We start from the raw sequence: 56,806 nt of genomic DNA, 5'->3' as shown, positions 1-56,806 counted from the left end.
CCCGACATCACCAAGGCCTGCTTGCGCATCTGGGATGCGGCGGTTGCCAAGGCCTACGACGGCAAACGCAAGATCCACTGGTGCGAGACCTATCTGGGCGAGAAGGCCGCTGGTCTCTACGACGGCAACTACTGCCCCGACGAAACCCTGAAGGTGCTGCAAGACCTGGTGGTCTCGATCAAGGGGCCGCTCACCACGCCGGTCGGCGGTGGCTTCCGCAGCCTCAACGTCGCGCTGCGCCAGGATCTCGACCTCTACGCCTGCGTGCGTCCGGTCAAGCACTACGCCGGCGTCCCCAGCCCCCTGAAGCAGCCGGGCAAGGTCGACGTGGTGATCTTCCGCGAGAACACCGAAGACGTGTACGCGGGCATCGAATACAAGTCCGGCACGCCGGAGAATGAGAAGGTCGCCAAGTTCCTCAAGGAGGAAATGAAGGCGAAGTTCTTCGACGGCGCCGGCATCGGCATCAAGCCGATCAGCGCCTATGGCTCCAAGCGCCTGGTGCGCATGGCCATCCAGTACGCCATCGACAACGGCCGCGAGTCGGTGACCCTGGTGCACAAGGGCAACATCATGAAGTTCACGGAAGGCGCCTTCCGTAACTGGGGTTACGAAGTTGCCCGCGAGGAATTCGGCAACGTCACCATCACCGAAGAGCAGCTCTACGGCGAGTACAAGGGCAAACAGCCGGAAGGCAAGATCGTCATCAAGGATCGCATTGCCGACATCATGTTCCAGATGATGTTGCTGCGCCCCGACGAGTTTGACGTGCTGGCCACGCCCAACCTCAATGGCGACTACCTGAGCGACTCGGTGGCGGCGGAAGTCGGCGGCATGGGCATCGCCCCCGGCGCCAACATCTCCGACAACTGCGCCGTGTTCGAGGCCACCCACGGCACCGCGCCCAAGTACGCCAACCTCAACAAGGTCAACCCCGGCTCGCTGCTGTTCTCGGGCGTGATGATGCTGGAGTACATGGGCTGGCAGGAAGCCGCCGACCTCATCACCCTGGTCTACCCGGAAGTGATCGGCGACGGCATCGTGACCTACGACTTTGCCCGCCAGATCGAAGGCGCCACCGAAGTCGGCACCAGCCAGTTCGCCGACGCGCTGATCGAGCGCATCCAGGGCGGCGTCGACCTCGAAGCCAAGCGCAAGGCCCAGGCCGAGCAGCTGGTGAAGGAGCGCAAGCAGCGCGAGATCCGCCGCCTGCTGCAGCCGATGGAAGAGATGCTCGACACCGGTCGCGTGCCGCACACCGTCGCCGACCTCATGACCCGCACCCTCATCACCGTCACCGACAACGAGACGGTGGAAGAGGCCATGCATGTGATGACCGAGAGCGATGTTTCCTCGGTGGTGGTGGAGCCCAATGCCGCCGGCGAGTGGGGCATCCTCACCCGCCGCGACATCATCGCCAAGATCGTCCGCGCCAGTAAGTCGCCCAGCGCCACCAAGGTCAAGGACGTCGCCACCCGGCCGCTCAAGTCGGTGCCGGCGGAAACCCTGATCCAGGAAGCCGCCGCGATGCTCGCCGACCACAACTTCTCGCGCCTCACGGTCGAGCAGGGCGGCAAGATCATCGGCATCGTCACCGAGACCGACATCGTCAAGGCCGTAGAGAAGTTCGGCTGGGGCCTCGACCAGACGATCTGATTGCGCGGTTTTTGATTGTGTCCCCTCCCCCCTGGTGGGGGAGGGGTTGGCCCAGGCGAGAACTGACTCAATGTCAGTTCGAGTTAAGCCAACCCCGGGAGAGGGGGAGGGCGACCGCAAGGTCGCCTTTTCCATTTCGGAGGAAGCAAAACCAATGAACATCACCCTCTTCGTCATCGGCGACGAAATCCTCTCCGGCAAGCGCCAGGACAAGCATCTCGCCAAGGTCATCGAGCTGCTCGCCGCCCGTGGCATGGCGCTGTCGGCGGCGGAATTCCTCGGCGACGACCAGACCCAGATCGCTACCGCCATCGCGCGCGTGGTGGCGCGCGGCGATCTGCTGCTCTCCTGCGGCGGCATCGGCGCCACCCCGGACGACTGCACCCGCCAGGCAGCAGCATTCGCCTTTAAGCGCCCGCTGGAGCGCCACCCCGAAGGCGTGGCGCTGATCGAAGCGCAGTACGGCGAGCGCGCCTATCCGCACCGCGTGATCATGGCCGAGTTCCCGCAGGGCGCCGGGCTCATCCCCAACCCGATCAACCGCGTCGCCGGCTTCCATGTGGGCGACGCCCACTTCGTCCCTGGGTTTCCCGAGATGGCCTGGCCGATGCTGGAATGGGTGCTGGACGAGCGCTATCCGCAGCTACGCAATGCCGAGCCGCCAGTGGAATACCGCCTACGCGCCTACGACGCCGCCGAGGGCGACCTGCTGACGCTGATGGAAGAAACCCTGGCTGCGCATCCGGGCCTGAAGCTCTCCAGCCTGCCATTCCGCGCCCGGCCGGACGAACCGGCGCATATCGAATTCGGGTTCAAGGGAGCGCAGGCGCAGGCGGCCAGTGCTTACGCGCTGTTTGAGGCCGGTTTGAAAGCCCGTAGCTTGCGGACTGAGTCGCTCAAAAGCCCTTAGCGAGTCTGGCTTTTTCTAGAGCCTCAACGCCTGTGCTCAGGCGCGGCTCCGCCGAAGGCGGAGACGTCGCACTGGAGCGCATAGTTAGGCTGCTTTGCACGAGGACTCACTTTGGCCCCCAGATGGGCCAGAGTGCGAGGATGCCTAAGAGATAATAGAGAACGAAAATCATGGCGCGAATCGTGCCCTGACGATCTCCGGCTTTTACTCTCTGAGATGAAGTGCTGAACCCAGCGACGTAAACGACTGGGTAAGCCATGACTGCAACCGTGTAGACCTGCTGAAGCAACGATGCGCCATATGCGGTTAGCGCAAAGATGCCTCCTATAAAGAGAACTGGCGAAGCAAGTAGCGGCAAGCCGCAAAGCAGGCGCAGCGTGACAAGGGAGCCGCCACTGGAAGACGTTTCTTTCATGGCCTAACGCCTAAATTAAGCGGCGGGCGCAGCCCGTCCGCTTGAATGAATAGTTAGAAGTCACAGTGCTGCCCCTCCAAATACTCGAAATGCCACAGGCGGAATGGCCCGAACGAGTAAAGAAACCACGCGGTAACTGAGACAGAGCAACTAACAACGAAGAAGTACGCCCAGCTGGGGCTAATGAGAAGCGCGCCGGAAACGCAGCCAAGTAGCACAAATATTGGAAGCAACAGCAGCCGAGGCAAAAAATAAAAGATGCGCATGGCCAAGTGCACGAACAATCCCAAGACAGCACATGCAACCAGCATGAAGAAGAAAGCGAAGAAGCCAAAAAGCATGCTCCCGCCCAAGCCTCCAGATACCTCCGGATTTAATGCGTCCGCGATGACGATTGAGATAGAGCCGACAAGTGCAGACGACGCTGCAATTGCCACGATACGAATAAGCTCTTCGCCACGGAACGGAGTCATGTGACTTCTAACGCCCCAGCTCAGCCGACGTATTGCCGTAGCGAAGCGAAGGCAAAACGGTCGGCTGTAGCGCCATGTTGGGCCTCAACATTCTCTCCTTCGGGACCTACGCTTGTTCTGCTCCTTCTGCAGGTGCTGAAAAAGCTCAATAAGAGTGTGCTCGCCCGCATGCTTGGTTTGTTGGACGTTCATGACCCGAGCGATGTCGTCAACGGTGGCGCGGCGAGCAAGCGTTCCGAGGTCCTCTGGAACAATGACAGCGCCACCGGTAAATGGAAGCACATTCCACCAAGGACCAACTGCGCGAGACATGCGATGGTCTTCCTGCTGTGCGATCCAATCGCGAGCCGGGCATCGCTCAGAACGAAGGCAGATCCCTTCATGGCCATAGCCATCGACGATGACGTCACCGACAGAGAATTTCATCTTGAGGTCCAACGCCCAGGTTCACCCGCGGCCCTGACGACGCGAAGCGGCGGCAGGGACGTCGGGTGGAACCACTGGTTGGGGCTCAATCTCCATCGCCACAAGAATCTCTTCAAGAGCTTTGAGTTTGGCTGAGACACGAGTTTTTTGACTCTCTGGAAGAACCTCTGGGCAGACGGCTCTCCACATCTCAAAGAGCTCCTGACGATCACGGAAGTGAGCCAAACAGCCCGCCGTTATTGCTGTATACATACGACGTTCTATGTTGTTGCAGAGGTGGTGCGCCCGCCTTTGGGGCTCGGAATTTAAGCCGGCAGCACACTCTGCTAGAGACGCGTAGCGCGCATAGAACGGAAGACCATCCTTTTCGAATGCTAACGCCATAGAGGCCGCTGTTTTCCCTACGGCTTGATCCGGGGCCGCATGGGGTAATGCAAACGTGTAGCGCCGCGCGACAGACGGCGGAAACAGCTCAAATGCGCACGAGACCGTGGAGGTGTTTTGTCGATTCTCAGCACCGTGTACCAGACCAAGCTGGTTCACTATGTCCTCGACGGGATCGTGACGCACGCTGACCACCAACGAATAGACTTCACAAATTGTGCCGTTGACTACCCCGGGGTGCGATGTCCAGAGGAAGTGGTCAAAGCCGTATTGGGTCTTCCGAAAGAAGGAACTACGCTTTGCAACATAGCGAAACCCCAACGGGCGCACCAACGGTGCTACTGCTTCGACGAGGCGACCGCCCAGCGCCTTCATGGCCTTGAGCCCCAACGCGAATTAGATGGAACACGGATCGCCGCCTAATCTGGCGGCGCGTCCGTATAATCTGGGAAGGGAAATTTCAACATGCTGAATTGCAAGGCGATTTCTCGCTGCGTTCACGCAAAACACGGAACACAACATGGACATGTTGGGACTCCCTGAAAATTCTTCTGATTGTTGCCTGCGGCTTCCCTAAGCCGCATCGCCTGCTGATGGTTGTAGCCGCAAGCGCGACCCGGTGCAATGGTCGCCTTGGCGCGATCAGCTGCCCGCATCCTCTGGCGAGATCGGCGCACGATTGGCCGTCGCTCGTGGGGTTGGCTGCCAGCCGGCAAGCACGCAGGTGCCGATTACCAGCACCGCACCCAGCAGACTCCAGCCGTCGGGCGTCTCGCCCCAGATCAGCCAGCCGAGCAAGCCGGCGAAGACCACGGCGCTGTAGCCCATCGCGCCCACCCTGGCGGCGGGGGCACAGGCATAGGCGCGGGTGAGTTGCAGCTGGCCCAGGGTGGCGAACAGCCCGGTGCCCAGCAGCACGCCCAGTTCCTTCCAGCCCAGTGGTTGCCAGTGCCAATACAGGGGGATGGCCGAGATCACCAGGCCGACGGCGCCGAAGTAGAACACCACGCGCATCGGTGGCTCGGTGTCGCTGATGCGGCGCAGGCTCACCATCGCGCAGGCGGCGAACACGCCGCTGGCGGCACCCACCAGCGAGGCGAACGAGAGCCCCAGCGCGGCGGGTTTGACGATCAGGGCGACGCCGGCCAAGCCCAGCAGTGAGGCCGGGATCAAGAGGGCCGGTGGCCGCTCGCGCAGCACCAGCCAGGCGATGAAGGGGATGAACAATGGCGAGCTGTAGTTGAGCAGCAGCGCCTCGGCCAGGGTCAGGTGGCTGATCGCGTAATAGAGCGTGTACATGCCCAGCAGACCGAAGCCGGAGCGCCAGAGATGGCCGCCGAAGCGCTGGGTGCGAAAGGCGCCAGAGCCCGCGCGCAGCAGCAGGGGCATCAGCACCAGCACCGAGATCAGGTTGCGGGCGAAGACCAGCAAGTAGTTGGACACCCCCACCTGGGCGGCAGCCTTGGCAAAGGCGCCCATCAGGGCGAAGGCGGCGCCGGCGCTGGTGACATGGAGCGCCGCGCGGCGCAGATTGGTGGACATCGGCAAGGCAGACGGGCGCCGCGGAAGAGGGGCAAGACAGGGCGGCGCGACAGGAGCGCTAGTCTAGCGGCGTCTGCGGTGGGCTGACCGATGGCGGCAGAAACTGACAGAACCTATGATCCTCGCGACACAAGCTGGCAGCCATCGCCCGGCCGTCGCGGTGAGGAGTTTCTCCAAGAGAACCAGTATGCCGACCGCTCAATCCGCTTCAGGCCACCGTCCAGTCATTCTCCTGGTTGAGGACAACCTCGCCGACCTCCGTCTGGCCCAGGAGGTGCTCAAAGAAGCCAACATGCCCCACGAGCTGCTCGTGGCGCGCGACGGGGAGCAGGCGATGAGGATGGTGCGCAAGGAGGGCGAGTACGCCGGCATCAAGCGGCCGGACCTCATCCTGCTCGATCTCAACCTGCCTCGTAAGCACGGTCGCGAGGTGCTGGCGGAGATCAAGTCCGACCCCTATCTCAAGCGCATCCCGGTGCTGATCCTTTCTACCTCCAAGGCGGAAAGCGATGTTGCCGGCTGCTACGACGCCCACGCCAACTGCTTTCTCACCAAGCCGGTCGCGCTCGACGACTTCGCGGTGCTGGCCGGTTTGATCCGCGACTTCTGGCTGCACTGGGTGCAGCTGCCACCGCCGCCGCAAGTGCAGACATGAACCGTTCGCAGACTCCCAGCGCGCTGTCGGTACTGCTGGTCGAAGACTCTCCCTTCGACAGTCGCCTGCTGATCGAGGCCCTGCGCCCGGCCACGCAGTCCGGCGAGGTGGTGGTGCAGACGGTCAAGCGGCTGTCGCTGGCGGTGGCGGAGTTGCAACGTTTCAGCTTCAGCTGCGTGCTGCTCGATCTCGGCCTGCCGGACGGCCAGGGCGTGGACAACGTCCGCGCCCTGCGCGAGATCGACAGCAGCGCGGCGATCATCGTGCTCACCGGCCTGGACGACGAGCGTTCCGCCACCCAGGCGCTGCAACTGGGAGCGCAGGACTATCTGCTCAAGGGCGAGATCGACGGCGAGCGGCTGATGAAGCAGATCCGCCGCGCGGTGCAGCGCAACCGCCAGACCGTGGAGCTGGAGCAGCAGCTGGATGGCAGTTTCTTCCAGGCCAGCCGCGATCCCCTGACCCTGCTGCCCAACCGCCCGCTGCTGCTCGACCGCGCCCGCCTGCAACTGGCCGAGGCGCGGCAGCGGGACGGCGAATTCGGCGTCGCCTGCCTGCTGCTGGATGGCTTGGGCGCTGCCCGCAACCAGTACGGCGCGGTGGTCGCCGATGAACTGGCGCGGCGGCTGGCGGAGCTGATGGCCGAGAGCCTGCGCGGCTCCGACACCCTGGCGCGGCTGGACGACGAGCAGTTCGCGCTGCTGATCTACCCGCTGCCCGAGCCCAGCCTGCTGATCGAGGCCGCGCGGCGCCTGATCCAGCGGGTGGAAGGCCTGCGCCAGATCGGCCATTGCGCGGTGCAACCGCAGCTGCGCATCGGCCTCGCGGTGTTTGCCGGCGGCAGCGAGAGCGCCGAGGAGTTGCTCGCGCGCGCCCAGGGCGTGGCGGCGTCGCTGCCGCTCGGTCGCAGCGGCATGGCCGGTCTGGATGCCGGCGAAACACTGGCGGCGCCGGCGCCGGGGCCGGCCCCGACCACCGCGTTCACGCCTATCGACCTCGATGGCCGCTGGCAGCCCTGGGTCGATACCGAGACCGGTCTCTGCATCGGGCTGGAGCTGTTGCCGCTCGACAGCGCCGCCAGCCTCGTGGCCACCGACAGCCAGCAGAGCGCCGAGTGGGCGCTGGCCTGCGCGGAGTATCTGGGTCGCGCCTGGAGCGACTGGGTCGCCGGCGGCTTTCAGGCCGAGCGCCTGGCGCTGAACCTGCCCGCCGCCTGCTTGCGCCTGCGCGAATTCCCGGCGCGCCTGCAAGCGGTGCTGGCACCCTATGACCTGCCGGCCCGCTGCCTGAACCTGGAGGTGGAGGAGCTGGCCTTTCGCAATCCGTCGCCGCACCAGGAGGCCTTGCTGGCGCTGCATGCCCTGGGCTACCGCCTGGTGCTGGACGGCGACGGCGGCGATACCAGCATAGGCCAGCTCAGCCAGCTGCCGCTCGCCGCCCTCAAACTCAGCCGCGGCCTGTTGCGCGGCCTCTTGGACGACAACCTGCAAGGTGCCAGCCGGCGCTACTTCAACGTGGTGCTGGGGGCTGCCCGCGGCCTGGGGATACCGGCCATCGCCACCGGGGTGGATTCCGCCGAGGCCCTGGCGGCGCTGCGGGTGATCGGCCTGCGCTGGATGCAGGGCGACCGCCTGGTGGCGCCGCTGGAGGCGCATCTGGTGCCGGTGCAATGGCCGCGTCCGGTGCGCCTGGCGTGACGCCAGAGCTGTTGTCGGTGGACGGCCTGCTTCCCCACGGCCTCAGCTTCGCCGGCCACGACGAGTTGCTCTGGCTGCATGTGGCGGCCGATGCGCTCACCGCGCTGGCCTACTTCATGATTCCGATGACGCTGGTGTACTTCCTGCGGCGTCGCCAAGAGGCACTGTCGTTTGGCTGGGCGGTCTCGCTGTTTGCCGCATTCATCCTGCTCTGCGGCACCAGCTATGTGCTGGGGCTGATCACTCTCTGGTCGCCGATCTACTACGCGCAGGGCCTGGTCAAGGTGCTGACCGCGCTGGTGTCGATCGCCACCGCCGCCGCGATCCTGCCGCTGGTGCCGCGCTTGCTGGCGATGCGCAGTCCGGCAGAGCTGGAAGCCTCCAACCGGCAGCTGGCGCAGGCCAACGCCCGGCTGGAGGAGACCAATCACCAGCTGAAGGTCGAGATGGCCGCGCGCGAGGTCGCTGAGCGTGAGCTGCGGCGCTCGCTGACCGATCTCAACCGGGCGGTTGCCGAGCTGGAGCAGTTTGCCTACATCGCCAGCCACGATCTGCAGGCACCGTTGCGCAACATCGCCGGCTTCGTGCAGCTCTTGGAGCGCCGCTATCGCGAGCGGCTGGAAGGCGACGGCCTGGAATTCCTCGACTTCATCGGCCAGGGCGTGCGGCAGATGAAGGCCTTGATCGAAGACCTGCTGGCGCTCTCGCGCGTGGGTCGTGGCTCCGAGACACGGCTGGAGGCCAAGCCCCTGGCCGAGACCCTCAGCGAAGCCCTGAAGCCGCTGGCAGCACAGATCGCCAGCAGCGGTGCCGAGATCGTCCATGGCGAGTTGCCGACGCTGCTGGCCGAGCACCGGCTGCTGGCGCAGCTGTTCCAGAATCTGATCGGCAACGCGCTCAAGTTTCAGAAGGCAGGCACCCGGCCGCGCATCGAAGTGCGTTGCACCGCCGAGGGCGAGCGCTGGCATGTGGTCATCGCCGACAACGGCATCGGCATTCCGCCGGCGCAGCTGGAGGCGGTGTTCGCGATCTTCCGGCGCCTGCATCCGCAGGACGAGTACGAGGGCAGCGGTATTGGTCTGGCCATCTGCCGCAAGATCGCCGTCCATCACGGCGGCGAGCTGTATGCCACCTCGGAAGGCGAGGGCAAGGGCAGCGAATTTCACCTGCTGCTGCCGCAGCAGCCTAGCCTGCGGGAAGTGAGCCTGGGCGTAGCCGACCCCAACGTCGGCGCTGGCTAGTACGGACGCAAGACCCGCCGGCTACGGGCGGCTCGGACGCAGCACCGCCTGCTTGCCACAGTGGTCCCGCACCTCGGCGCCGCAGGCGCGTGGCTGTAGGCCGCGGTCCAGGCAGATGCGCAGCTCGCGCAGGTAGTTGCCGCTGCATTGCACCGCCAGCATCTCGGGCTTGAGCGCCGGGTTCGCGGCGCGGAAATCCGCTTCCAGCGCTGTTGGCGCCAGGCTCAGGTAGTCGCGCGGCGCGATGTAGCGCGCCGGGATGCGGATGCTGCGGTAGGCGCGCTCGACGGCGTCGAAATAGCCTTCGGCGCCCAGGCCGCTGCACACGCCGTGCTTGTTCCACTCGTGCAGGATCAAGGGCCGGCTGGGCATGATCGGCAGCAGGCGCTGGATCAGCGCCTCCGGCAGCCACTCGCCCTTGCCGCAGTCCTTGGGCCAGCCGCGCTCGTGCTGTGGCCACAGGCCATGCACCACGAAGCCGTAGGGGCGGCGGCACTGGCTGTCATTGGGGCGCGCCTCGCTGGCGCAATACTGCGGCGACCAGCTCAGCGCCAGCAGGTAGTAGTCGAAGCGGCCCGGCGGGTCGGCGCGCGCGCCGGCAACCAGGCCCAGCGCCAGCAGCAACAGCGGCCACAGACTCCTGCGCATCTACAGGCCGTAGTACAGAAACCAGCTGGTGGCCAGGCCGATGGCGCCCAGGCCCACCACCAGGCCGCTGGTGCGCGGCCATTCCAGCCGGGTCCAGAGCATCAGGCCGGAGAGGCAGAGCAGGATCAGCGCGCCACCGATGGTGTCGATCAGCAGCACCCACAGGGCGTTGGCGCCGGAGCCCTTGTGCAGGCGGGTGAGGGTGCCGAGCAGGCCGGCGTCCTGCTTGTCGAGCTTTACCAGACCGGCCCCGGGGTAGTACTCGGCGCTGTAGTTGCGGCGCGGTTCGGCGAAGCTCAGCAGCCAGCGCTCGGGGATCTCCAGCTCGCGGCCGTCGAACAGCACCTTGCTGGCCTTTTCCACCTTGATGCCGGGCGGATTGCGCGCCGGCACGCCATGGTTCTGCTGCAACCAGGCCGCGAGCTGCTTGGGGTCGGCGCGCGCCTCCATCGGCACCGGCAGCTGCACGCTGGATTTCTCCAGCAGCGTCACCGGCAGCGGCAGGATGCTGCGGTGATTGAGCAGAATGCCGCTGAAGCCGATGCACAGCCCCATCAGGGCACCCCAGAGTCCGATCCAGCCGTGGATCGTGCGCAGCTTGCGCAGAAAGCGGATGCGTAGGCTGCCGCTGGGACTGGCGGCGGGGCTGGCGGTGAGGCTGGACATGAAGGGCTCCGGTAGGGGCTGCATCAGGCCTGGCGACGCAGGGCCTGCGCCTCCAGGGCGGTGACGGTGGCGACGTTGACGATGCGGCGCACGGTGGTCGACGGCGTGAGGATGTTCACCGGCGCCGCGCAGCCCAACAAGATCGGGCCGATGGCGATGTTGTTGCCGGCGGCGGTCTTCAGCAGGTTGTAGGCGATGTTGGCGGCGTCGAGGTTGGGCAGCACCAGCAGGTTGGCGGGGCCGCGCAGCGTGGTTTCCGGCAGGGCGGCCAGACGCAGGGACTCGTCGAGCGCGGCGTCGCCATGCATCTCGCCATCCACTTCCAGCTCCGGCGCCTGCTCGCGCAGCAGGGCCAGCGTCGCGCGCATCTTGCGCGCCGAGGCATCGTCGTGGGTGCCGAAATTGGAATGCGAGAGCAGCGCCGCCTTCGGCTCGATGCCGAAGCGGCGGATGCTCTGCGCGGCCATGCGGGTGATCTCCGCCAGTTCCTCGGCGCTGGGGTCGAGGTTGACGTGGGTATCGACCAGAAACAGCTGGCGGTCGGGCAGGATCAGGGCGTTCATCGCCGCGTAGACGCAAGTGCCGGGGCGGCGGCCGATCACCTGGTCGATGAACTTGAGATGGCGGGCGGTGGTGCTGCCGGTGCCGCAGATCAGGCCGTCGCCCTCACCCTTGCGCAGCAGCATGGCGCCGATCAGGGTGGTGCGGCGGCGCATCTCCAGCTTGGCGAACTGCGCGGTGACGCCGTCGCGCGCACGCAGCTGGCGGTAGTCCTCCCAGTATTCGCGGTAGCGCGGGTCGTTCTCGGTATTGACCACCGAGTAGTGCTCGCCTTCCTTCAGGCGCAGGCCGTAGCGCTCCAGGCGTTTGGCGATCACCTCGGGGCGGCCGACCAGCACCGGCTGCGCGATCTTCTCGTCGACCAGGATCTGCGCCGCGCGCAGCACCCGCTCGTCCTCGCCCTCGGCGAAGATCAGCCGGCTGCGCTGGCTCACTTCGACCCGTCGCGCGGCAGCGAACACCGGCTTCATCAGCGTGCCGCTGTGGTAGACGAACTGCTGCAGCTTCTGCCGGTAGGCCTCGTAGTCGGCGATCGGCCGCAGCGCCACGCCATCCTCGGCCGCGGCCTTCGCCACCGCCGGCGCGATGCGCACGATCAGGCGCGGGTCGAAGGGTTTGGGGATCAGGTATTCAGGCCCAAAGCGCAGCTCGCTGCTGCCGTAGGCGCTGGCCACCATGTCGTCGCTTTCCTCGCGCGCCAGCTGGGCGATGGCGCGCACGGTGGCGATCTCCATGCCACGGGTGATGGTGGTGGCACCGGCATCCAGCGCGCCACGAAACAAAAATGGAAAGCAGAGGACGTTGTTGACCTGGTTGGGGTAGTCGGTGCGGCCGGTGGCGACGATCGCGTCCGGCCGGGCCGCCTTGGCCAGTTCCGGCAGGATCTCCGGCGTCGGATTGGCGAGCGCGAAAACCAGGGGGCGCGGCGCCATCTTGGTCACCATCTCCGGCTTCAGCACGCCGCCGGCGGACAGGCCCAGGAAGATATCGGCGCCTTCGATCACCTCGCTCAGCGTGCGTGCCTCGGTGGGCTGGGCGTAGCGCGCCTTGTCCGGGTCCATCAGCTCTTGGCGACCCCGGTAGACCACACCGGCCAGGTCGGTGAGCCAGATGTTGGCAATCGGCAGGCCCAAGTCCACCAGCAGTTCGACGCAGGCCAGCGCCGCGGCACCGGCGCCGCTGACCACCAGCTTCACCGCGTCGATGGCCTTGCCGGTAACCGCCAGGCCGTTGAGCACGGCGGCGCTGACGATGATCGCGGTGCCGTGCTGGTCGTCGTGGAACACCGGAATCTTCATCCGCGCGCGCAAGGCGCGCTCGATGGTGAAGCACTCCGGCGCCTTGATGTCTTCCAGATTAATGCCGCCGAAGGTCGGCTCCAGCGCGGCGATGATCTCCACCAGCTTGTCGGGGTCGCGCTCGTTGACCTCGATGTCGAAGACGTCGATGCCGGCGAACTTCTTGAACAGCACCGCCTTGCCTTCCATCACCGGCTTGGCGGCCAGCGGCCCGATGGCGCCCAGCCCCAGCACCGCGGTGCCGTTGGTGATCACCGCCACCAGATTGCCGCGTGCGGTGTAGCGGTAGGCGTTGACCGGGTCGGCGACGATTTCCTCGCAGGCGGCGGCGACGCCGGGCGAGTAGGCCAGGGCGAGATCGCGCTGGTTGGACATCGGCTTGGTGGGCGCCACCGAGAGCTTTCCGGGAGTCGGAAACTCGTGGTAGTCGAGGGCGGCGTGGCGTAGCGATTCGCTGGTACTGGACATGACTGCGGTAGGGACTCTGGTCCTGGCTGCAAAGCCGGAACGCTATGGTAGTCCCTGGCAGGGCGACTACCGCCCTGCAGACCCTAGGATTTTTGGTCGGGTTTGCCCGGCTCCCGCGCAAGCTGCGGGAGCCGGGCGCTGACTCAGGACTTCTGGCCGGCCAGGAACAGCCAGGTTTCGACCACGCTGTCGGGGTTGAGCGACATCGACTCGATGCCCTGGTCGAGCAACCACTTGGCGAGGTCGGGGTGATCGCTGGGCCCCTGGCCGCAGATGCCGATGTACTTGCCCTGCTTGCGGCAGGCGGTGATCGCCATCGCCAGCATCTTCTTCACTGCCGCGTTGCGCTCGTCGAACAGCTCGGCGACCAGGCCGGAATCGCGGTCCAGGCCCAGGGTCAGCTGGGTCATGTCGTTGCTGCCGATCGAGAAGCCGTCGAAGTGTTCGAGGAATTCCTCGGCCAGCACCGCGTTGCTGGGCAGCTCGCACATCATGATCAGCTGCAGGCCGTTGTCGCCGCGCTTCAAGCCGTTCTCGGCCAGAATTTCATTGACCTTGCGCGCCTCGTCCACCGTGCGCACGAAGGGGATCATGATCTTGAGGTTGGTCAGCCCCATCTCGTCGCGCACGTACTTGAGCGCCTTGCATTCGAGGTCGAAGCAGGGGCGGAAGTCGGCGGCGATGTAGCGGCTGGCGCCGCGGAAGCCGATCATCGGATTCTCTTCGTGCGGCTCGTAGCGCTTGCCGCCGACCAGATTGGCGTACTCGTTGGACTTGAAGTCGGAGCAGCGCACGATCACCGGCTGCGGCGCGAAGGCGGCGGCGATCATGGCGATGCCCTCGGCCAGACGCTTGATGTAGTAATCGGTGGGCGAGGCGTAGGCGGCGATCATCGTGTTGATCGTCCGCTTGAGGTCCGGCGCCTGCTGATCCAGCTCCAGCAGCGCCTTGGGGTGGATGCCGATCTGGCGGTTGATGATGAATTCCAGACGGGCGAGGCCGACGCCACGGTGCGGCAGGGCGGCGAAGTCGAAGGCCTGCTCCGGGGTGCCGACGTTCATCATGATCTTGACCGGAATCTCCGGCATCTGGTCCAGCGCCACCTCGTCGACCACGAAGTCGATATGGCCTTGGTAGATGTAGCCGGTGTCGCCCTCGGCGCAGCTCACCGTCACCTCGTCGCCGTCCTTGAGCTTGGTGGTGGCGTCGCCGCAGCCGACCACCGCGGGGATGCCCAGCTCGCGGGCGATGATCGCCGCGTGGCAGGTGCGACCGCCGCGGTTGGTGACGATAGCGCTGGCGCGCTTCATCACCGGCTCCCAGTCGGGGTCGGTCATGTCGGTGACCAGCACATCGCCCGGCTGCACGCGCGCCATTTCGTTGAGGTTGCGCAGATTGCGCACCTTGCCGGCGCCGATCTTCTGGCCGATGGCACGGCCCTCGGTGAGCACCGTGCTCTTGCCCTTGAGCTTGTAGCGCCGCAGGGTGTTGGCGGAAGCGCGCGACTGCACGGTCTCGGGCCGGGCCTGAAGGATGTAGAGCTGGCCGTCGACGCCGTCCTTGCCCCACTCGATGTCCATCGGCCGGCCGTAATGGTCTTCGATGATCAGCGCCTGCCGGGCCAGGGCCTCGACCTCGGCATCGGTCAGGCAGAACTTCTGCCTCTCCTCGGTGGCCACCGGCACGAACTCGACGGTGCGGCCGAGCTTGCGGTCGGCGGTGTAGATCATCTTCTTGGCCTTTTCGCCCAGGCCACGCTTGAGGATGGCCGGGCGGCCGGCGCGGATATTGGGCTTGTAGGCGTAGAACTCGTCGGGGTTGACCGCGCCCTGGACCACCGCCTCGCCCAGGCCATAGCTGGCGGTGATGAACACCGCGTCACGGAAGCCGGACTCGGTGTCCATGGTGAACATCACGCCGGAAGCGCCCAGGTCGGAGCGCACCATGCGCTGCACGCCGGCCGAGAGCGCCACCGCCTTGTGGTCGAAGTGATGGTGCACGCGGTAGGAGATGGCGCGGTCGTTGAACAGCGAGGCGAACACCTCCTTGATCGCGTGCAGGACGTTGTCGATGCCGTGGACATTGAGGAAGGTTTCCTGCTGGCCGGCGAAGCTGGCGTCGGGCAGGTCTTCGGCGGTGGCGCTGGAACGCACCGCGACCGATACCTCGGCGCCGCCGGACTCGGCGACCAGCTTGGCGTAGCCGTCGCGGATCTCCTGCTCCAGCTGGGCGGGGAAGGGCGCCTTGACCACCGCCTCGCGGATTTCCTTGCCGGTCTTGGCCAGTTCCTGCACGTCTTCGATGTCGAGGGCGTCGAGCAGGGCGTTGATGCGGTCGTCCAGGCCCTCGTAGCTCAGAAACTCGCGGTAGGCGGCGGCGGTGGTGGCATAGCCGTTGGGCACCTTGACGCCGGAGGCGGCGAGGTTGCGGATCATCTCGCCCAGGGAGGCATTCTTGCCGCCGACGATTTCGACGTCGTGCATGCCGAGTTGCGAGTACCAGAGGACGTGAGGGGTTGCGGAAGCGGTCACTGGATGAAATCCCTGAGATAGTGGGTGAGGCTGGGGCCGCGAGCGGCGGCGCCTAGAATACGTGAACTTCCAGCCCGGAACCGTAACCCGGATAGACCATGCAGAGACACGTCTTCTTTCTTTCTGATGGCACTGGAATCACCGCGGAAACCCTGGGCAACTCCCTGCTGACCCAATTCGAGGGGCAGGAATTCCGCAAGGTGACCCTGCCGTTCATCGCCAGCCCGGAAAAGGCGCGGGCGACGGTGGAGTACATCAATCACATCGCCGATAGCGATGGCGTCCGGCCACTGGTGTTTTCCACCACCACCAATGACGCCGCCCGGGCGGTGCTGCGTGAGTGCAAGGGCCTGTTCATCGATCTCTTCGATACCTACATCCCCACCCTGGAGCAGGAGCTGGGCATCCATTCCACCCAGGCCCAGGGGCGGGCGCACGGCCTGGCCGACGGCAATCGCTACAACGCCCGCATCGACGCGATGAACTATGCGATGGAGCATGACGACGGCCAGTCGACGCGCGATCTCTCCAAGGCCGAGTTGATCCTGATCGCCCCCAGCCGCTGCGGCAAGACGCCGACCACGCTCTACCTGGCGCTGCAGCACGGCATCTTCGCCACCAACTTCCCGCTGCTGGAGGAAGACCTGGAAAAACCCCGCCTGCCGACCGCCCTGCAGGGGCTGGAGGACCGCCTGTTCGGCCTCACCTCCGACGCCGAGCGCCTCGCCCAGGTGCGCAACGAGCGCCGGCCCGGCAGCCGCTATGCCTCGCTGGCGCAATGCGCCTTCGAGCTGCGCCAGGCCGAGCAGCTGTACCGGCGCTTCAACGTGCCCTATGTCAACTCCGCCAACATGAGCATCGAGGAGATCGCGGCGACGGTGATGCAGGAGAAGGCGCTGCGCCACTAGGCGCGCTGGTGGCCGGGTTAAGCTGTCGTCATTCTGACGCGAAGCTGTCACCGGATTGTCCTAAGGTGCCGGCCGCCAAACTTGGAGAGAATCATCATGGGTGCCCCTCGTCGCCGCCGCACGCGGTTGCCTACGCGTGTCCTTTCGCGTCCGCTCGGTCTCAGCCGGCGGGCTTTTCTCAGCCGCCTGGGCGCTGCCGCCGCCACTCTGCTGGCCGTGCCCCTGCTGCCCGGCTGCGGCGACAGCGTCGCGCCGGACGGCAGCGGCGGCGGCACGCCGGTGGGGGAGAACCCGTTCAAGCACGGTGTCGCCAGCGGCGATCCGCTCAGCGACCGGGTGATTCTCTGGACCCGCGTCACGCCGGTCGCCAGCGAGGACATCCCGGTGGTGGTGCAGGTCTACCGTGACGCCGGGCTCAGCCAGCTGGTCGGCAGCCAGAGCCAGACCGCCAGCGCCGCGCGCGACTGGACGATCAAGATCGACTTCGCCGGTCTGATGCCGGCCAGCAGCTATTACTACCGTTTCCACGCCCTGGGCCATGCCTCGGTGATCGGCCGCACCCGCACCGCACCGACCAGCGCCGAGCGCCTGCGCTTCGCGGTGGCCTCCTGCTCCAGCTATGCCCACGGCTACTTCAATGCCTATGGCCAGATCGCCAAGCGCGCCGACCTCGACTTCGTGCTGCACCTGGGCGACTACGTCTACGAGTACGGCGATGGCGAGTACGGCGATGTGCGGCCCTACGAACCGGCGCACGAGATGGTCACGCTCGCCGACTACCGCACCCGCCACAGCTACTACAAGCGCACCGACGCCGATCTGCAGGAGGTGCACCGCCAGCACCCCCTGATCTCGATCTGGGATGACCACGAATCGGCCGACAACTCCTGGCGCGACGGCGCCAACAACCACACCGAGGGCACGGAAGGCGTCTGGACCGACCGCAAGAGCTGGGCGCAGAAGGTCTATGACGAGTGGATGCCGATCCGCCTGCCCGAGGCCGGCAACCCCGGCAAGATCTGGCGCAAGTTCAACTACGGCGGCCTGATGGATCTGGTGCTGCTCGACACCCGTCTTTACGATCGCGACGAACCCCTGGGCATGCCGCCGCTGCCGCCCGACAACGTCGCCGATCCGGCCCGCAAGCTGATCGGCCCGGAGCAGATGGGATGGCTCAAGACCGAGCTGGCGCAGTCCAGCGCCACCTGGAAGGTGGTCGGCCAGCAGGTGATGTTCGGCCAGCTCAAGATCGTCGGTCTGCCGGACTTGTCGGTGATTCCGGGTTTGTCGCTGCTGCCTATCGTCGGCAGCGGTGGCCAGTACCTCAATGGCGACCAGTGGGACGGCTACCAGGCCGAGCGCAGCCAGATTTTCAGCCACCTCAAGGACCAGGGCATCGATAACGTGGTGGTGCTCACCGGCGACATCCACACCAGCTGGGCCATGGATCTGACCCCGGATCCGAACAACCTGCTCGCCTACAACCCGCTGGATGGTAGCGGCTCGCTGGCGGTGGAATACGTCTGCACCTCGGTGACCTCGCCGGGTCTGGAGCAGCTGGCGCCGGTGCAGGATCTGATCCGGGTGCTGAACCCGCACATGAAGTACGTCGATCTGTCGAAGAAGGGCTACATGCTGTTCGACGTCACCCCCGAGCGGCTGCAGGGCGAGTGGTGGTATGTCAGCGGCATCACCGAGCGCGGCGGCAGCGAGAGTTTCGCCACCGGCTTTCCGGTTGCCGCCGGCGGCAACCGTCTGGGGGCGGCGGTGGATGGCCCCAGCGCGGCACCGGAGCACAGCCCGGCGCTGGCGCCCTGAGTAGTCGATTTTGCCGGCGGCGGGGCTGGCCGCTGCATGCTAACGTTGGGACATCAGCATTTTGAGCGCTGCTGCCATGCCTGTCCCGACGTCGCTACAGCGGTTTATCCCCAGTGCCGAGCAGCTGGAGCAGTCGCTGCGCGACTCCAGCAGTTTTCGGGATTTTCTGGCGCTGGCGCTCAAGAGCAGCGGCCCCGATCCACGCAGTCTGAACATGGCCGAGGCGCGCTACCGCATGGCCGATGCCGTCAACGGCGTGCGCGACGAGATGAGCCTGGACGACCGGGTGCTTGCCGGCGGCGTGGAGGCGAGCCTGCGCGAACTGCTGGCGGTGCATGCCGAGATCGAGCGCGAGCGCCTGATCCACGCGATCTGGCGCCTGGACAACTACGCCGAGCTGAAGGAATTCCTGCTCGGCCTGCGCACCGTCGTGCGCTATGCCCTGGATCTCGACGGCCAGCTGCACGGCCATGTGCTGCTGGCCGAGACGCTGATCCCGATGATCGAATCGGTGGAGCAGCACCAGTACGTGCTTGGCAATGGCGACATGGCCAGCGACGCCATCACCCGCAACCTGGGCCTGCGCGCCAAGGTGTTCGCACTGGACCGCTCCGGCCAGGAAAAGCTGAGCATGAACGCCACCGGCATGTTCGACCGGCTGTCGCGCACCTTCGGCCGCTTCGGGCGCTGAGCCCGGCCCGGCGCCAAGCCTGGGCCGGGCTATTTCTGGATGAACTCGATCTTGTAGCCATCGGGGTCTTCGACGAAGGCGATGATGGTGTGGCCGTGCTTCATCGGCCCGGCTTCGCGAGTCACCTTGCCGCCCAGGGCCCGGACCCGCTCGCAGGCGGCATGGGCGTCGTCCACTTCGACGGCGATGTGGCCAAAGCCGGTGCCCAGCTCGTACTTCGACACCCCGTAGTTGTAGGTCAGCTCGATCACCGCGCCTTGCGACTCCGGCTGGTGGCCGACGAAGGCGAGGGTGAACTGGCCTTCCGGATAGTCCTGCTGGCGCAGCAGCTGCATGCCCAGCACGCCGGTGTAGAAGGCGATGGATTTCGGCAGATCGCCGACGCGTAGCATGGTGTGAAGTATGCGCATGAGGTGCTCCTTGGGATTGATTCAAAGGGTTTCGAGTGCGCTGCCGTCGGTGGGCGGCGCGGCGGCGCGGGCACGCCAGCGCTTACGCGCATGCAGGAAGCTGGCGGCCTCGGAATAGCCGAGCCGGGCGGCGACCTCGTCGATCTTCATCCCGGTGCTGGCGAGCAGCTCCTCGGCCAGGGTCTGGCGCACTTCCTCGATCAGCGCCCGATAGCCGACTCCCTCGCTCTCCAGCCGTCGCCGCAGCGTGCGACTGGACAGGTGCAGCTCGGCGGCCAGCGACTCCATGTCAGGCAGCGTGCCGCCGCCGAAGCCGTGCAGCAGACGGTCGCGCAGCTGCTCGGCGAGGCCGACGCGGCGGCGGCGCTCGGCCAGCAACTGCCGGCACTGGGCCTCGCAGATCTGTGCCGCCAGCGGATTGGCCTGCGGCAGCGGCGCGTCGAGTCGGGTATTGGGCAGCAGCAAGGCGGTCTCGGCGCAATTGAACTGCGGCGGCAGGCCGAACAGCTGGGTGTAGGGGGCTAGGTCCGCTGGCGGCGGCAGCGCGAACTGCAGGGTATAGGCGCTGTACTGGGCGGCGAACAGCTCGCGCTGGATCACCACCACTGCGGCGGCGTCACGCTCGATCAGGAAGCGCTGCAACTCCGGCGGCAGTTCGCTGGCGTCGAAGATCAGCCGGGTCTGCTCGCCCTCGTCCTGCAAGCGCAGGCGCAGGTAGGAATAGGTGAGGTCGAGATAGCGCACGCCGGTTTCCATGGCGCTGCGCAGGGTCGGCGAGCTGAGCAGGGCAAAGCCCCAGAGACCGTAGGCGGTGAGGTGGTAGCGCTGGCCCATGGCCAGGCCCAGCGCGGGCGGATTGCCGAGCTGGCGCAGCACCGAGGCGATCAGCGCCAGCTCGGCGCGGCTGTCGATGCTGGCCCCCGGCGCTTGCAGGGCGGCCAGCTCCAGGCCGGTGCCGGCCAGCGCCTGCTCGGGCTTAAGGCCGCGCTCGGCCGCGAACTCCAGCAGCAGCAGGGCACTGAGGCAGGGGCGGCGTAGGGTGACGGCGGTCATGTCCGAAATTATCAGTGGTTTGTCTGCCCAGGTCATGCCCTCGCCGGCAGCGGCCACGCAAACTGCGCGACCGCCAGCCCCGTCTTGAGAGGAGAGTTGTTGATGCCCAGCACCCCCACATCCCCGCGCGTCCTCGTCATCGGCACCGGTTTTGGCGGCATCGGCATGGCCATCCAGCTGCTCAAGGCCGGCTATACGCAACTGACTCTGCTGGAGAAGGAGGCCGAGCTGGGCGGTTGCTGGCGCGACAACCGCTATCCCGGCGCGGCCTGCGACGTGCCCTCGCACCTGTATTCCTATTCCTTCGAGCCGAAGAGCGACTGGAGCCGCAAGTACGCGCCGCAGGCGGAGATCCTGGCCTATCTGCAGCACTGCGCCCGCAAGTACGGGGTGCGCGAACGCATCCGCTTCAACGCCGAGGTGGTGGACGCCCGCTACGACGCCGGGCAGGCGCTGTGGACGGTGCAGCTCAGGAACGGCGAGAGCCTGCAAGCCGAGGTGCTGATCTCCGCCTGCGGCCAGCTCAACCGCCCGGCCTATCCCAAGCTCAAGGGCATCGAGCGCTTTCGCGGCGCGCAGTTCCACTCGGCGCGCTGGGATCACGGCGTGGACTTGCAGGGCAAGCGGGTGGCGGTGATCGGCACCGGCGCCTCGGCGATCCAGTTCGTGCCGCAGATCGTGCCCAAGGTCGAGCACCTGAGTCTGTTCCAGCGCTCGGCGCCCTATGTGATCCCCAAGCCCGACCGCGCCTATGGCGCGCTCGACCGCACGCTGTTCCGCCGCCTGCCTGGCCTCTTGCCGCTCAGCCGCGCCGCGCAGTACTGCCTGCACGAGACCCGCGCGCTGGGCTTTACCCGTTACTCGGCGCTGATGGCACTGCCCAAGTGGGGCTGGCAGCGCTTCCTGCGCCGGGAGGTGGAAGACCTCGCCCTGCGCGACCGCCTGCTGCCCGACTATCCGCTCGGCTGCAAGCGCATCTTGCTGGCCAACGACTACTACGCGGCGCTGGCGCGCCCCAACGCCGAGGTGGTCACCGAGGCGATCCGCGAGGTGAGCGAAAAGGGTGTGATCACCGCCGACGGCGTCGAGCACCCGGCCGACGTGCTGATCTACGGCACCGGCTTCCAGGCCCTGGACTTCCTGGCGCCGATGAAAGTGCATGGCCTTGGCGGCCTCGACCTCAACCAGGCCTGGAAGAACGGCGCCGAAGCTTACCTGGGCGTCACCGTCAGCGGCTTTCCCAACCTGTTCCTGCTCTACGGCCCCAACACCAATCTCGGCCATAGCTCCATCGTCTACATGCTGGAAAGCCAGATCCATTACGTGATGGAGGCGCTCAAGCTGCTGCGCCGGCGCGGTGCCAAGGCGCTGGAAGTGAAGCCGGACGTGCAGCAGCAGTTCAACGCCCGTTTGCAGGAGCGCATCGGCCACACGGTGTGGAACGGCGGCTGCACCAGCTGGTACAAGACCGAGAGCGGCAAGAACACCAACAACTGGCCCGGCTACACCTTCGAGTACCGACGCGCCACCCGGCGCCTGCGCCCCGAGGACTACCGGCTGGCCTAGTCGGTCAGCGCGGTAGCACCGTAGCTGTCAGCGGCGCCGGCTCGGCGCTGCGGCTGCCGCTGGTGGCGGCCACCGCCATGCCGTGCGCGAGCACGCAGTCGATCTGGTCCTGGTAGCGTGGCACCAACTGCGCTGTGTCCTGCTGGGCCCAGGCGACCATCTGCTGGCCGAGGATGTCGGGCGCGCCGGGCGTGAGCTTGTCCTGCCACCAGTACTCGAAGATCGCGCGCTCGGCGGTGAGCGAGACGATGCCGTAGCCGTGGTCCACCCACTCGATGAACTGCACGTTCTTGTTGGCGGCGATCAGCGCCAGTTCCAGCGTGCGGGCGCCGCCGACGGTGAGAGCGTTGGGGCCGCTGGCGCCGATGGCGTTCTGCACGATCTCGTCGGCGCCACCGCGACCCATGGAACTGGGCGCGAATTCCACCGCCACCGATTCGCCGCGCAGGTTCACCGGGCCTAAGTTGCCGGTGGTGATACGCGCATAGCCGGCGGCGGCATTGAGCGTGGTCGAGCCGGCGCGCGGATTCGGCAGCGGCAGGCCGGGCACATAGGCGCTGAGCAGGGCGGGCGAGGCGATCACGTCCGAGCCGAGATTGCCGTGGGCATCGCCGGACACCAGGATGTTGTTGCGCACCCGCAGGTTGGCCGGGTTGTCGCCGCGCAGGTAGTCGCAGAGGGCGGTGCGTTCCTCGGGGTAATCGGTCCAGCGCGAGACGCCGATCTTGGGCAGGGGAATGCCATCGGCGATATCGGGGATGTCCACCGGCGCGAACCAGGTCTGGTTGTTGACCAGCCGCCAGGTCACGCCGGCCTGCGCCGAGGCCAGCATGCCGCCGCTGAACCACTCGAACTGCTGTCGGCCGTAGAGGCTGTTGCCCGATGCGAGATGGCTGGCATCGACCTCGCGTCCGTAGTCGGGGAGGTTGATCTGGGTATCGACGCCGAACACGTCCAGTAGCGGGCCATAGGGCAGCTTGCGGTAGACGAACTTGGGGTCGCTGGCGAGCGGGTAGCTGCCGTCCTCGACCAGGATGAACTCGCCGCTGCCGTCGGGCTTCACCGGCCGCGTAGGCGTCCACTCGTAGAAGGCGCGGCAGACCTCGTCCAGCGTGGTGGTGGCGCCATCGCCGGTCACCGTGCTGGGTAGCTCGTTGCCGTAACCGGTGGAGATGTCGTGGTTGTCCCAGACGATGAACCAGGGGTGTTGCTGGTGGGCGCGCAGCAGATTGGGGTCGGAGCGCCAGAGTGCGTAGCGGCGGCGCACTTCGGCGAGGTTGAGCCAGTCGCGGTAATCGACGTAGGCGGTGTCCTTTTTGTCCTTGCGGGCGCGGATGCCTTCGTCCTCGTCGACGAAGTCGTAGATGTAGTCGCCGCAGTGCACGACCAGATCGAGGTCGTTGCGGTCGGCGAGATGGCCGAGACCGCTCCAGTAGCTGGACCAGTAGCTGGAGCAGGCCAGGACCGCCAGCCGCAGCTCCTCGACCGCCGTCGCCGGCGCGGTGCGGGTACGGCCGACGATGCTCTGGGCGCCCAGCGCCTCGAAGCGGTAGTAGTAGCTGGTCGCGGGCTGCAAGCCGGTGACGTCCACCTTCACGGTCCAGTCGTGCTCGGCGCTGGCAAACTGGCGGCCACGTTTCACGATCTGGCTCATCGCCGGATCACTGGCGACGAGCCAATCGACGGCGACAGCGGCGGCGCTGGGCGCCAGCTCGGTGATGCGGGTCCAGAGGATCACCCGGTCGGCGAGCGGATCGCCGCTGGCGACGCCGTGCGCGAAGGGCAGGGCCAGCACCAGGGGAAAGTCGAAGTCGGCGGGCTCTTCGCCGGGCTTGGGAAAGCTTGGGAACTTGGTACCGGTCGTGCTCGGCGACTCACTGCGATCGCAGGCGCTCAGCGCCAGGCCCGCCGCGGCCAGGCTGGCGGATTTGAGGAACAGGCGGCGGTCCATCGGCGGTGGCATCGGGCGACTCGGCTGGGGCGTTGAAGGGGCGCGTAGCCTAGTCTCCCGTGGTCACGGTTTGATGACCAGCCGCGCGGCCCCCTTGCCGACCGAGAAATATCCCTCCCCTGCCAGCGAGGGGACGGAGGAGCACTCGCTCAAAGCGTCTTCAGATACTCGATGATCGCCTTGCGCTCGGCCTCGGTGAGCGCGTCGCTGAACTCGTGGCCGCCATTGCCGTTGCCGAGGATGCGGCTGTCGTAGACCAGGCGCTTGTCGATGGCGCCCGGTGCGAGGTCGGGGATATTCACCAGTCCGCTCCAGCTGAGCGCGCCGTTGAGGAAGTTCTGCACCAGCTGGGTCAGCGAGGGGCCAGGCTCGTTGACCGGGTTGCAGTTGTTGAGGCTGCTGCCCGGCAGCTCGGCGCAGGTCAGCGCGTCGGACTTCCAGCCCAGGGCCTCACTGTCGTAGGCCGTCGCCCAGCGCTGGTCGAAGCCCTTGACCTCGCCCTCGATCTGCAACTTGCGCTGCCAGATCGGCGCCCGCTGGCGGGAGTCCAGCACCTGTTCGACGGTCGGCACCGAGCCGTTGTGGAAGTAGGGCGCGGTCGCCCAGACGCCATACAGTGGCGGCGCCTGGTAGCCGATCACCTCCTTCTCCCAGCCGCAGACGCCGACCGGGCGCGTCGGCAGCAGGTCGTCCAGGGCTTCGGTGACCGGGTCCTTGTCCTCTGGCGCGACCCAACCCTCGACGCCGTCGCTGTAGCCCCAATAGGTCATGTCCCAGCGGGTGCGCAGGGTGGGTGTGAGCATGTCCGAGCGGGCGCGGTCGGTGCCGATCACCGCCAGTGGCGAGATATGGGCGGCGATGCCTTCCAGCGCCGGGCTCTCCAGATAGCGACTGTCGTTGACGTAACGCGGCGAGTAGGCGCCGTGGCAACTGGCGCAGCTGCCATTGCCGCCCAGTGGCCGGGCCCGCTCGGCGTTGCCGGCCACCGCCCAGAGATCCTTGGTGTGGAACAGGATCGCGCCCTGTTCGGCCAGCGCGGTGTCGATGCTGGCGGGATAGTCCGGTGAGCGCAGCGACAGGAAGAAGGCTTCGAGATCCTGGTCGTATTGCTCGATGCGATCGCGATAGGTCTTGCCGTCCAGCGTCAGCAGCGATTGGAACTCGCCGGGGCCGGCGGCCATGATGATGCGGGTGCTGTCGTTGGAGATGCCGGCGTCGAAGAACTTGCGCGGCCGCGAACCCATGTTCCACCAGGCCGGCGTGTCCTGGGTATGGGCGAGCGGATGCGCGACGTCGGCCAGGCCGCTGGCGCCGACCATGGTCTTCAGCGGGTCCGGATTGAGGCCCAGCGAGTCGAGGTCGAGCACGGTGATCAAGAACTCGAAGGCGCCCACTGCGTTGTTCTGGCCACGCTGCTTGATGCCGATGTTGAACAGGCTGTTGATGTCGGTGGAAGGCAGCAGGGTCGACAGCGGCGTACCGGCAAACGGCGAGGCGTCCTGCGCGTTCATCGGCACGTCGTAGTTGTTGTTGCCGAGGCCGAGGTTCTGCAGGCCGATCAGATTCTCGCCGCTGGCCGGGTCGCCGATCTGGCCGCCGTGGCACTGGAAGCAGGCGGCGGTGCCGATCTCGCCGCTCCAGCGGCCTTGCGCGTCGCGAGTCTGGCGCAAGCCCAGCGGCAACTGGCCGGAGCCACCTTCGCTGAGATTGGGGTCTTCGCCGGGCAGCGGATAGGGATTGCGGAAGGGCGCGTGGTTGAGCCCGTAGCGCAAGGTGTAGAGCGCATCGAAGTTGGCCGGCCGCTCGCTCAGGCCCCACTTCTGCCAGCTGTTGTTGTAGTCGTCAGCGCTCATCGCCGCCACCGGCAACTCGTCCAGCAGGAAGGCCAGACCACGGTCGCGACGCGCGCGGTATTCGCCGCAGGTCTTGGCCTGCTGCTCGGCCGCCGGCAGGTTGACATGGCAGTTCTGCCACCAGGCATTGAAGTACACCGCCTTGCTGCTGTTGGCGCCGGGTTGGATAAGGCTGCGCGGGTCGGGTGGCAGCAGCGCGGTATCGGGTTGGTCCGCGCAATAGCTTTCCCAGACATGGCGCGCGTGCTTGCTGCCCAGCAGCGGCAGCTCCTGCGGCAGCGTGCCGCCGCCGCCGGCAATCAGGCCGGCGCAGCTGCCGGGTTCGGCGAAACAGCGCAGGACGATGGCCATGGCCTTGTAGGCCGCGCCATCCTGCGGCCAGGGCGCGCCGCCGCTGTGCGGGGTCTCTGCGCCGGAAGCCATCAGCAGGATGCGCGAGCTGGGATTGTTGCCACCCAGGCGCTCCCAGCTTTCACGCAGCCGTGCGAAGTCCTGGCTGCGGTCAGTGGCGAGCAGAAATTTCCGCCCCTTCTCGACATCGGCGACGCCACCGGGCACATGGCAGTTGCGGCAGAAATCCAGGCTGGGTTGCGCGCTCTTGGCGAAGAACTCGTCCAGGCTGGCGGCGGTGCCGCTGGGCGTGGTGCCACCTCCAGCGGTACTGGCGGTGCTGCCGTATTCGCCGGCGCAGCCGGTCAGCAACAGAGCCGCCAGCAGCAGGGCCAGGGGCTTGCGGATCATGCTCGTAGTCATAAGTCTCCTCCTCCGAGGGGCGGCGGCGAGGTACTTGGCCTCGCCGCCTGGGCGGACTCGCGGTCGGCGAATCTCAGGCCTAAGCTAACCCGAGCGAATGCTCGGAACCACTCGGATTGCGCAGCCGACTCTCGTTAGCGCCAAGGCCATGACTCAAACCCCTGATCTGCAAGCCAAAAAGCAGCCGCGCCAGGCACGGGCGCGAGCCACCGTTGAAGCACTGCTGGATACCGCCGCTCGGCTCCTGGCCAGCGAGGGCTATGCCGCGGTCACCACCAACCGGGTCGCCGAGCTGGCGGGAGTCAGCATCGGCTCGCTCTACGAATACTTCCCCAACAAGGAAGCTCTGGTGGCGGCGGCGCTGGCGCGGGCGCTACGCGAGATCGTCGCCGAGGTGACCTTGGGCCTGCGCGAGGCACTGGCGCGGCCGGACCAGCCGCGCGGCGGCATCGACCACTGGATGCGCGCCATGGTTGCCGCTCTGGAGCAACGCGAGGCGCTGCTACGGGCGGCGCTGCGTGAGGTGCCCTTCCTGTGGAGCATCAGCGAGGTGCGCGAGCTGTCCAACACCTTGCAGCAGGTGGCGCAGGAGGGTCGCTACAAGAGCAGCCGGCTGGTGCATTTCGAAGACCCCGAGGCCAGCACCTATCTGCTGATGAGCATGGTCTGGTCGGCGATTTTGCAGGCCGTGCTGTATCGGCCGCCGCATCTGAGCCGCGAGCGGCTGATCCACACCCTGGTGGAGATGGTGCTCAAGCTGCTGTGAAGGCGAGGCTGCCCTGGGCTCGGCCGTCAGCACTGATGGCCAGCCAGGGCAGGCCCAGCTCCGCCAGCCAGTCAGCGCCCCGCGCGCCCTTGAGCAGGGCGATGGTGGTGGCGGTGCCGGCCAGCAGGCAGCGGTCGGCCACCACGCTGACGCTGGCTGCGCCACCCTGTACCGGCCAGCCGCTACGCGGATCGAGGATGTGGCTGTAGCGACGGCCATCCTGCTCGAAATAGCGCTCGTAGTCGCCGCTGCTGGCGATGGCGCCGGCGCGCAGCTCCACCACCGCGATGGCCTGCTCCGGCCCGCCGCGCGGATGGCGGATGCCGACCCGCCAGGGCGAGCCATCCGGATGCGGGCCGAGGATGCGCAGATCGCCGGCGAGATCGACCAGCCCGTGCCTGAAGCCGGCGGCGAGCAGCACCGCGGCGGCGCGGTCGGCGGCGTACTCCTTGCCGAAGCCGCCGAAGTCCAGCTCCATGCCCTTGAGTGGCAAGACCAGTCGCGGGCGCCGCCAACGCAGGCGCGACCAGCCCACAAGCGGCAGCAGGGCCTCCAGGTCAGTCTGCGCAGGCAGCCGCGCGGCGCGGAAATCCCAAGCGCGGCGCAGCACGCCGGAGCTGATGTCGAACAAGCCTTCGCTCTGAGTAAAGGCGGCGGCGGCGTAGTCGAGCAGTCCGGCGGTTTCGGCATCGACCTCGATGCCCTCGGCCTCGCCGGCGCTGGCATTGATGGCGCTGAGCAGGCTGTCTGCGCGGTAGCGCGAATACTTGGCCTCGATGCGTCGCACCTCGGCTTCCGCCGCCTGCAGCGCGGCCTCGGCCGGCGCGGCTTCGCTGGCATAGACCTGCAAGGCGCAGGGGCCGGCCATGGCGGTGAAATCGCGTCGATAGGCCCGCATCGGCGCTATGGCCCCAGTGGGCACTAGCTCTTGCCGCCGGTGCCGGTCTGCACCGGGATGCGGGTGGTGCTGAAGAATTGCGTCATCGAGATCGAGGAGCTGATCTCCTGCACGCCGTCGATCTTCGACAACTGGTTCCAGAAGAAGGACTCGTAGTCCTTCACGTCGCGTACCAGGATCTTCAGCAGGAAGTCGACGCTGCCCATCAGGCTGTGGCATTCCACCACCTGCGGGAAATGCCGCACCGCCTCGACGAACTTGGGCAGCACGTCGCGACCATGGCGCGACATCTTCACCTGTGCGAATACCAACACTTCCAGGCCGACTTTCTTGGGGTCGAGGATGGCGACCCGCTCGCGGATCACGCCGGCGTCGACCAGCCGCTGGATACGCCGCCAGACCACCGACTTCGAGGAGGCCAGCCGCTCGGCGAGATCGTTGATCGGCTCGGTGGCATCGCGCTGGAGGGCGTCGAGGATGCGGGCGTCGAGGCTGTCGAGAGAAACGGACATGCGCGATATTTCGGGAAATGGTTTCGGAATTGATTGTAGATGCGCAACAAAAAGGGAAAAAGTACCGGCGATTACGGGATAGAGTTATCGGCGCCGCCGGCGGACGCCAGGCGGAGGAGACAACGCCAGTCTTGGGCCGCCCGAACGACACGCCCAAGTCGCACCAGAGGATTCGAGTCCCATGAGCAGAGCCCCCTTGCAGCTGCATATCCCGGAGCCCAAGGCGCGGCCGGGTGGTGTCACCGACTTCAGCGGCCTGCGCATTCCGCCGGCCGGCGTGCTCGCGCGCCCGGCGGTGGACAGTCCCAGCGAACAGCTGCGCGACTACGCCTACGGCCTGATCCGCGTGCTCGACGACGAGGGCAGGGCAGTGGGCGCCTGGGACCCCAAGCTCGATGCCGACACCCTGCGCCTTGGGCTGCGCCACATGCTGCTGACCCGCGAGTTCGACGAGCGCATGGTCAAGCTGCAACGCCAGGGCAAGACCAGCTTCTACATCAAGTGCACCGGCGAGGAGGCGGTGGCGGTGGCGCAGGCCATGGCGCTGGATGCCGGCGACATGCTGTTCCCCAGCTATCGCCAGCAGGGCCTGCTGGTGGCGCGCGGCTGCCCCCTGGTGCGGCTGATGAACCAGATCTTCAGCAACACCCGCGACCCGCTCAAGGGCCGCCAGCTGCCGATCATGTATTCGGAGCCGGACTACGGCTTCTTCTCGATTTCCGGCAACCTCGGCACCCAGTACCCGCAGGCGGTGGGCTGGGCGATGGCCTCGGCCTATTCCGGCGACACCCGCATCGCCGCCGCCTGGGTGGGCGATGGCACCACCGCCGAGGCGGATTTCCACTACGCGCTGACCTTCGCGACCGTCTACCAGGCGCCGGTGGTGCTCAATGTGGTCAACAACCAGTGGGCGATCTCCAGCTTCCAGGGCATCGCTGGCGGCGAGCGCACCACCTTCGCGGCGCGCGCTGTCGGCTACGGCCTGCCGGCGCTGCGGGTGGACGGCAATGATTTTCTCGCCGTCTACGCTGCCACCGCCTGGGCGGCGGAGCGCGCCCGGAGCAATCTGGGCGCCACCTTGATCGAGCTGTACACCTATCGCGCCGCGCCGCACTCCACCAGCGACGATCCGGCCGGCTATCGTCCTGCCGACGAGGCCAAGAACTGGCCGCTGGGCGACCCGGTCGAGCGGCTCAAGCAGCATCTGATCGGCCTGGGCGAGTGGGACGAGCAGCGCCACACCGCGCTCACCGCCGAGCTGGCGGAAGAGGTGATGAGCCAGCTCAAGGAGGCGGCGAGCTACGGCACGCTGGGCAATCCACCTCCCAATGATCCGGGCTCGATGTTCGAGGACGTGCTCAAGGAAATTCCCGGCCGGCTGGTCATGCAACGCGAGCAGATGCTCGCCCTGCGCGAGGGGAACTGAGCCATGGCACGGATGAACATGATCCAGGCGATCAACTCGGCGATGGATGTCGCCATGGGGCGCGACCCGAAGGTGGTGGTGTTCGGCGAGGACGTGGGTTATTTCGGCGGCGTGTTCCGCTGCACCGCCGGCCTGCAGAAGAAGTACGGCAAGCAGCGTTGCTTCGACGCGCCGATTTCCGAGGGCGGCATCCTCGGTGCCGCGGTGGGCATGGGCGTCTACGGTCTGCGACCGGTGGTGGAGATCCAGTTCGCCGACTACATCTACCCTGCCTTCGACCAGCTCGTCTCGGAAGCAGCACGCCTGCGCTACCGCTCCGCCGGCGGCTTCACCGCGCCACTCACCGTGCGAACCCCTTGCGGCGGCGGCATTTTCGGGGGGCAGACCCATAGCCAAAGTCCGGAGGCGATCTTCACCCACGTCTGCGGCCTGACCACGGTGATGCCCTCGAACCCCTACGACGCCAAGGGCCTGCTGCTGGCCGCGATCGAGGACGACGACCCGGTAGTGTTCTTCGAGCCCAAGCGCATCTACAACGGCCCCTTTGACGGCCACCACGACCGGCCGCTGACGCCCTGGACCAAGCACGAGCTGGGCGAGGTGCCGGAGGAGTACTACACGGTGCCGCTGGGCAAGGCCAAGATCCTGCGCCCTGGCGAGAAAGTCACCGTGATCGCCTACGGCACCATGGTGCATGTCTGCCTGGCGGCGGCCGAGGAGAGTGGGATCGATGCCGAGGTGATCGACCTGCGCAGCCTGCTGCCGCTGGACCTCGACACCCTGGTCGAGTCGGTGAAGAAGACCGGCCGCTGCGTGGTGGTACACGAGGCCACCAAGACTTGCGGCTACGGCGCCGAGCTGGTGTCGCTGATCCAGGAACACTGCTTCTACCACCTGGAAGCGCCCATCGAGCGTGTCACCGGTTGGGATACGCCTTACCCGCACGCCTACGAATGGGACTACTTCCCCGGCCCGAAGCGGGTGGCCCAGGCGCTCAAGAAAGTGTTGGAGGACTAAGACCATGGCGATCTTTGAATTCAAGCTGCCCGACATCGGCGAAGGCATCGCCGAGAGCGAGATCGCCACCTGGCGCGTGGCGGTCGGCGAGACGATCAAGGAGGACCAGCCGCTGGTGGACATGCTCACCGACAAGGCGGCGGTGGAAATCCCTTCGCCGGTTGCCGGCGTGGTGAAGGAATTGCGTGGCCAGGCCGGCGACAAGATCGCGGTCGGCGCGGTGTTGCTGGTGATCGAGACTGCCGGCGCGGCAGTCGACAGCAGGCCAGTAGCCGCTGCTGCCGCCAGCACCACGACGGCACCCGCAGCCGCCGTGCCGGTGGCTGCCAAGGCGGCGCAAGCCGCCGCGCCGCTGCGCGAGGGCAAGCCGCTGGCGGCGCCCTCGGTGCGCAAGCGCGCGCGCGAGTTGGGTGTGGATCTCGCCCTGGTTCCCGGCAGCAAGCGTGGGGGGCGGGTAGGGCACGAGGATCTCGAGAATTACTGCCAGGCGCCGGCTGCCGTTGCCGCCCCGGCAGCAGTCGCCACGCAGGCCAAGGCCACCGGTATCGAGCAGATCCGGGTCATTGGCCTGCGTCGAAAGATCGCCGAGGCCATGCAGCGCTCCAAACTGCGCATCCCGCACTTTGCCTATGTCGAGGAAGTCGATGTCACCGAGCTGGAAGCCCTGCGTGTCCACCTCAATGCCAACAAGCTTCCCGAGCAGACCAAGCTGACGCTGCTGCCGTTCCTGATGCAGGCGCTGGTCAAGGCGGTGCCGTCGTTCCCGATGGTGAATGCCACCTACGATGACGAGGCCGGCGTGGTCAGCCGCTACCAGGCCTTGCACATTGGCATCGCCACCCAGACGCCGAACGGCCTGGTGGTGCCGGTCGCCAAGCATGCCGAGACGCTGGACATCTGGCGCGCAGCTGCGGAAATCAAGCGGCTGGCCGACGCGACGCGCAATGGCAAGGCCACCCGCGAGGAACTCAGTGGCTCCAGCATCACCATCACCAGTCTGGGCCCGATGGGCGGCATCGTTTCAACGCCAGTCATCAACGCGCCGGAAGTGGCCATCATCGGCGTCAACAAGATGGTCGAGCGGCCAATGGTGCGCAATGGTCAGGTGGTGGTGCGGACGATGATGAACCTGTCGTCCTCCTTCGATCACCGCATCGTCGATGGCTGGGACGCGGCTTCGTTCATCCAGAAGCTGAAAAGTCTGCTGGAGCATCCCGCAACTTTGTTCATGCCGTAGAAAACAGGCGTTGCGCGGACAAAAAAACGGCGGCGCTAGCACGAGGGCTGCGCCGCCGGTTCAATGCCGCGTTGTTCAGCTGATGTGCTTGCTGACCAGCTTGGTCATCTCGAACATGCTGACGCTGGCCTTGCCGCCGAAGATCGCCTTCAGCTTCTCGTCGGCGTTGATCTGGCGCTTGTTGGTCTTGTCCTGCAGTCCGTTCTTCTTGATGTAGGCCCAGAGGTTCTTGGTGATCTGACCGCGCGGCTGCGGCTTGGCACCCACGACAGCGGCGAGCGTGGCGCTCGGCGTCATCGGCTTCATCAGGGCAGCATTCGGCTTGCGCTTGACCTTCACCTTCGGAGCCTTCTTGGCAGCGGGCTTCTTGGCGGCGACAACCTTCTTCGCCGGAGCCTTCTTGGCGGCGACGGCCTTCTTCGGTGCTGCTTTCTTTGCAGCGGGCTTCTTCGCTGCAGGCTTCTTCTTGGTGGCAGTAGCCATGCTTCAAACTCCTCTTGTCTAGAGCGCTGAAATTGCGCTCTTGAATCCTATAGGAACAGAAGGCGTACGTAGGGGAAATCGCACGCGGAAGCGCAAAAAAATGCGCCGAAAATGGCCTCTTTGCCTTCTCAGTGCATCTCGCAACGCCGGTTATCGCCTTCAGCGTGGTCCTGACAGCCCGATTTCCCTCGTGTTTTTCGCCCCTGAGCCCTCTGGCTTTTGCTACCGCGCAGCTTCCCGACGGATCGCTAGGCGGAGGCACCAAGTACACGTTCGCGGATCTCCGGTCCTTTCGGGATGGCCTCTGCACGCCATCGCACCAGGCGTACGCCAGCAGCGGCAAACAGCTGGTTCTTGAAATGGTCATCGGCGGCCGCTTCGTCTTGGTCATGGCTGGTGCCGTCGACCTCGATGGCCGCAACGATTCCGCCACCCTGGTCAACGATCAGGAAATCGACGCGCCGCGACTTAATACGGCCTTGCAGCGACATATCGCCGCCGGCGGACAAAAATGCTTGATAGCCGACCTCTGAGAGAACGATGTGGTCTGGCAGGGCTTCGGATAGCCGTCGGAACATTGCCAGCTCAGAGGGCTGCCACGAATCCTTCCGCTTGATTCCTGCAGGTGCGGATAGCTTGCGCTCTGGTGCCGGCGTTGGCGTTGGCTCAAGACGCTGTTGCCGGCGTCTCTTCGGCTTGTCCTTGCCGATCAGTGCAGCAAGCGCGTAGAGCGCTGCGGCGATAAGCGCCCACAAAGCTAATTGCATCGCAGCCAGTAAAAGCCCAGCAAGTCCCAGAGCCAGGCGTCGCCTTTCGGCCAACCTCTTTTATAATTATGCACAATGTATATTATGGTAAATAATAAACATTCCGAATCCTTCCGAGCTTGGCCTGATTGACTGGCGTGTTGCTAAGAACGTTAACGATCAGTTGCTATGAACGTTAACGAAACGGCTCCACCGCCGCTTTGGTGTGCCAGGGTCCGCTCCTAAGTGACTGAATGTACAGAGCCTAGGCTGAGATGCGCTCGTACTGACCCGAGAAGGTCTTGAGTCGAGCCCAAGTTCGTGCGCGACCCAACCAATTTCTACATTCATAGCCCTTCGAAGCGCCGCTTTTCGCGTATCCGGCGGCAAGCAGGACTTCGCCTCAGCCGTTAAACACGCGAAAACAAGGGCACTACAGTGCCCCGAGTCGCCGGCGTTTCCTGTCGCAGTAGCCCTTCGAGCAGGATTGGCTGCACTCGGAGTTCTCGCGCCACCGCAGATTGCGGGACACCGAAATGGTCGCGGAGCACCCTCAGGCTTTCGTTCACAATCTCTGGCTGCTCGACGGGCATCGAGAGATCTTCGGACTCAACGATGGCTTCGCCATGTCGGTTGAGATTGATATAACCGGATCTTACCTGCGCTTCGTCCAGCAAGCCCAGTTGGTGTCCGCGATACAGGAGTGCCGCTTTTGAAACGCCCCAGCGACGCTTCGAGGCCGACATTTCGCTCCAATTCAGGCGCGTCCCACGCAGGACGTGCCGGAACTCGGCAGCGAAGGTCGCACGCGGCATCAATAGCGCGCTGGCGAACCGATTGGCCTGAGACTCTGTGAATCGATCACCGGTCAGCACGCCCATGTGAAGCCCCAGATGGCCGATTTCGTGGGCGACGCCAAAACGCTGCCGGCAGGCCGACTTGCCCTCGGCATTGAGTGCGATGACCGGACGCTTGGTCGCGAATGAGACGGCGTCGATCTCGCTGGGCAGACCGCCGACCTGCATCACTACCGCGCCGGCATTCTCGGCAATGCGGGTCATGTTGCTCAGCGGACCCAGGCCGAGGCCAAAACGCGCGCGAAACTTCTCGGCGCTTCGTTCGATCGACTCGGAGCTTTCGGGATCGGCTTCCTCAATTCGATAAGGCGGAAGATCGACATGCTGATCCAGCACACCAACCAGGCGCTTCAACATCTCTCCGCGGGATCTGCCCACCTGGCGCAGGGACACTTTAGTAGTGAGCTGCCGACGGAAGTGGCACTGCTCTTCGGCAATCGGCTGTGGATCAACGTAGCGAAAGAACTCGGGCAGCACCTGGAGTTCGGCGCAGAACTGCTCCTCCAGGGCGTTTGAAACCGCCTCGGCGCCCGTCTCAACCCGGCTCAGGAACTGCTTGGACACGCCGACTCGCTCACCGAGATCGGTGAGCGAGTAGTCATGAAACAGGCGGATCAGTCGAAGGTTGGAGCCAATGAAAGTCCCGCCCGTCACAAGGTGGCTTCGTCGGCGTTGGCAGCGTCGTCGCCATCGCGACGCTTGGGGGCCACTAGCGGCTTCGCAACCTCGACAGCCTCGACCAGCGGCTGACTGCCGGCAACATGGAGCACTCGAACCGCGCTGGAAATCCAGCGGCACATCAGTTCGCCAAGCGCGTTGAATCCGAGCAGCTCGACATGGGGGTCATCAATGCCGTTTAGCCCACGGTCGATCACGAAGCAGAAGCGCGAAGGAATCTGCCGATCCGACTCGCTGACAAACAGCTGCTGCTGGCGATTGGCGAGTACCACAGCATCTTTCTTCGGATTGTCCGGGTCGTCGTTGCTGAAACGGCAGGGCGTTCCAACGATGGTGAAGACCAGGGCGTTGGTAGCGTTGGCCAAGGCGATCCAGTCGTGGCGACCGGAAGCGGCTTCCTTCATGATCCGCATGCGCTGGCGGGCGAAGGCCGTGCACCCCCGCGAATAGCCGTCGTCGGTGTCGCGGGTCAGGTCATCTTCGGTGGCATGCAGTTCCTCCAGCAGCCAGCGGGCGATGAGCATCAGACGCTCGGTCCGGAACTCAGGGCGGTAGACGGCGGGGTGCGGAAGGTTCATTTGTGCAAATCCTCGGAATCGTCAACCTGATTTTTGTGCAGATTCTCCAATTCGTCAACCGGCTCGACGGAAATGGACGGGCTAACCCCGGCGAGCCTTCTTCGCCTCGTACATCTATATGGTCTGCTGCGAGTAGGAAGGCCGCGAAATCGGAGGTGCCGGCGCCACTGATCGGAAATCGGACCTCTCCCGATTCCACTACTCGGCCTGCTTCCCGGCAACCTCGTCTGTCTTGCCCTTGACTCGTGGAGGCTGGCGAAGCTGGGTCAACTCCTGTCGAAGCTCCTCAATTCGAGCCTGATGCCCCTGTAACTTGCCCTCTTGGCGGGCGGCTTCCCGCAATGCGTCATCTCGCTCCTGCGCCAATCGCTTCAGTGCGGCTTCGCCCTGGGTGACACCTGCGCGAAGCTGATCCCGTTCTGCCACGACAGCTTGGTTTTCTTTGGCGAGGCGATCAAGCTCCAGATCGTGGAGTCGGTCCCGCTCCTGCCGCGCCGAACGCTCTTGGGCGGCTTCCCGCTGGGCGCCGGCCAACTCCGTGCGCAGTCCGGCCAGCGCCTTGTTGGCTTCGGAAACGGCGGTTTCCAGACCAGCGTTGCGCTGTTGCGCGGCGGCCCCTTCCTTTTCGCGCTCGGCGTTGAGCCGCTTGAGCTGCTGCTGCAGATCCTCGATGCGGCCCAGGAGGTGACGCTCGTTGCCCTCGGCCTGCTCGCGAAGGCGCTGAAGCTCCTGGATCTGACGCTGGCCGGCCCGCTCGCGTTCCTCGACGGCGGCCGTGGCCTTGGATTCCCCGGCGGCGGCGCGCTCGCCCAACTCCGCCACCTGGCGCTCAAGCAGGGCCAGCTTGGCATTCAACTGGGAGCGTTGCTCCAGCAGTGCCGATTTGTCGCTCTGGAGTACCGAGACCTGTTGCTGCAGGGCGACCCGTTCGGTTTCAAAGCCACGCCGATCCGTCGCGAGCTGGGACCGCTCACGCTCGAGTTCTTGAAGCTGGGCGGTCTGTTCGTCCTGGGCCTCGCCCTGGGCGGTTTCGCGAATCACGCGATACAGCTCCGCGGCCGCCGTGGTGATCGACGCCGGCATGTTTAGGCGCATGGGCAGCGCCTGGTAGTAGTCCTTGAGATGGTTGTTGACGGTCGCGGGAGAGCCGGTGCCGAGCACTTTGCGGACGCCATCGACGGTGGGGCGTTCGCCCGCGGCCAGCAATTGATCAGCCGCGCGGGTTACGTCGGCCAGCGTTACGCCCGTACGCATGGTTCTGCTCCTCAAAAAAAACGGTGTATCGCCCTGCCCCGCCCCGCATGCTATACCTACGTCAACAAGTGCTTATCGTAAGTACAGGCTTCCAACCGTAGTAAATAATACAGAATACGTTATAAATATGCAGGAATCAGACACGTCGATCGCCATCCTCCCCACTGGCGCTCTAGTGGCGCCCGATAGCTGTCGGGCGGACTCCACCGCCAGTCTTGAAGCGCAGGTATCCCGTGCGGTCGAGGCTATTCGCCTCGTGGCCACTCCGGGCGCCACTTGGACCTCCTATGCCAAGGCGCTCCGCTACATCGGCGCCTGGATGCAGCTACGACTCGGCATCCCGCTCGCGCTGCCCGTTAGCTTGGCACACGTGCAGCTCTTCATCCTCGATCACTTCGGGCATCCCGAGCGGGTTCCGACGGCGCGCGGCGAACCGGTCCTCACGCTCCAGAATCGGATGCCCTTGGAAGTCGACCAAGCGTTGGTGGAGGCCGGTTACAAGGCCGAGCCCGGACTGCACCGGATGACGACCATCAATCACCGGGTGGCCATCCTCTCCTGGGCCCACCATGAGCGCGGGCTGGACAGCCCTTGCCAAGAAGCTGCAGTCCGCCGGCTGTTGTCGGATTGCCGGAAGATCGCCAAGGAGCTTGGCCAAGACGCCCGCACCAAGACGGCGGCGACGCAGGATGGTCTCGACGCCATGCTGGACACCTGCGACGAGTCCCTCGAAGGCCTCCGTGATCGCGCGCTGCTGCTGTTCGGCTGGACCAGCGGCGGTCGCCGTCGCTCGGAAATCTCCGGCGCCGAGGTCCGTGATCTCGAATGGATGGGCGCCGAGACGGCAATTTTTCGCATGCGCCGCTCGAAAACCGGCGATAGCGGGCCGAAGCCAGTGAAGGGAGAAGCGGCCATCGCGCTGAAGCGTTGGCTGGAGGCCGCCAAGATCACCGAGGGGCCCCTCTTTCGGAGACTGTGGGGCCCCAAGGTCGGTGATCGGCTCTCGGCGCATGCCGCCGCGGCCATCGTGAAGCGGCGCGCCGCGATGGCTGGCCTGCCGGGCGATTTTGCCGGACACAGCCTGCGGCGCGGATTCGTCACCGAGGCCGGCCTGAACGACATTCCGCTTGCCCAGACGATGGCGATGACTGGCCACAAGTTGACGACGAGCGTCGTGCGCTATTCCGACGTTGGAGACGTGCTTTCCAGCAAGGCATCTGACCTTCTGCAAGTGGGCCGGAAGCGCTGACGCGGGGCCTGCTGCAAAGCAGGTAACATCCGGTCAGACGTGCCTCAGGGGTGAGGCGCCGACAACAAGGGGCCGGGATGAAAAAGGACCTGTTTCTGAGGGAAGTCGCCGAGAGCGGCTACAACATCGGCTACGCCGCAAAAAAACACTTCGCGACCTACGACATCGTCGAGAAAGCGCCTGGGTGGATCTCGCTGATCACCTTGGCGCTTGGCGTGCTGGCCCTGATAAACCCTCTGTTTGAAGATCACACCTTGGCCGCCCTGGTGCTGATTGTTGGCATCGCGTCCATGTACTTCAATTCGTATCAGGACGGCCGACACGAATACTGCCGACACGGTGAGGCTCTCACGGGGCACTTCACCAACCTGCGAGCCATCTATTTCGAGATCCAGAGCCGGAGTGACGGCGACAGCTTCGATGACCTGAAGCAGCGCTATCAGGCTGTCCTTTCGAGTTCGCAGCAAACCGGCTCCAGCAAGCATATCTTCCTGAGCGACTGGTACGCGCACTACAAGTTCTTCTGGCAGGCGCAAATCGGCTGGATCGACGAGCAGCTGAGGTTCCGGTTCTGGCGCGACAAGATTCCGCTCAGCGCCGCCGTTTCGTTGCCATTGATTCTGGTAAGCGCCATCGTGCTGCTGGTTCGGTTCTATTTCGTCTGCCCGGTGGTCACGCCATGAGCGCGGCCACGCTTTTCTCGACTTTCCGGGACAACCTGAAGGTCACCAATGCTTCGGACATCTCGACGAAGTATTGCAATATCACGACGCGGCTGAATCTCGACTTCTGGGACGTCGAATCGGACACGGTTCACAGCCTGCAAATCGGCTCGTATGGCCGCCATACGGCGATCAATGGCATCAGCGATCTCGACATGGTGTTCGAGCTACCGCCAGAGAATCTGGAGCGCTACAAAAAGCTCGCGGGCAATGGTCCGTCGACCATGCTCCAGGAGGTTCGCACCTCATTACTGAAGCGCTATCCCAAATCCGATGTGGTCGCCGACGGACAAGTCGTTGGGGTGAATTTCACTGGCTACCGTGTGGAGGTGTTGCCCGCCTTCAAAGACGCAGATGGCAACTATCTTCACGGGGACACCAACAACGGCGGCTCGTGGAAAACGACGATGCCGCGCCCCGAGATCAAAGCAGTCAACGACCTCGACACCGAGACGCACGGCAACCTCAAAAACGCCTGCAAGATGTTACGGGCCTGGAAAAACAGGATGGGCGTCGGCGTTGGCGGATTGCTGATCGATACCCTTGCATACAACTTTTTCAATCAAACGAACGAGTTCGACGATGCCACGTACAAGGACTATCCGGAACTTTGCGTAGCCCTGTTTTCCTACATGGCCAACCTACCTGATCAGGAATACTGGAAGGCCCCTGGGAGTAACCAACGAGTACGGTGCAAGGCCAACTTCCAGGCCAAGGCCAAGAAGGCGGCGAAACGGTGCCAGAGCGCGCTCGACGAGACCTCGGAGCGGAAGCAGGCCGATTTGTGGCGGCAGGTGTTCGGACGGCAGTTCCCGAAGACCACCGAAATGGCGCTGGAAAAGTCGGTAGAAGCGGCCGGGTATCGAGATCCAGAGCAGTTCATCGAAGATCGGGTGCCAGTCGATATCCGCAACACCATCGTTCTGGAGTGCGACGAACTAGACGGCGCCAAGTTCGTCAATCAGCTGAGAAGCCGCCTACGCCAAAAGATGAGGGTTCCCTTCGGGAGGAGGCTGCGCTTTCACATCGCGAGTCATGACATCCCAGGAGCTTTCGAGGTCCTTTGGAAGGTCCGCAATCGCCCAACCGAGTCGAAAAATATGAACAAGCTGAGGGGCGAACTCGAACCTGATGACGGCACCAATGAGAAATTCGAAACGGCAGATTTCGCAGGCGACCATTACGTAGAGGCCTATGCAATCAAGAACGGGATTTGCATAGCTCGTGAGCGAATCCCGGTCCCAATCTAGGTCGGGCACTGAGATTTTTAGGCCATTGAGCATGGACTGGTCATGACAGCTCGTACTGCTTCAGTGGGCCATCGGGCCTTGACCTGGGGGTAGCCCCAAGGTTTATGGTCTGCCTGTAAAAATCAACCAACTCCATGCGTAACGTCATATCCATTCTCCTTGCACTCAGCCTGTCGTGGGTCACGACGGGTTATGCGTGCCAGATGGATCGCTTGGAAATGGTGCGGGCGATGTGCTGCTGCAAGCACGGGCACCAGGAGCACCAGGCGCAGCGCAAGGATTCGTCTTCCGCCAGCGTCGGGGCAGAAAAAGCTCGTTGCTGCGATGTGGTCACCACCTCCGCGCTGGATGACCAGCAACCGGGCGCGGTCGCCAAGGTGCCCGCTCTCGACCTGCCCACCTTCACGGTGGTGCCGGTGACGATGTGGGTCATCGCCGAACCGGCTCCTCGTCTCGTTTCGATGCCGCCTCCCGCCCGCGGCCCCCCTTCGGGCACTGGCACTCGAACCTACCTCACCACGGCTCGCCTGCGGCTCTAAGCGCCGCCCATCACCGGCTTCGCGCACGGTGATGGCTCATGACCTGTGTGGCCATTCGGCCGCACCTCCTACTGTCATTTGAGAGGCTTGCTATGTTTGCTTCAATCCCCCGCTTTACCCGTGCCCTGACGGTTGCCGCCCTGTCGGTTGGCTTCGTCGCTGCTGCTCACGCGCGTCCCGTCGATCTCGACTGGAAACCCGGCACGGGAGCTTCCGTCTCCCGGACAGCACCGGCCCCGATGCGCAACCTGGGCGCACCGTTCCACGGACCGCGCCAGACCATCCCGTCGCCGATTTCTTAGGTGGCCCCGCAGCCAGCGGTGTTTACGACGGAAGCCGTTCGCTGGGTCGGTCCGCGCAGCACAGTTCCTGTTCGCCGCTGATCCTTGTGCCCTGCGCGGGTACCGCGCAGGGCCTTCCACGGAGCCATTGATGAAATGCCCCAACACCATCTTTTTTGGTCTGGTTGCTGCGTTCTGGGTCGCCAGTGCGCCGGCAGCCTTCGCACAAGACCCATCCGACGCCCTCGTGGCCATAAGTCTGGATGACGCCACCGCACTCGCGATGCAACACCAGCCGCAGTTGGATGCGCTGGATGCGGAAGCTCGTGCCGCCCGCCAGCGAGCCATTGCGGCAGGAGAGCTACCCGACCCGAGTCTGAGCGTCGGTATCAGCGACCTGACCATCGAAGGCTCTGACCGGTTCACGCTGCGCAAGGAGTCAGACACCCAGATCATGGCGGGTCTGCGTCAGCAGTTTCCGCGAGCCGAGAAACTCAAACTCCGGCGAGAGCAGGCGGAGCGCGAGGCGGAGACATCCGACGCCGAGCGTCTGGCGGCCCAACGAATGATCGCCCGTGAAACCGGCCTTGCCTGGCTCGATGTGTGGAGGGCGGAAGCGGCCCGTCAGCTCGCACGGAAAAGTCTTGTCGAAGCCGAGCGACAGGCCAAGGCTCTGGAGATTTCCTACAGCGCAGGCCGAGCCACACAGGCCGAGGTGCTGGCTGCGCGGGTCGATGCGGAATCCCTGCGCGAGCAGATGGCAGGCCTTGCCCAGCAATCACGCCACTATCGCAACAGCTTGGCTCGCTGGGTTGGCGAGGCCGCGTTCAACCCCATCTGCCCGGACTTGCCCGCAGAGACGGTCCCCGATGTGGCCGTGCTGACGACGGCGCTCGCCACCCATCCGCATTTCCTGGCCGAGGCGAAGAAAGTCGCCATTGCCGAAAACCAGGTGCAGATGGCTCGGCAGGATTACCACCCCGACTGGGCGCTGACCGTGGGTTACGGCCATCGCCCGGCGTTTGCCGACTACGCCAATGTGCAGGTCGAAATCCCCTTGCCACTGTTCACCGGCAATCGTCAGGACAAGCAGCTCGAAGCGGCTAAGGCCATCCAGGCTGCTCAGCAGTCCCGGCTGGATGATGCGCTGCGTGAGCACCGCGCAGAGATCCGCATGAACGCCGAAGACTGGCAGCTGCTGCAGGAACGGCTAGCCCGCTACGACAGTTCGCTTCTGCCGCAATCCCGCGCCCGCGTCGATGCCGCGCTTGCCGCCTATGGCGCCGGCAACGGACTGCTCAAGGACGTACTCGATGCTCGCCGCATGGCGCTCGAACTGGCCATGCAGAAGCTCGATCTGCAGGCCGACTCCGCCAAGCATCAAGTGCAGCTGCGTTACTTCGCACCCTAATTCGGTAAACACCCATGAAGACCAAGATCATTGTCGTGTTGTCTCTGATCGCCGTGGCCGCCGCCGGTGGTGGCTGGTGGCTGGCACAGCCCGAAGCCCCCCACAAGCACCAGATCGAAAAGCGCGTCGATGCGCAAGGCAAGACCTACTACACCTGCGCCATGCACCCGCAGGTGAAGCAGGGAGAGCCTGGCAACTGCCCGATCTGCGGAATGAAGCTCGTCAAACGGCAGGAAGCCGCCATGAGCGACAGGGAGGGAATGGGCGAGAACGAGGAGATGGGTATGTCCAGCGGCTCACCGAAGCCCCTGTACTGGTACGACCCGATGGTGCCTACGCAGCATTTCGACAAGCCGGGAAAGTCGCCGTTCATGGATATGCAGCTGGTGCCCAAGTATGACGACGGCGCCGCCGGAGGCACCGTGGTGGAGATCGATCCGCGCATGGCGCAGAACCTTGGCCTGCGCACCGCGCCGGCCAAGACCGGCACGTTCTTTCAGCGCGTCGAAGCCGTCGGCAGCGTGGTGCTCGATGAACGTCGAATCGTGACCGTGGAATCCCGTACCGCGGGCTGGATCGAGCGCCTCGACGTGCGTGCCGAAGGCGACGTGATCAAGAAGGGTCAGCGGCTGGCGGCGCTTTACTCGCCCGATTTGTTCGCGGCCAGGCAGGAACTCAAGCTCGCCGAGGACTCCGGGGATGCCTCCCTGGCCAAGGCCAGCCAGCAACGCCTACGCCTGCTGGGCGGCGGCTCCGGTACCGGTAGCCAGTCCGGGGTGTTCGCCTCAACGTCGGGTTTCGTGGTGGATCTGATGGTGCGCGAGGGCGCGCAGCTGTCGCCCGGCATGCCGCTGATGAAGCTCGCGGATCTTTCCCAGGTCTGGCTGCTGGTCGAAATCCCGGAGGTACAGGCGGGCTGGGTGAAGGAAGGCCGTAGCGCCGAAGCACGACTGAAATCGCTGCCCGGCAGGGTTTTCGAGGGCCGTGTGGACTACCTCTATCCCTCCCTCGACAGCACGACTCGCACGCTGAAAGCACGGCTGGTGTTCGACAACGCCGACAGTGCGCTGCGCCCCGGCATGTTTGCCGACGTGAGCCTGTTCGGCGGTCCACAGGAGAACGTCGTGCTGGTGCCCAGCGAAGCAGTGATTCGCACCGGCACTCGCACCGTCGTGATGGTGGCCGAAGGTGAAGGCCATTACCGCCCGGCCGCCGTAGAAGTCGGCCCAGAGCGCAACGGGGAAACCGTTGTGCTATCTGGCCTGGAGCAAGGTCAGGACGTAGTGGTATCCGGCCAATTCCTGATCGACTCCGAAGCGAGTCTTCTTGGCGCCTATCAGCGCATCGGTGCGGGCGGCGCCATGGATGGAATGGAGGGCAAGAACGATGGCGGTATGCCAACCATGACCAACGCCGATGGCGTGCACGACATGAAGAATATGGATCAGATGCAGGGCACGGCGAAGGAGAAGGTGCCGTGATCGCACGCCTGATCCACTGGAGCGTTCACAACCGCTTCCTGGTGCTGCTGGTCGCGCTCATGCTGGCCGGCTGGGGCAGCTACTCGGCCTACAGCACGCCGCTGGACGCGATTCCTGATCTCTCGGATACCCAGGTCATCATCCGCACCACCTTTCCGGGTCAGGCGCCGCAGGTCGTGGAGGATCAGGTGACGTATCCGCTCACCACCACCATGCTCTCGGTGCCGTATGCGAAGACCGTGCGCGGCTATTCGCTGTTCGGCGAGAGCTTCGTCTACATCCTGTTTGAGGACGGCGTTGACCTCTACTGGGCGCGCTCGCGGGTGCTGGAATACCTGAGCCAGGTCCAGGGACGCTTACCCGCCAACGCCCGCGCCGCGCTGGGACCGGATGCCACCGGCGTCGGCTGGATTTACGAGTACGCGCTGGTGGATCGCAGCGGCGGTCAGGACATCAGCCAGCTCCGCGCCTTGCAGGACTGGTTCCTGAAGTACGAGCTGAAGACCGTGCCCAACGTGGCCGAAGTGGCGACGCTGGGCGGCTTCAACAAGCAGTATCAAATCGTGCTCGATCCCTCCCGGCTGCGGGCGTTCAAGCTGCCGGTTGAGACGGTACTGAAAGCCGTACAGGACGCCAATGGCGAAACCGGCGGTTCGGTGCTGGAACTGGCCGAGGCGGAATACATGGTGCGCGCACGCGGCTATCTGAAAACGCTCGATGACTTCCACGCCATTCCGGTGGGGCTTGGTGATGGCGGCACCCCCATCCTGCTACGTGACGTCGCCACCGTGCAGCTGGGTCCGGAAACCCGACGCGGTGTGGCAGAACTCGATGGCGAGGGCGAAGTGGTGGGTGGCGTCATCGTGCTGCGTTCGGGCACCAATGCCGCCAGCACCATCGAGGCCGTGAAGGCCAAGCTCGAAACGCTCAAGGCCAGCCTGCCCAAGGGGGTGGAGATCGTCGAGACCTACGACCGCTCCGCCCTCATCAACCGCGCTGTCGAGAACCTCTCGCACAAGCTGATCGAAGAGTTTTTGGTCGTCGCGGTGATCTGCGTGATCTTCCTGTTTCATCTGCGCTCGGCACTGGTGGCCATTCTCACGCTGCCACTGGGCATCCTCATCGCGTTTATCGTGATGAAGTCGCAGGGCATCAACGCCAACATCATGTCGCTGGGCGGGATCGCCATTGCCATCGGAGCGATGGTGGACGCCGCCGTGGTGATGATCGAGAACGCCCACAAGAAGCTCGAACACTTCAAGCACGAGCATGACGGTCGTGACCCTGAAGGTGCCGAGCGATTGCAGGTGATCGCCGATGCTGCTGCGGAAGTCGGCCCGGCGCTGTTCTTCTCGCTGCTCATCATCACCCTGAGCTTCGTGCCGGTGTTCACCCTGCAAGCGCAGGAGGGGCGCCTGTTCGCGCCGCTGGCTTACACCAAGACCTATGCAATGGCGGCTGCAGCCGGTCTGTCAGTGACGCTGATTCCGGTTCTGATGTTCTGGTTCATCCGGGGAAAGATCCAAGACGAGCAGAAGAACCCGCTCAACCGCTTCCTCATCGCCATCTACCGACCCGGCATCTACGCCGTGTTGCGGCACCCGCGCATGACACTGGCGATTGCGGCAATAGCAATGGTGCTGTCGGTTTGGCCGGCATTGAATCTCGGCAGCGAGTTCATGCCGCCACTCGACGAGGGCGACCTGCTCTATATGCCTACTGCGCTGCCCGGCCTGGCAGTCGGCAAGGGTGCGGAGATTCTGCAAAAGACCGACCGCATCCTGCGCACCTTTCCCGAAGTGAAGCGTGTGTTCGGCAAGATCGGCCGCGCCGAGACAGCCACCGATCCGGCGCCTCTGGAGATGGTGGAAACCACAGTGCAGCTCAAGCCCAAGTCGGAATGGCGCGCGGGGCTGACCACGGAAAAGCTGATTGAAGAGATGGATGCCGCGCTCAAGATTCCCGGCATGGGCAATGTCTGGGTCAACCCCATCCGCAACCGCATCGACATGCTGGCCACCGGCATCAAGTCGCCAGTGGGCATCAAGATCGCCGGTCCTGATCTGGCCGTAATCGAGCGGCTCGGCACGGAAGTCGAGCATGTGGTGAAGGCGATACCTGGCACTTCCTCGGCGTTCTCCGAGCGCGTCTCTGGCGGCCGCTATATCGAGATCCATCCTGACCGTATCGCCGCTGCTCGACTCGGCCTATCCATTGCCGACGTGCAACGTATCGTCGCGCTTGCCATCGGCGGTGAGAACATCGGGGAGACGGTGGAGGGCCTGCAGCGCTTTCCCATCAACCTGCGCTACCCGCGCGAGTTGCGGGATTCGCTTACCGATCTACGCGAACTGCCCATCGTCACCATGAAGGGCGCGACGGTGACGCTGGGGCAAATCGCCGAAATCGAAATCGCCGATGGCCCGCCAATGATCAAGTCGGAGAACGCCCGTCCCAATGGCTGGGTGTATGTGGACATCCGCGGCCGCGATCTGGGTGGCTATGTCGCCGACGCGAAGAAGGCGGTCGCCGAGCAGGTGCAATTGCCTGCCGGTTATTCCATCGCCTGGTCGGGGCAGTTCGAGTATCTGGAGCGCGCGGCCAAGCGCCTGCAACTGGTGGTGCCGTTCACGCTCGCCATCATCTTGCTGCTGCTCTATCTCACCTTCCGCAACTTCGGCGAGGCGCTTCTCATCATGGCGACCTTGCCATTCGCGCTGGTGGGTGGGCTTTGGCTGATCTTCGGTTTGGGTCACAACCTGTCGGTTGCCAGTGGCGTCGGCTTCATAGCTCTGGCCGGAGTGTCGGCGGAGTTCGGGGTCATCATGCTGATCTACCTTCAGCAGGCCATCGCTCAGCGGCAGCAGCGCGGTGAGCTGAAATCCGTCGCCGATCTGGAAGAAGCCATTGTGGAAGGCGCCGTCCTTCGGGTGCGACCCAAGGCGATGACTGTCGCGGTCATCATCGCCGGCTTGCTGCCCCTGTTCTGGGGTGCGGGCACGGGCAGCGAGATCATGCAGCGGATCGCAGCACCCATGGTGGGTGGCATGATCACCGCACCGCTGTTGTCGATGTTCGTAGTTCCAGCCGCGTATCTCTTGATGCGCAGACGGAGCTTAAAGGGAGTACAGCCATGACGGCATACACCGTCAGCAAACTGGCCCGTGCCGCCGGTGTCGGAGCCGAGACCGTGAGGCACTATGAGCAAATCGGGCTGCTGGCAGCTGCGGTACGCAGCGACAGCGGCTATCGGCTCTTCCCGTCAGACTCACTGCAACGCATGGGCTTTATCCGGCGCGCGAAGTCGCTTGGATTCGGGCTGCCGGAAATCATGGAGTTGCTACGTCTGAGTGACCAGCGACAATCCGGTGAACCGTCCGAGATGGTTCAGCTCCGCCAAGCGGCGGCTGCCAAGCTTGTGGACGTCGATTTAAAGCTCACTGAACTTCAGCGCGTTCGCACCGGGCTGGTCGAACTCATCGCGAGTTGTCCGGGGAAAGGTACCGTTCGCGATTGCCCGATTTTGACTGCGCTTTCTGCGCCTGATGCCGAGCCGAGATCACAGGCACGCGGGGAATCGAAGTCCTAGTCGGCTCGGGCTCGGCCTGCGACTGACGTAACCATGGCCCCAAATGGCGGATCGTCAAGGCGGTTGCCGATAACGTCCAGTCACTGCTTCAGGGAGCCCATGATGATTACGCCGCATCCGATGCCAATCAGCGCCACCCCAGCAACATCGAAGCTGTTCGGAATCACGCGATCCACGATCCAAAGCCATGCCAGCGCGGAGCAGGTGTAAACGCCGCCGTACGCGGCATACACCCGCCCCGATTCGGCGGGATGGCGAGTTAGCAGCCAGGCGAAAACTGCCAGCGACAAGGCGGCTCCGAGCAGGCTCCAGCTGCTCGCTCCTCGCTTCGCCCAAATCAGCACCAGATAGCAGCCCACAATTTCGGCCAAGGCGGTCAGCAGGAATAGTCCCACTGTCGTCGCGGTCTGCATCACATGCCCTTCTGACGCGGATGGGGTCCTGTGGCCTCGGAGCCTTGGCGACGGGTCGCCGGCGCTTCCGCAAGGCCCTGCAAGATTCCGCACTGCTTCGAGGCTTGCGGATTTTGGCAACGTGAGCGCAGGGCATTGAGCTGGCTCTGTAGCCCTTGCAGCACACGGATACGATCCTCGACATGCCCGATGTGCTCATCCAACACGGCATCGACCTCGCCGCAACCCAGCTCCGGGGCATCGCGCAGCCGCAGCAGGCTGCGAATCTCCTGCAGGGTCATGTCTAGCGCGCGGCAGTTGAGGATGAACTCCAGCCTCTCGCGCTCGACCTGCGTGTAGAGGCGGTAGTTGCCGTCGCTCCGCGCGGGCTTGGGCAAGAGAGCCTCGCGCTCGTAGTAGCGGATGGTCTCGACCGGCACCGCCAGCCGGGTGGCTAGGTCGCCGATTTTGTAGGTTGTCTGCATGCCGGATGCTCCAAGGCTTGACCCTGAAGTTACTACAGGGTGTCTACTCGTCGCATCGAATCCGCTGGAGATCAGCGATGTCTGCCCACTGCTGCGACACACCGCGCGCCACTGCGAAGCCGATCCCGGCGAGCTACCGGCGCGTTCTGTGGATCGCGCTGATCGTCAATCTGGCCATGTTCGGCGTCGAAGTCGTTGCGGGCCGGGGCGCTAGTTCGGCGTCGCTGCTCGCCGACGCCGTGGACTTCTTTGGAGATGCCACCAACTACGGGATCTCCCTGTTCGTGCTGTCGATGGGACTCGCCGCTAGAGCCCGCACGGCGCTGTTCAAGGGCGCGTCGATGGCTGCTTACGGCTTTTATGTGCTGGGGCAGACTGCCTGGAACGGACTGACCGGGGTAGTTCCTCATGCTCTAACGATGGGCGTGGTCGGTAGCGTGGCATTGATTTCCAATCTTGGCGTGGCAGCGCTGCTCTATGCCTACCGCGACGGCGACGCCAACATGCGTTCGGTCTGGCTGTGCTCACGCAACGATGCCATCGGCAATCTCGCCATCCTGTTGGCGGCGCTCGGCGTCTTCGGCACTGGCAGTGCCTGGCCCGATCTCGGCGTGGCGGCGTTGATGGCGGTGCTGGGCTTGTCGGGTGCCACCCAGGTCATTCGGCAGGCGCGTTCCGAGCTGACCCAGGTATCCGACTCAAGGGTGCTACAGTTCTAGTCATGCGCAACGGCATTGCCTTCTGGATCATCTGCATCAGCCTCGTGATGACGAGGCTGGTGGGCATGCACCTGCACGCCTGTGCGGGTCTGGAAGTCGGGGTGAAACACGCCAGCGCGCACTACGCCGACAACGGCTTCCTCTTTGGTGACCATCATGCGGAAGACGATGGCGATGACCGCGAGGTCGACTTTCTGGCTGCGGTCAGCTCGACCGTGCAGCTGGAGTTCCCGGACTTTTCCGCGCCGCTGCCGGTAGCGCCCGAAGTCGCACCCCCTGCGGTGCAGCTGCTTACCGTGGTCGCTCCGCGCGGCCCGCCACGAGTCCTTGCAGCCCATCCGCCGCATTTCGCACCGCCCTTGCGCGGCCCGCCGATCTCCCTCGCTTGAACACTCAAGGCCCGCCCTGACCGGCGGCTGTTCATGCTGTTTGGGAGTTACCCATGTTTTCTCGATTCACTGCCACGGGGCGCATTGCGCTCGCGGCCACGCTGGCCTTTGGCCTGCACACCGCTGCACGGACGGAAGAACCCGCTCTGACCTTGCGCGACGCCCTGTCGCGCACCCTGAAATCCAACCCCGATCTTGCGGCCTATCAATATGTACTGAAGGCCAACGATGGACGTGTCACGCAAGCCGGGTTCAAGCCCAACCCGGTGTTCAACAGCACGCTGGAAAACGTGCTGGGCACCGGCGATACCAAGGGCCTCAAGGGTGCTGAACTCACTCTGGGTCTGAGCCAGCTCATCGAGCTGGGCGGGCTGCGAGACAAGCGCGTGGCTGTCGCCACCACCGAGCGCGAGGGGCTGGAGGCCGAGGGCCATATCCGCCGCCTCGACGTGATTGGCGAAACCGCGCGCCGCTTCGTGGCGCTGGTGAGCCAGCAGGAGGAACACCAGCTCACGCACCTTGCGGTGGAACTGGCCGAGAAGACGGCCAAGGCCGTGGAACGCCGCGTCGCTGCGGCCAAATCCCCTGAAGCCGAGCAAGACCGCGCCGCCGTCGCACTGGAACGCGCGAAGGTGGCCGACGCGCACGCCGAGCACGAACTACTCGCTGCGCGGTATGACCTCGCGGCCTCGTGGGGCGATGCACGTCCCGACTTTGGCGCGGCCTCTGCCGACCTCTACGCGCTGCCGCCGGTCGCGGACTACGACCAGCTCTTGCTGGCCCTCGAAAAGACTCCAGACCTGACTCGTTACCTCAGCGAAGGGCGCTTGCGCGATTCCGAGATCAGCCTGGCGCTGGCCAGCAGCAAGCCCGGCATCGAGGTCGGTGCGGGTCTGCGTCGCTTGCAAGCCACGCAGGACACCGCGTTGGTGTTCTCGGTTGGCGTCCCCTTGCCGATCTACAACAAGAACCAGGGCCTGATCGCCGAAGCGCAGGCGCTGAAAGAAGGCGCCGTCGCGGAGCAGGCCGCAGCGCTGGTGAAGGCGCGCACACAACTCTTCCGCAACTACCGCGAGCTGCTGGATCGCAGCCGCGAGGTGACAGCCCTGCGCGAGCGTGCGCTACCGCGCATGGAAGCCGCACTCAAGAACACCGAATACGCCTACGAGCGCGGGCGCTACAGCTATCTGGAACTGGTGGATGCCCAGCGCGAGCTGCTCGCCGTGCGCGACAGCCTCATTGACGCGGCGACCGAATACCACCTGACCCTCATCGAAATCGAACGGCTCACCGGCACTGCCGTGAGCCGCTAAGAAACCTGACCATGAAAAACAAAATAGCTTTTACACCCGCCGTTCTGCTGCTGACTGCATTTGCACTGGCCGCTTGCGGCAAGGCCGAAACCCCCAGCCCAGAAGCCGCCAAGGCCGAATCGCCTGCCAAGGAAGACAAGGACCACAAGGAGGGTGCTGAGGGCGGAAATGCCGATAAGGGCCACGGCGAAGCAGGACATGAGGAAGGCGAGAAAGGCCATGAAGAAGGCGAAGGTGTCGTCAAGCTGAGCGCCGAGCAGATCAAGGCCGCTGGCATCGCGCTGGCGGCGGTCGAGCCAAGCCGCATCCGGGAATCCATGCCGCTCTACGGCGTCATCACCCCCAACGCCGAGCGGGTTTTGCAGGTTTCGGCCCGCTTCCCCGGCGTGATTCAGAGCGTGTCGAAGAAAGTGGGCGACGCGGTGAAAAAGGGCGAATCGCTCGCCATCATCGAAAGCAACGAGAGCCTGCGCAGCTATGCCCTGATCTCGCCGCTGTCGGGCGTGGTCACCGAACGCAGCGCCAATCCGGGTGCGCAGGCCGGTTCCGAAAGCCTGTTCACGGTGGCTGATCTTTCGACCGTGTGGGTCGAACTGTCGCTGTTCCCGCGTGACGTGGCCAAGGTGCGCGTCGGCCAGTCGGTGCGCGTCAAGGGCACTGACACGGCGCTCTCTGCCGAGGGCAAGCTGGTCTATGTCGCACCCTTCGGCAGTGCCGCCAACCAGACGCTGAGCGCGCGCGTGCTGCTCGACAACAGCGAGCGCCGCTGGTCGCCAGGCTTGAACGTCACGGCCGAAGTCACCCTTGCCGAAACCGCTGTGCCGCTCGCCATCAAAAGCTCGGCAGTGCAAAACCTTGAAGGCCGCGACGTGGTGTTCGCGCTGGACGCCGACGGCTTCGAGCCTCGCCCCGTGAAGCTCGGCCGCACCGGTGGCGAACTGTCGGAAGTGCTCGAAGGGCTGGCCGCAGGCGACCGCTATGCCGCCGCCAACAGCTTCATCCTCAAGGCTGAACTCGGCAAAGGTTCTGCCGAGCACGGTCATTAACGGGAGAACGACATGATCGACTCCCTATTGAAGTTCTCCATCGCCCGCCGCTGGGTGGTTCTGTTCATGGTGCTGGCCGTGGCTGCGGTGGGCCTCTGGAACTACCAGCGGCTGCCGATTGATGCAGTGCCCGACATCACCAATGTGCAGGTGCAGATCAACACTAGTGCGCCCGGCTTTTCGCCGCTCGAAGTCGAGCAGCGCATCACCTACCTGGTCGAGGTCGGCATCGCCGGTCTGCCCAATCTGGAAGAAACCCGCTCGCTGTCGCGCTATGGCCTCTCGCAAGTGACGGTAATTTTCAAGGACGGCACCGACATCTTCTGGGCGCGCAATCTCATCGCCGAGCGTCTGCAGCAGGCCAAGAGCCAGTTGCCGGATGGCATCGAACCCGCGATGGGGCCGATTGCCACGGGCTTGGGCGAAATCTTTCTCTACACCGTCCACGCCGATGAGAAAGCCCGACAGGCCAACGGCCAGCCCTGGGATGCCACCGCGCTGCGCACCTTGCAGGACTGGGTGATCCGTCCGCAGTTGCGGCAGGTGCAGGGCGTGACCGAGGTCAACACCATCGGTGGTTTTGAAAAGCAGTTCCACATCACGCCCGACCCGGCGCGTCTCTTGGCCTATGGGCTGAGCTTCGACGACGTGGTGAAGGCCATCGAGAAGAACAACGCCAGCGTCGGCGCGGGCTACATCGAGAAGAACGGCGAGCAGTATCTGATCCGCTCACCCGGCCAGGTCGCCGACATTCCCGCGCTGGAGCGAGTGATCGTGGCGCATCGCGCCGGTGTGCCGATTACCGTGCGCGATGTCGCAGAAGTCGCCTTCGGCAAGCAGCTGCGCACGGGCGCGGCGACGCGCGATGGCGAGGAAGCGGTGCTCGGCACGGCGGTCATGCTGATCGGCGACAACAGCCGCACCGTGTCCTACGCGGTGTCCAGCAAGCTCGCGGAGATCAACAAGACCTTGCCCGAAGGCGTGACCGCCGACCCGGTTTATGACCGCACTGTGCTGGTGGACAAGACCATCGCCACCGTGCAGAAGAACCTGCTCGAAGGCGCGATTCTGGTCGTCGTGGTGCTGCTGCTGATGTTGGGCAATGTGCGCGCCGCGCTGCTCACCGCGATGGTGATTCCGCTGTCGATGCTGATGCTGATGACCGCAATGGTCGAGACGAAAGTCAGCGCCAACCTGATGTCGCTGGGCGCGCTGGACTTCGGCCTGATCGTCGATGGCGCGGTCATCATCGTCGAGAACTGCATCCTGCGATTGGCGGCGCAACAGCATCATCACGGCCGTTTGCTGACGCTGGAAGAACGCTTCCACACCGTCTTCACCGCCACCAAGGAAGTGTTCACGCCCAGCCTCATCAGCGTGCTCGTCGTCATCCTCGTGAACCTGCCGTTGCTGGCGCTCACCGGCGTGGAAGGCAAGATGTTCAAGCCGATGGCGCTGGCCGTCATCATGGCCCTGCTCGCGGCGCTGGTGCTGTCGCTGACCTTCGTGCCCGCCGCTGTCGCGCTGTTTCTCAGCGGCAAGATCGAGGAGAAGGACAACTTCATCGTCCGCAATGCCAAGCGCATCTACGCGCCGGTGCTGGAAACCGCGCTCAAGCTGCGCGTGGTCTTCGTCGTCGCGGCGGTCGCGCTGGTGGTCGGCTGCGGCTGGGTGGCTTCGCGCATGGGGTCGGAGTTCATCCCCAGCCTCGACGAGGGCGACCTCGCCGTGCAGGCGCTGCGCATCCCCGGCACCAGCCTGACGCAATCGCTGGAGATGCAGTTCCAGTTGGAGCGGGCGGTGATGTCGATGCCGGAGGTGAAGACCTACTTCTCGCGCGTGGGCACGGCCGAAGTCGCCACCGACCCGATGCCGCCCAACATCTCCGACGGCTACATCATGCTCAAGCCGCACAAGGAATGGCCTGATCCGACCAAGACCAAGGCCGAGCTGGCGCTGGAAATCGAGAAGAAGCTGGAAGGCATTCCCGGCAACGCTTTCGAGATCAGCCAGCCGATCCAGTTGCGCTTCAACGAGCTGATTTCCGGTGTGCGTTCTGATCTGGGTATCAAGCTCTATGGCGACAATCTCGATGAACTGCTGAAGAGCGGCAACGCCATCGCGAAGGTGGTGAATACCATTCCCGGCGCCGAAGGCGTGAAGGTCGAACAGATCGCCGGTCTGCCGGTGCTCTCGGTCGAGCCCAATCGCGCGGCGCTGTATCGATACGGTCTCAACGTGTCCGACGTGCAGGACGTGCTCGCGGCGGCGACCGGCGGCGAGGAAGCCGGTCAGGTGTTCGAGGGCGATCAGCGCTTCGCGCTGGTCGTGCGCCTGCCGGAACGCCTGCGTGGCGATCTGGCCGCGCTGGAACGGCTGCCGATCCCACTGCCCAAGGATGACGATGCAGCCGCCGGCGGGATGTCCTTCGTGCCGCTGGGCGAAGTCGCCAGCCTCAAGCTCGCGCCCGGCCCCAACCAGATCAGCCGCGAGAACGGCAAGCGCCGCCTGGTGGTCTCGGCCAACGTGCGCGGCCGCGACCTGGGCGGGTTCGTGGCGGAAGTGCAGCAGAAGATCGCCAGCGAGGTAAAGCTGCCGACCGGCTACTGGCTGGATTACGGCGGCACCTTCGAGCAGTTGCAGTCGGCCTCGCAGCGGCTGTCGGTGCTGGTGCCGGTTACGCTAGTGCTGATCTTCGGCCTGCTGCTGATGACCTTTGGCTCCGCGAAAGATGCGGCGCTGGTGTTCAGTGGCGTGCCGCTGGCGCTCACCGGCGGCGTGATCGCGCTGTGGATGCGCAACATCCCGCTGTCGATCACTGCGGGCGTCGGCTTCATCACGCTCTCCGGTGTGGCGGTGCTCACCGGCGTGGTGATGGTCTCCGCCATCCGCGAGCGGCTGGCGAATGGCGACGACATCGACACCGCCATCCGCGAGGGCGCGATGCTGCGCCTGCGGCCGATCCTGATGGTGGCGCTGGTCGCCGCACTCGGCTTTCTGCCGATGGCGCTCAACACCGGCACCGGTGCCGAGGTGCAGCGTCCGCTGGCGACCGTGGTCATCGGCGGCATCGTGTCCTCGACGCTGCTGACCTTGCTGGTTCTGCCGGGGCTGTATCGCCTGGCCTATCGGCGCAAGCGCGAAGCGGTCGAGCCGGTTGCCGTCATCCAGGAGTCCCACGCATGAAACTCATCAAAGCCTTCATCCATCACGTTCGTGCCGCCAGTGTCGTGGAGGCACTGGCGGACGCGGGATTCCGCAACCTGACCCTGCATGACGTGCGCGGGATGCTCAAGCCCATCACCGAGAGCGAGCAGGATTTCACCGCCGAGGCAGGTGGGCTGGTGATCTCCGAGGTTCGGCTGTCTCTGGTCGTCGAGGATCAGGAAGTCGAAGCCGCGACTTCCGTCATCAGCACGGTGGCGCGCGTCGGGCCGCACGTTTCCGGTTACATCTATGTCAGCCCGGCCGAGCAGGTGATTGCCATTGGTGGATCGCAGCAGCCCCCGGCACCACCGGGGGCGCGGCCATGAGCGCAAGCAAGGCCGATGCGCATCGCCAGCCGCCGGACGAAGACGGCCACGATCATGCGGAGAGCAAAGGCGAAGCGGGCGGTCACCATCACGAAAACGCAGGCATTTTCGGTGAGAAGTCCGAGCTGATCTTCGCGCTGCTGGCGGGTGCTTTCGCACTCGCTGGCTGGTTGCTGGCACGACAGGCTATCGGTCCCGTGTGGTTGCCGACGGCTTCGTTCGTCGCGGCTTACTTCTTCGGCGGCTTCTACACCCTGCGCGAGGCCGTCGAGAACCTGCGCGCGAAGCGCTTCGAGATCGACACCCTGATGCTCGTCGCCGCTGTAGGTGCGGCAGCACTGGGCAAATGGGCCGAGGGCGCGCTGCTGCTGTTCCTGTTCAGTCTCGGCCATTCGCTGGAGCAGTTTGCGATGGGCCGCGCCCGCCGCGCCATCGAGGCTCTGGCCAAGCTCGCACCCGAAGTCGCTACCGTTCGCCGTGGCGACAAGACGGAGGAAATCGCCGTCGAGAAATTGCAGGTGGGCGATGTGCTCATCGTGCGGCCCAACGAGCGCCTGCCGGCCGACGGCGTGGTGGTGCTGGGCAACAGCGCCGTCAACCAAGCTCCGGTCACGGGCGAAAGCGTGCCGGTGGACAAGGAGCCGGTGAAGGATCTGGCTGCTGCCCTTGCCGCCTTCGACAAGCTGGCTCCGCAGCACCGGGTGTTCGCCAGCACCATCAATGGCGCGGGCGCCATCGAGGTGAGCGTGGCTCGTCGCGCCGACCAATCGACGATGGCGCGGGTGGTGAAGATGGTGACGGACGCCGAAGCGCAACGCTCGCCGACGCAACAGCTCACCGAACGCTTCGAGCGCATCTTCGTGCCGACGATCCTGGTGCTGGTGGGATTGCTGATGCTGGCCTGGATGGTGGTGGACGAGCCCTTTGCCGCCAGCTTCTACCGCGCCATGGCGGTGCTGGTCGCGGCCAGTCCCTGCGCGCTGGCCATCTCGGTGCCGAGCGCGGTGCTGAGCGGCGTGGCGCGCGCGGCGCGCGGCGGTGTGCTGGTGAAGGGCGGCGGGCCGCTGGAGAACCTCGGCACGCTCACCGCCATCGCCTTCGACAAGACCGGCACGCTCACCGAGGGCAAGCCCCGGCTCACCGATGTGATCGCCGCCGAGGGCAGCACCGAGGAGGAGCTGCTGAATGTCGCGCTCGCCGTCGAGAAGCAGAGCGACCATCCGCTGGCGCTGGCCATCGTCAACGGTGCTGGGGAACGCCTCAAGGACAAGGCGGAGGCGCTGGCGATTGCCGAGGTTGAAAGCATCACCGGGCGCGGCATCAAGGCGCTGGTGGCGGGCGACGTGGTATTCATCGGCAAGCCGGTGCTGTTCACCGAAAT

49 protein-coding genes (2 of these 49 only partly in view) are annotated in these 56,806 nt (G+C 65.0%); 29 read left to right on the top strand and 20 right to left on the bottom strand.

Annotated elements, in window-relative coordinates; all coding sequences use genetic code 11:
- Nucleotides 1-1,656, top strand: the 3' portion of a protein-coding gene (icd, locus tag AC3WT6_RS07945; protein WP_492653047.1) for an isocitrate dehydrogenase (NADP(+)). Its footprint begins 117 nt before the window's first position; only the last 1,656 of its 1,773 coding nucleotides appear in the window; the start codon falls outside the window, past its left edge; its stop codon occupies nt 1,654-1,656.
- A gap of 154 nt (nt 1,657-1,810) precedes the next feature.
- Entirely contained in the window at nt 1,811-2,566 is a 756-nt protein-coding gene (locus AC3WT6_RS07940; RefSeq protein WP_492653046.1) for a competence/damage-inducible protein A, read from the top strand.
- Between the two features lie 106 nt (nt 2,567-2,672).
- Here the strand turns inward: AC3WT6_RS07940 and AC3WT6_RS07935 are convergent, their stop codons facing one another.
- Complete coding sequence (locus tag AC3WT6_RS07935) at nt 2,673-2,981, bottom strand: hypothetical protein (RefSeq protein WP_492653045.1); 309 nt, start codon at nt 2,979-2,981, stop codon at nt 2,673-2,675.
- Nucleotides 2,982-3,034: 53 nt separating this feature from the next.
- Entirely contained in the window at nt 3,035-3,454 is a 420-nt protein-coding gene (locus AC3WT6_RS07930) for a hypothetical protein (protein WP_492653044.1), read from the bottom strand.
- Between the two features lie 132 nt (nt 3,455-3,586).
- Between AC3WT6_RS07930 and AC3WT6_RS07925 the strand changes: the two genes are divergently transcribed.
- Nucleotides 3,587-4,015, top strand: coding sequence for a hypothetical protein (locus tag AC3WT6_RS07925; RefSeq protein ID WP_492653043.1), 429 nt, complete (start codon nt 3,587-3,589; stop codon nt 4,013-4,015).
- 891 nt (nt 4,016-4,906) lie between these two features.
- Here AC3WT6_RS07925 and AC3WT6_RS07920 read toward each other — a convergent pair.
- On the bottom strand, nt 4,907-5,806 hold the full coding sequence (locus tag AC3WT6_RS07920; RefSeq protein ID WP_492653042.1) for a DMT family transporter: 900 nt from the start codon (nt 5,804-5,806) through the stop codon (nt 4,907-4,909).
- A gap of 187 nt (nt 5,807-5,993) precedes the next feature.
- Here AC3WT6_RS07920 and AC3WT6_RS07915 point away from each other — a divergent pair, with 187 nt between their 5' ends.
- The 3 genes from AC3WT6_RS07915 to AC3WT6_RS07905 are packed head-to-tail and all read left to right on the top strand — an operon-like array spanning nt 5,994 to nt 9,399.
- The gene (locus AC3WT6_RS07915; protein ID WP_492653041.1) at nt 5,994-6,461 is read left to right on the top strand and encodes a response regulator; all 468 of its coding nucleotides are present in this window, start codon (nt 5,994-5,996) and stop codon (nt 6,459-6,461) included.
- Nucleotides 6,458-8,158, top strand: coding sequence for an EAL domain-containing protein (locus AC3WT6_RS07910; protein WP_492653040.1), 1,701 nt, complete (start codon nt 6,458-6,460; stop codon nt 8,156-8,158). The genes AC3WT6_RS07915 and AC3WT6_RS07910 overlap by 4 nt, the downstream gene beginning before the upstream one ends.
- Nucleotides 8,131-9,399, top strand: a complete 1,269-nt coding sequence (locus AC3WT6_RS07905; protein WP_492653039.1) for a sensor histidine kinase — start codon at nt 8,131-8,133, stop codon at nt 9,397-9,399. The genes AC3WT6_RS07910 and AC3WT6_RS07905 overlap by 28 nt, the downstream gene beginning before the upstream one ends.
- Before the next feature lie 21 nt (nt 9,400-9,420).
- On the opposite strand, the gene AC3WT6_RS07900 is transcribed toward AC3WT6_RS07905, so the two are convergent.
- The 4 genes from AC3WT6_RS07900 to ppsA all read right to left on the bottom strand — a co-directional run bounded on the left by AC3WT6_RS07900 (nt 9,421) and on the right by ppsA (nt 15,523).
- Nucleotides 9,421-10,047, bottom strand: coding sequence for a ribonuclease T2 family protein (locus AC3WT6_RS07900; protein WP_492653038.1), 627 nt, complete (start codon nt 10,045-10,047; stop codon nt 9,421-9,423).
- Complete coding sequence (locus AC3WT6_RS07895; RefSeq protein ID WP_492653037.1) at nt 10,048-10,713, bottom strand: PepSY-associated TM helix domain-containing protein; 666 nt, start codon at nt 10,711-10,713, stop codon at nt 10,048-10,050.
- 23 nt (nt 10,714-10,736) lie between these two features.
- The gene (locus tag AC3WT6_RS07890; protein ID WP_492653036.1) at nt 10,737-13,040 is read right to left on the bottom strand and encodes an NADP-dependent malic enzyme; all 2,304 of its coding nucleotides are present in this window, start codon (nt 13,038-13,040) and stop codon (nt 10,737-10,739) included.
- Between the two features lie 143 nt (nt 13,041-13,183).
- Nucleotides 13,184-15,523: a phosphoenolpyruvate synthase gene (gene ppsA / locus AC3WT6_RS07885; protein ID WP_492653035.1), complete on the bottom strand. Its 2,340-nt coding sequence runs from the start codon at nt 15,521-15,523 to the stop codon at nt 13,184-13,186.
- A gap of 146 nt (nt 15,524-15,669) precedes the next feature.
- Here ppsA and ppsR point away from each other — a divergent pair, with 146 nt between their 5' ends.
- The 3 genes from ppsR (at nt 15,670) to AC3WT6_RS07870 (ending at nt 18,988) form a co-directional block, all read left to right on the top strand.
- Nucleotides 15,670-16,479: a posphoenolpyruvate synthetase regulatory kinase/phosphorylase PpsR gene (gene ppsR / locus AC3WT6_RS07880; protein WP_492653034.1), complete on the top strand. Its 810-nt coding sequence runs from the start codon at nt 15,670-15,672 to the stop codon at nt 16,477-16,479.
- Nucleotides 16,480-16,695: 216 nt separating this feature from the next.
- On the top strand, nt 16,696-18,297 hold the full coding sequence (locus tag AC3WT6_RS07875; RefSeq protein WP_492653033.1) for an alkaline phosphatase D family protein: 1,602 nt from the start codon (nt 16,696-16,698) through the stop codon (nt 18,295-18,297).
- Between the two features lie 76 nt (nt 18,298-18,373).
- The gene (locus AC3WT6_RS07870; protein ID WP_492653032.1) at nt 18,374-18,988 is read left to right on the top strand and encodes an antirestriction protein; all 615 of its coding nucleotides are present in this window, start codon (nt 18,374-18,376) and stop codon (nt 18,986-18,988) included.
- A gap of 29 nt (nt 18,989-19,017) precedes the next feature.
- On the opposite strand, the gene gloA is transcribed toward AC3WT6_RS07870, so the two are convergent.
- Together gloA and AC3WT6_RS07860 are read right to left on the bottom strand one after the other, a co-directional pair.
- The gene (gloA, locus tag AC3WT6_RS07865) at nt 19,018-19,398 is read right to left on the bottom strand and encodes a lactoylglutathione lyase (RefSeq protein ID WP_492653031.1); all 381 of its coding nucleotides are present in this window, start codon (nt 19,396-19,398) and stop codon (nt 19,018-19,020) included.
- 21 nt (nt 19,399-19,419) lie between these two features.
- Entirely contained in the window at nt 19,420-20,451 is a 1,032-nt protein-coding gene (locus AC3WT6_RS07860) for an AraC family transcriptional regulator (protein WP_492653030.1), read from the bottom strand.
- A 102-nt stretch (nt 20,452-20,553) separates the two neighbouring features.
- Here AC3WT6_RS07860 and AC3WT6_RS07855 point away from each other — a divergent pair, with 102 nt between their 5' ends.
- Nucleotides 20,554-22,017 (top strand): flavin-containing monooxygenase, encoded by a 1,464-nt coding sequence (locus AC3WT6_RS07855; RefSeq protein WP_492653029.1) that lies wholly within the window; start codon nt 20,554-20,556, stop codon nt 22,015-22,017.
- 4 nt (nt 22,018-22,021) lie between these two features.
- On the opposite strand, the gene AC3WT6_RS07850 is transcribed toward AC3WT6_RS07855, so the two are convergent.
- Both AC3WT6_RS07850 and roxC read right to left on the bottom strand, forming a co-directional pair.
- A complete protein-coding gene (locus AC3WT6_RS07850; RefSeq protein WP_492653028.1) occupies nt 22,022-23,980 on the bottom strand; it encodes an alkaline phosphatase D family protein in 1,959 nt (652 codons plus the stop codon).
- A 137-nt stretch (nt 23,981-24,117) separates the two neighbouring features.
- Entirely contained in the window at nt 24,118-26,574 is a 2,457-nt protein-coding gene (gene roxC / locus AC3WT6_RS07845; RefSeq protein ID WP_492653027.1) for a putative rubber dioxygenase RoxC, read from the bottom strand.
- Nucleotides 26,575-26,722: 148 nt separating this feature from the next.
- Here roxC and AC3WT6_RS07840 point away from each other — a divergent pair, with 148 nt between their 5' ends.
- The gene (locus AC3WT6_RS07840; RefSeq protein WP_492653026.1) at nt 26,723-27,340 is read left to right on the top strand and encodes a TetR/AcrR family transcriptional regulator; all 618 of its coding nucleotides are present in this window, start codon (nt 26,723-26,725) and stop codon (nt 27,338-27,340) included.
- On the opposite strand, the gene AC3WT6_RS07835 is transcribed toward AC3WT6_RS07840, so the two are convergent.
- A complete protein-coding gene (locus AC3WT6_RS07835; RefSeq protein WP_492653025.1) occupies nt 27,327-28,238 on the bottom strand; it encodes an FAD:protein FMN transferase in 912 nt (303 codons plus the stop codon). The two genes, AC3WT6_RS07840 and AC3WT6_RS07835, sit on opposite strands and share 14 nt — an antisense overlap.
- Before the next feature lie 23 nt (nt 28,239-28,261).
- On the bottom strand, nt 28,262-28,750 hold the full coding sequence (locus AC3WT6_RS07830; protein WP_492653024.1) for an Lrp/AsnC family transcriptional regulator: 489 nt from the start codon (nt 28,748-28,750) through the stop codon (nt 28,262-28,264).
- Between the two features lie 181 nt (nt 28,751-28,931).
- Here AC3WT6_RS07830 and AC3WT6_RS07825 point away from each other — a divergent pair, with 181 nt between their 5' ends.
- From AC3WT6_RS07825 to AC3WT6_RS07815, 3 genes are read left to right on the top strand one after another with little or no spacing between them, the layout of a single operon-like run.
- A complete protein-coding gene (locus AC3WT6_RS07825; RefSeq protein WP_492653023.1) occupies nt 28,932-30,176 on the top strand; it encodes a thiamine pyrophosphate-dependent enzyme in 1,245 nt (414 codons plus the stop codon).
- Between the two features lie 3 nt (nt 30,177-30,179).
- A complete protein-coding gene (locus AC3WT6_RS07820; RefSeq protein ID WP_492653022.1) occupies nt 30,180-31,193 on the top strand; it encodes an alpha-ketoacid dehydrogenase subunit beta in 1,014 nt (337 codons plus the stop codon).
- Nucleotides 31,194-31,197: 4 nt separating this feature from the next.
- Nucleotides 31,198-32,430, top strand: a complete 1,233-nt coding sequence (locus AC3WT6_RS07815) for a dihydrolipoamide acetyltransferase family protein (protein WP_492653021.1) — start codon at nt 31,198-31,200, stop codon at nt 32,428-32,430.
- A 75-nt stretch (nt 32,431-32,505) separates the two neighbouring features.
- On the opposite strand, the gene AC3WT6_RS07810 is transcribed toward AC3WT6_RS07815, so the two are convergent.
- The 5 genes from AC3WT6_RS07810 to AC3WT6_RS07790 form a co-directional block, all read right to left on the bottom strand.
- Nucleotides 32,506-32,913 (bottom strand): SWIB/MDM2 domain-containing protein, encoded by a 408-nt coding sequence (locus tag AC3WT6_RS07810; RefSeq protein ID WP_492653020.1) that lies wholly within the window; start codon nt 32,911-32,913, stop codon nt 32,506-32,508.
- Between the two features lie 248 nt (nt 32,914-33,161).
- Nucleotides 33,162-33,680, bottom strand: coding sequence for a DUF2726 domain-containing protein (locus AC3WT6_RS07805; protein ID WP_492653019.1), 519 nt, complete (start codon nt 33,678-33,680; stop codon nt 33,162-33,164).
- Nucleotides 33,681-34,069: 389 nt separating this feature from the next.
- A complete protein-coding gene (locus tag AC3WT6_RS07800) occupies nt 34,070-35,080 on the bottom strand; it encodes an ImmA/IrrE family metallo-endopeptidase (protein ID WP_492653018.1) in 1,011 nt (336 codons plus the stop codon).
- An 86-nt stretch (nt 35,081-35,166) separates the two neighbouring features.
- A complete protein-coding gene (locus tag AC3WT6_RS07795) occupies nt 35,167-35,772 on the bottom strand; it encodes a hypothetical protein (protein ID WP_492653017.1) in 606 nt (201 codons plus the stop codon).
- A 198-nt stretch (nt 35,773-35,970) separates the two neighbouring features.
- A complete protein-coding gene (locus tag AC3WT6_RS07790) occupies nt 35,971-37,026 on the bottom strand; it encodes a DNA-binding protein (RefSeq protein WP_492653016.1) in 1,056 nt (351 codons plus the stop codon).
- A 127-nt stretch (nt 37,027-37,153) separates the two neighbouring features.
- Between AC3WT6_RS07790 and AC3WT6_RS07785 the strand changes: the two genes are divergently transcribed.
- From AC3WT6_RS07785 to AC3WT6_RS07750, 8 genes are all read left to right on the top strand, one after another.
- On the top strand, nt 37,154-38,275 hold the full coding sequence (locus tag AC3WT6_RS07785) for a site-specific integrase (protein ID WP_492653015.1): 1,122 nt from the start codon (nt 37,154-37,156) through the stop codon (nt 38,273-38,275).
- Between the two features lie 77 nt (nt 38,276-38,352).
- The gene (locus AC3WT6_RS07780; protein ID WP_492653014.1) at nt 38,353-38,958 is read left to right on the top strand and encodes an SLATT domain-containing protein; all 606 of its coding nucleotides are present in this window, start codon (nt 38,353-38,355) and stop codon (nt 38,956-38,958) included.
- Nucleotides 38,955-40,247, top strand: a complete 1,293-nt coding sequence (locus tag AC3WT6_RS07775; RefSeq protein WP_492653013.1) for an SMODS domain-containing nucleotidyltransferase — start codon at nt 38,955-38,957, stop codon at nt 40,245-40,247. The genes AC3WT6_RS07780 and AC3WT6_RS07775 overlap by 4 nt, the downstream gene beginning before the upstream one ends.
- Before the next feature lie 134 nt (nt 40,248-40,381).
- Entirely contained in the window at nt 40,382-40,786 is a 405-nt protein-coding gene (locus tag AC3WT6_RS07770) for a hypothetical protein (RefSeq protein WP_492653012.1), read from the top strand.
- A 432-nt stretch (nt 40,787-41,218) separates the two neighbouring features.
- Nucleotides 41,219-42,478, top strand: coding sequence for a TolC family protein (locus AC3WT6_RS07765; protein WP_492653011.1), 1,260 nt, complete (start codon nt 41,219-41,221; stop codon nt 42,476-42,478).
- A gap of 14 nt (nt 42,479-42,492) precedes the next feature.
- A complete protein-coding gene (locus AC3WT6_RS07760) occupies nt 42,493-43,959 on the top strand; it encodes an efflux RND transporter periplasmic adaptor subunit (RefSeq protein ID WP_492653010.1) in 1,467 nt (488 codons plus the stop codon).
- Nucleotides 43,956-47,096: an efflux RND transporter permease subunit gene (locus tag AC3WT6_RS07755; protein ID WP_492653009.1), complete on the top strand. Its 3,141-nt coding sequence runs from the start codon at nt 43,956-43,958 to the stop codon at nt 47,094-47,096. The genes AC3WT6_RS07760 and AC3WT6_RS07755 overlap by 4 nt, the downstream gene beginning before the upstream one ends.
- On the top strand, nt 47,093-47,548 hold the full coding sequence (locus AC3WT6_RS07750; RefSeq protein WP_492653008.1) for a heavy metal-responsive transcriptional regulator: 456 nt from the start codon (nt 47,093-47,095) through the stop codon (nt 47,546-47,548). The genes AC3WT6_RS07755 and AC3WT6_RS07750 overlap by 4 nt, the downstream gene beginning before the upstream one ends.
- Before the next feature lie 80 nt (nt 47,549-47,628).
- Here AC3WT6_RS07750 and AC3WT6_RS07745 read toward each other — a convergent pair whose 3' ends face one another.
- Nucleotides 47,629-47,961: a YnfA family protein gene (locus tag AC3WT6_RS07745; RefSeq protein ID WP_492653007.1), complete on the bottom strand. Its 333-nt coding sequence runs from the start codon at nt 47,959-47,961 to the stop codon at nt 47,629-47,631.
- The gene (cadR, locus tag AC3WT6_RS07740; RefSeq protein ID WP_492653006.1) at nt 47,961-48,425 is read right to left on the bottom strand and encodes a Cd(II)/Pb(II)-responsive transcriptional regulator; all 465 of its coding nucleotides are present in this window, start codon (nt 48,423-48,425) and stop codon (nt 47,961-47,963) included. The genes AC3WT6_RS07745 and cadR overlap by 1 nt, the downstream gene beginning before the upstream one ends.
- 77 nt (nt 48,426-48,502) lie before the next feature.
- Between cadR and AC3WT6_RS07735 the strand changes: the two genes are divergently transcribed.
- The 7 genes in view from AC3WT6_RS07735 to AC3WT6_RS07705 are tightly spaced (at most 53 nt apart) and all read left to right on the top strand, a layout consistent with a single transcriptional unit that may run on beyond the window.
- Nucleotides 48,503-49,144 (top strand): cation efflux transmembrane domain-containing protein, encoded by a 642-nt coding sequence (locus tag AC3WT6_RS07735; RefSeq protein ID WP_492653005.1) that lies wholly within the window; start codon nt 48,503-48,505, stop codon nt 49,142-49,144.
- 2 nt (nt 49,145-49,146) lie between these two features.
- Nucleotides 49,147-49,533, top strand: a complete 387-nt coding sequence (locus AC3WT6_RS07730) for a hypothetical protein (protein ID WP_492653004.1) — start codon at nt 49,147-49,149, stop codon at nt 49,531-49,533.
- 53 nt (nt 49,534-49,586) lie between these two features.
- Nucleotides 49,587-50,846, top strand: coding sequence for a TolC family protein (locus AC3WT6_RS07725; RefSeq protein ID WP_492653003.1), 1,260 nt, complete (start codon nt 49,587-49,589; stop codon nt 50,844-50,846).
- A gap of 11 nt (nt 50,847-50,857) precedes the next feature.
- Nucleotides 50,858-51,892: an efflux RND transporter periplasmic adaptor subunit gene (locus AC3WT6_RS07720; protein ID WP_492653002.1), complete on the top strand. Its 1,035-nt coding sequence runs from the start codon at nt 50,858-50,860 to the stop codon at nt 51,890-51,892.
- A gap of 12 nt (nt 51,893-51,904) precedes the next feature.
- On the top strand, nt 51,905-55,078 hold the full coding sequence (locus tag AC3WT6_RS07715) for an efflux RND transporter permease subunit (protein WP_492653001.1): 3,174 nt from the start codon (nt 51,905-51,907) through the stop codon (nt 55,076-55,078).
- Complete coding sequence (locus AC3WT6_RS07710) at nt 55,075-55,425, top strand: P-II family nitrogen regulator (RefSeq protein WP_492653000.1); 351 nt, start codon at nt 55,075-55,077, stop codon at nt 55,423-55,425. Before AC3WT6_RS07715 ends, AC3WT6_RS07710 begins: the two co-directional genes overlap by 4 nt.
- Nucleotides 55,422-56,806, top strand: the 5' portion of a protein-coding gene (locus tag AC3WT6_RS07705) for a heavy metal translocating P-type ATPase (RefSeq protein WP_492652999.1). Its footprint extends 709 nt past the window's final position; only the first 1,385 of its 2,094 coding nucleotides appear in the window; its start codon is at nt 55,422-55,424; its stop codon lies beyond the right edge, outside the window. The genes AC3WT6_RS07710 and AC3WT6_RS07705 overlap by 4 nt, the downstream gene beginning before the upstream one ends.

The organism is Stagnimonas sp. FW305-C-60 (genome assembly GCF_058782965.1).
This window is presented reverse-complemented; position numbering and strand designations above follow the sequence as displayed.

Coding starts and splice junctions, on each gene's coding strand:
- cadR (WP_492653006.1), bottom strand. CDS start 48,425: ATGCAGACAACCTACAAAATCGGCGACCTAGCCACCCGGCTGGCGGTG.
- AC3WT6_RS07840 (WP_492653026.1), top strand. CDS start 26,723: ATGACTCAAACCCCTGATCTGCAAGCCAAAAAGCAGCCGCGCCAGGCA.
- AC3WT6_RS07860 (WP_492653030.1), bottom strand. CDS start 20,451: ATGACCGCCGTCACCCTACGCCGCCCCTGCCTCAGTGCCCTGCTGCTG.
- AC3WT6_RS07855 (WP_492653029.1), top strand. CDS start 20,554: ATGCCCAGCACCCCCACATCCCCGCGCGTCCTCGTCATCGGCACCGGT.
- AC3WT6_RS07895 (WP_492653037.1), bottom strand. CDS start 10,713: ATGTCCAGCCTCACCGCCAGCCCCGCCGCCAGTCCCAGCGGCAGCCTA.
- AC3WT6_RS07775 (WP_492653013.1), top strand. CDS start 38,955: ATGAGCGCGGCCACGCTTTTCTCGACTTTCCGGGACAACCTGAAGGTC.
- AC3WT6_RS07850 (WP_492653028.1), bottom strand. CDS start 23,980: ATGCCACCGCCGATGGACCGCCGCCTGTTCCTCAAATCCGCCAGCCTG.
- ppsA (WP_492653035.1), bottom strand. CDS start 15,523: ATGCACGACGTCGAAATCGTCGGCGGCAAGAATGCCTCCCTGGGCGAG.
- AC3WT6_RS07870 (WP_492653032.1), top strand. CDS start 18,374: ATGCCTGTCCCGACGTCGCTACAGCGGTTTATCCCCAGTGCCGAGCAG.
- AC3WT6_RS07765 (WP_492653011.1), top strand. CDS start 41,219: ATGAAATGCCCCAACACCATCTTTTTTGGTCTGGTTGCTGCGTTCTGG.
- AC3WT6_RS07730 (WP_492653004.1), top strand. CDS start 49,147: ATGCGCAACGGCATTGCCTTCTGGATCATCTGCATCAGCCTCGTGATG.
- AC3WT6_RS07785 (WP_492653015.1), top strand. CDS start 37,154: ATGCAGGAATCAGACACGTCGATCGCCATCCTCCCCACTGGCGCTCTA.
- AC3WT6_RS07735 (WP_492653005.1), top strand. CDS start 48,503: ATGTCTGCCCACTGCTGCGACACACCGCGCGCCACTGCGAAGCCGATC.
- roxC (WP_492653027.1), bottom strand. CDS start 26,574: ATGACTACGAGCATGATCCGCAAGCCCCTGGCCCTGCTGCTGGCGGCT.
- AC3WT6_RS07780 (WP_492653014.1), top strand. CDS start 38,353: ATGAAAAAGGACCTGTTTCTGAGGGAAGTCGCCGAGAGCGGCTACAAC.
- AC3WT6_RS07905 (WP_492653039.1), top strand. CDS start 8,131: ATGGCCGCGTCCGGTGCGCCTGGCGTGACGCCAGAGCTGTTGTCGGTG.
- AC3WT6_RS07830 (WP_492653024.1), bottom strand. CDS start 28,750: ATGTCCGTTTCTCTCGACAGCCTCGACGCCCGCATCCTCGACGCCCTC.
- AC3WT6_RS07900 (WP_492653038.1), bottom strand. CDS start 10,047: ATGCGCAGGAGTCTGTGGCCGCTGTTGCTGCTGGCGCTGGGCCTGGTT.
- AC3WT6_RS07915 (WP_492653041.1), top strand. CDS start 5,994: ATGCCGACCGCTCAATCCGCTTCAGGCCACCGTCCAGTCATTCTCCTG.
- AC3WT6_RS07930 (WP_492653044.1), bottom strand. CDS start 3,454: ATGACTCCGTTCCGTGGCGAAGAGCTTATTCGTATCGTGGCAATTGCA.
- AC3WT6_RS07815 (WP_492653021.1), top strand. CDS start 31,198: ATGGCGATCTTTGAATTCAAGCTGCCCGACATCGGCGAAGGCATCGCC.
- AC3WT6_RS07820 (WP_492653022.1), top strand. CDS start 30,180: ATGGCACGGATGAACATGATCCAGGCGATCAACTCGGCGATGGATGTC.
- AC3WT6_RS07835 (WP_492653025.1), bottom strand. CDS start 28,238: ATGCGGGCCTATCGACGCGATTTCACCGCCATGGCCGGCCCCTGCGCC.
- ppsR (WP_492653034.1), top strand. CDS start 15,670: ATGCAGAGACACGTCTTCTTTCTTTCTGATGGCACTGGAATCACCGCG.
- gloA (WP_492653031.1), bottom strand. CDS start 19,398: ATGCGCATACTTCACACCATGCTACGCGTCGGCGATCTGCCGAAATCC.
- AC3WT6_RS07825 (WP_492653023.1), top strand. CDS start 28,932: ATGAGCAGAGCCCCCTTGCAGCTGCATATCCCGGAGCCCAAGGCGCGG.
- AC3WT6_RS07760 (WP_492653010.1), top strand. CDS start 42,493: ATGAAGACCAAGATCATTGTCGTGTTGTCTCTGATCGCCGTGGCCGCC.
- AC3WT6_RS07750 (WP_492653008.1), top strand. CDS start 47,093: ATGACGGCATACACCGTCAGCAAACTGGCCCGTGCCGCCGGTGTCGGA.
- AC3WT6_RS07810 (WP_492653020.1), bottom strand. CDS start 32,913: ATGGCTACTGCCACCAAGAAGAAGCCTGCAGCGAAGAAGCCCGCTGCA.
- AC3WT6_RS07910 (WP_492653040.1), top strand. CDS start 6,458: ATGAACCGTTCGCAGACTCCCAGCGCGCTGTCGGTACTGCTGGTCGAA.
- AC3WT6_RS07720 (WP_492653002.1), top strand. CDS start 50,858: ATGAAAAACAAAATAGCTTTTACACCCGCCGTTCTGCTGCTGACTGCA.
- AC3WT6_RS07805 (WP_492653019.1), bottom strand. CDS start 33,680: ATGCAATTAGCTTTGTGGGCGCTTATCGCCGCAGCGCTCTACGCGCTT.
- AC3WT6_RS07795 (WP_492653017.1), bottom strand. CDS start 35,772: ATGAACCTTCCGCACCCCGCCGTCTACCGCCCTGAGTTCCGGACCGAG.
- AC3WT6_RS07770 (WP_492653012.1), top strand. CDS start 40,382: ATGCGTAACGTCATATCCATTCTCCTTGCACTCAGCCTGTCGTGGGTC.
- AC3WT6_RS07920 (WP_492653042.1), bottom strand. CDS start 5,806: ATGTCCACCAATCTGCGCCGCGCGGCGCTCCATGTCACCAGCGCCGGC.
- AC3WT6_RS07790 (WP_492653016.1), bottom strand. CDS start 37,026: ATGCGTACGGGCGTAACGCTGGCCGACGTAACCCGCGCGGCTGATCAA.
- AC3WT6_RS07935 (WP_492653045.1), bottom strand. CDS start 2,981: ATGAAAGAAACGTCTTCCAGTGGCGGCTCCCTTGTCACGCTGCGCCTG.
- AC3WT6_RS07715 (WP_492653001.1), top strand. CDS start 51,905: ATGATCGACTCCCTATTGAAGTTCTCCATCGCCCGCCGCTGGGTGGTT.
- AC3WT6_RS07725 (WP_492653003.1), top strand. CDS start 49,587: ATGTTTTCTCGATTCACTGCCACGGGGCGCATTGCGCTCGCGGCCACG.
- AC3WT6_RS07710 (WP_492653000.1), top strand. CDS start 55,075: ATGAAACTCATCAAAGCCTTCATCCATCACGTTCGTGCCGCCAGTGTC.
- AC3WT6_RS07940 (WP_492653046.1), top strand. CDS start 1,811: ATGAACATCACCCTCTTCGTCATCGGCGACGAAATCCTCTCCGGCAAG.
- AC3WT6_RS07745 (WP_492653007.1), bottom strand. CDS start 47,961: ATGCAGACCGCGACGACAGTGGGACTATTCCTGCTGACCGCCTTGGCC.
- AC3WT6_RS07890 (WP_492653036.1), bottom strand. CDS start 13,040: ATGTCCAGTACCAGCGAATCGCTACGCCACGCCGCCCTCGACTACCAC.